The sequence below is a fragment of the Enterococcus sp. OL5 genome, from assembly GCF_006491895.1.
GTDB lineage: Bacteria > Bacillota > Bacilli > Lactobacillales > Enterococcaceae > Enterococcus_D > Enterococcus_D innesii.
Genome location: NZ_VHIL01000012.1, coordinates 1 through 57,671 on the forward strand (window position 1 = coordinate 1; position 57,671 = coordinate 57,671).

Sequence of the window (57,671 nt, forward strand, 5' to 3'; positions counted from 1 at the left end):
TTCAAGTGACCTTCTTTTCTGATCAAGAAGTGTCTGAAGCACGAGTATTCTTACCAGAAGAAGCAACGCTCTTGAAAGATCAATTACCAACAGGGATCTCAGTTGAGAAAGGAGCACAGCCTAACGAATGGATCGTTCAGTCAGAACGTGCGCAACATACATTTGTCCTTCCTTTAGTAGTTGAACAGGTAGGAAACTATGAACTGTCGGTGGAAGAAACGACGGCTCATCTAGAGATCAGTGAGAAAGAAGAGACGATTGATGAAGTCCCAGTCGAAGAAACAGAATCTTCCGATGAGGATGAAGCAGGACAAGAGGAATTAAAAGAAGAAAATGGAATAGATGAAGAGCAAGAAAATGAACAACCGGCAGAAGAAGTACGTGAACCTGTATCAGAAGCTCCGCAGGAGCAACAAACCAATGAAGAAGAGACCGATGATGTGTCAAAAGTGGTGGAACCGACCGTCTTTGATGGAGAAACAGCAGAAGTCGCTACAATGGCAGAATTCAGAGAAGCGGTTGGCAATCCTGATATTGGGATCATTTCTGTTCAAGCCAATTTGACAGCGGCTACCGCAAACGTACTAACTGTGGATCGTCCGTTACTTATCCAAGGGAATGGGTATACATTGACTTTTGGTATCAATGGATTTTACTTTCAACTAGAAGAAGTAACACAAGCAAGCACCCTTCGAATTGAAAATGCGACACTGACAAAAGTTGGTGTTACACCATTAATCAACGCAACGGTAGAAAACAGTAAAAATTGGACCATTGAATTGGAAGATATAACTGAAGTGAATGCGAATACCTTGCGATTAGCCTCTCTTCCTGAAGGAAGCATTCACTTTACAGGTGGTGTATCAAACTTTTCACGTACAGCTTCTGCACAAACGTTCATCGAGGCAAAAGAAGTCTTAGCAACAAATCAAGCAGAGGTCACGATTAGTCGAGGGAATGCGACAGTCTTCTTCTCTTCTGCCACAGTGGCGGATCCAAAGCTTACGGTAGAACAGGGAGCAACAGTTACGATCACAACCACTGCAGGCGTAGCGAATACGATTGATCTAAGAGGAGAAAATCCCGAAATAGCTCTTCAAAACGGGGGTTTGTCAGTAAGTACAATAGGACCATCTACTGCAACGACACCAACAAACACAACTAACAATACGATCGTCCTTTCCGGTGTATCTCCTAAGTTTAGCTTGGATCAAGAAAGTACATTCTCTCTTCGAACGACATTATCAAAAAGAGGAATATATCTTGCTGGAAACAATTCGCAGCTTACGGTAAATAACTCGGAATTTTCTGTAACTTCTGCGACCGCAGAAGCAATTCGGTCAGAAGGGCAGAACGGGATTTTAACGATAGCAAACTCTAATATAAATTTAACTACAACAACTGGGAGAGCGATGAGAGTAAACGGAAAAATTAATATATTAAGGTCAAACCTTTCCACTAACTCTACAACAGGACTTCCTATATCTACGGATAATGCCAATGGAGAAATCGTTATTGATGAGAGTCAACTGAATTTAATCATGAGTGGTTCTAATAATGGAATTCGATTAGAAGGTGAAGATTCCCTATTAAGTGTAAAAAACAATAGTGAAGTGAAGCTAACCAGTGGAAGTGGAACAGCCCGAAATATATTATTTAGTGGAGCACGCTCAAAGATGGTTATTGAAAATCAATCCGAATTAATTTTGAATACAAGTGGACCGACAAGTGATGCAACTGATACAGCTAATAATGCTATACAATTTGTAGGAGCATCATCAGAACTAACAGTGAGGAATCAATCTATTTTAGATGTTAACGTAGCGGCAGGGGCGAAGAGAGGGGTCTTCTTCCAAGCAGATAATGGATTATTCCAAGTCATAGATAGATCTGAGATTAATGTTTCTACGGATGCAGCAAATTCCGTTCATTTAGCAGGAACTAAACATACTATATCTATTAGTAATGAAGCTAAAGTTTATCTTAAGAGTAATTGGACTACTGAAGCAAATCAAAATGCAAGCTTGTTTATAGGAACTAATGATAAAAGTGAAATAAACTTTATTATTTCAGAAAAATCATTGTTACAAGCCGATGCGAATATGTCGAGCGCTATAGTATTACAGGGAACTGAAAATAAATACACGGTAGAAGATACAAGTGAATTGATATTAAAATCAAATAGAACGACAGGTAATACAACTGTCGATGGCTCATACGGTAATGCAATGGCCACGTTGAGATTTTTAAATTCAGGATTTAGTGAATTTAATGTCAATAATAGCAATGTGTTTATTGAGAAATCTAGTGGAAATGCTCCTGGAATACGCATGTTGGGTGATAATAATCATATCATGGTTTCTAATGGTGGAAAATTGTATGTAAATAATCCAGGTGACGGACAAGTTAGTAATGGAAATACCGCTGGCGGCAATCAGGGTATTCATTTAACTTCTGGAGATAATACATCATTCTCCGTAACAGATCCGGGGTCACAAGTTACTATTTTAGCTGAAAATGGACCAGCTATAGATCTATCTGGAATGGGGAAAGTAAATAATAGCAATGGTGGTTATTTTGAAGCAGTGGGCAGAACTGCGACTGCTTCTGGTGGAGTATTTAGAGCAGGTGTGCTAGATGTAGAATTTGACAATCCTTTATTTATGGACTTCAGAAATAATCGATCTGGAGGAGGAAATCTATTTAATGTCGCAAGCGGATCTAGTTTAAAGGCAGCAAATAGTGATCTAGCAGTCTGGAAAAATGGGTCAAACTTAGACGGTGATCCAGATTTGAATTTTCCAACTTTAGATTTTTCTTTCTCTGGGACAAATTTCAATACTTTAGGAGCCACTAGTCAACCAGACGTATTGAATACTGGGACTTTTGGTACCACAGGATTGACGACATATTCTAGATTAAGTTCAAATAATTCCCGGTGGGCAATTGCAGATGAACTCAGGGTTCCAACAAATGCCGACAAAAAGATTCATGGACATATCAGCATTCCAGTTGGATTAGAAGAAAGCCGCTCTGCTTGGGATGGGGAAGCTACAGTCATTGTAGAAGTTGAACGTGCCAATGGAACGAAAACAGAACATACTGCTAAAACTGTGGGACACTCAAATGAAGAAAGAGGCATCAGTATCTATGGCGAAGAACCACGTGCTGGATTATTTGAAGTAGAGTTAGAAGAGTACCTACAAAAAGGAGATAAGGTTAAAATTAAAGACGTTCGCTTAACTTCTGGAGAGTTAACACAAGGATATGAAAATATTATCTTAACAGGTACAGTGGAAGTCTTTCCCATCATTCCGCCAACACCAGCCAAGTTTTCTTCTTCTGTGGTTTCAAATGATAGTACAACGATTAAAGGGTTCACTGAAAACAAAGAAGTAACGGTTACTGCTACCCATAATAATGAACCGATAAATACAGAAAATGTGGTTGTTGAAAATGATGGTACCTTCACATTAGACTTAAGCGAGCTGTCATTACAAGAAGACGATGAAATTCAAGTGTTCTTAAAAGACCGTGAGGGATCTGCTGCAGCTTCAGGGGTTATGAATCCGCCTCTAACGAATGATGAACAAGGTAATATCAATCCAAAATCTCCACTTTCTTTTCGTGATAAATTGTTTGATGAAGCAACAGTTTTAACGGTCCAGGACCTGCGACCTGTTTCACCTGTGGATCCATTAGATCCAGCAACAGAAATCAATCCAGAAAATAAACCACAGCTTCCAGAAGATCAGGGACGTTTAAGTATCGATTTTGTCTCGCAATTCCACTTTGGCTCACAAGCTATTTCTGTTCATGATCAAACGTATTATGCGCAACCACAACGTTTACTAAATGAAGATGGCACAGTAAATGAGTCTGAAGAACGTCCAAACTATGTTCAAATCAGTGATCGACGTTCGGAAAACGATCGCAACGGATGGACACTAGCGGTCACGCAAAAAGAACAATTCAAAGGGGCAGAAAATCAAGTACTTAATGGTGCTAGTTTGAGTTTATCAAACCAACAAGTCATTACCGCACAAGGAGGTACAGCACCAGGACTCCAATCCGTACCTTGTACATTAGTTCCTGGGAACCGACGAACACTTCTCCTAGCACAAGGAAGTGAAGGAACAGGGACGTGGATCTATCGTTTTGGCGATGGGGAGACGGCAGGTGAAAGTGTAGCACTAGATGTACCAAAGGGAGCTAATCCAGAAGCCACCACTTATTCTTCTACCCTAATTTGGGAGTTAAGTGCCGTTCCTGGCAATTAAACAAAAAAGGAAAAGAGGGACCTTCTCTTTTCCTTTTTTCTACTACTTATTATTTATAGTCTATCAACTAGAAAGGAGCGGCAATGAGTCAGCTATTTTATCATCTGATCTATCATGAAAAAACGAAACGCTGGTTTTTTATGTTAGAGCAGTTAGAAGAGAGCCAAACGTTGACAGGTAAAGACTTAGCAACAAAACTAAGTTGTACACAACGAACGATCCAATCCGATATCAAACAAATCAAAAAGTATTTTGACGCATCGATCCTGCTTCTGGGCGGAGAAGATGGCTATCATTTTTCCTTTCGATCGGCTACGGCGTTTACCAGAAAAAAGCAAGCGTTACTAGAACAAGAGCCCTTGTTTTTCTATGCAGATCAGTTAGTTGCCGGGACTCGAAAAACCAATCAAGAATGGGTGGAAACCCTCAATTTGTCCCTGGCTAGTTTTGGGCGAATCAAACGACAGTTTGTTCACCTATTAGAGGAACATTACCAGTTGACAATTGTCAAAAAGGACAATCAATTACAAGGAAGTGAACCGGCCATCCGTCAGTTCATGTACGACTTGTACTTCACGCTGCCTCTTTATCCAAACGTGTTAAAGCAACGAGTCGAGTCATGGGACTCGTTCGATCAACCAACTAGACCTGGACAGTGGTCACTAGATCCGATCCGTCTGAGTCAGTGGCGCCAACTGGCGCAATGGCGCATCGATCAAGGACAATGCTTACAGGTAAAAAAAGGCCAAGAGAAAGAGCAAGAAAGGATCGCTATCGCGCTAGATGAAGCTATCACACTCCCTTTTCCAGCACAAGAAAAATCAGCCTTGTTTCTCTTGTCATTAAACGAAGAGCAGTTTTTAAATCCACTGCGTCAAAAAGAATTTATCCAACAGTTTTCTTCAGAGGATGAACAACCCTATTTGACCAATGGTTTTGAAGAGGTGAACATTGCTTTTTTTGAAACAGTGATTGCTTTAATGCATCAGTTCTTTCAATTATCCGTGAGTCAAAACAAAGAAGACATGACTGAAGGACAGATAGAAGAAAAAAAATTCCTCGATCAGCTGATAAAGAACTACGATCGTACGAAAGATCGTTTCGAACGATCGTTGGTCCTTACTTTCCAATTAACGGGCAGTCTGGCTTTACAAGAGTGGATAAAAAAGAGTGTTCGTCACTACTTGCAAGTGAAAGGCTACCATTTAATAGAGGATATAGAAACTACTCCTTTTACACGACAATTGATCATAACGAATGGCAGAATATCACAGGAAAGATCAAATGTGGTGTGTCTATCAGGGATCCCAGAAGAAAAAGAAATCAAAGAAGCGTTAAAGATGATCGATTGGTAAATAGTATTACACGATCAATGCCGAAAGAATTAACGAAAGAGAAGAGGAAATAGACTATGAATCAATTAAAAACAAAAACTGACTATATCAAACAGTTTCAAGAAGCACTTGGTCAAGCAGAACCAGAACGAACAACCTTAGCAACCTATTTAGATAGTCAAGTGAAAAAATTAGATCAGCTGATTGAAGATATTTCGCAAGATACCTTTTGGCAGGTTTTTCCTAAGATTTTGGGTGTAGATGCCAAACTAACTTTATTGACTGAATTGATACCATTTGAAGACTTTTCAAATGAAGAGATCATCCGGATTGTTGAGAATGACTATCGAGATTATTTTAAAGAGTTGTGTGGGTACGACTTAAGAATGAAAGAAAAACCTTCGATAATTTTTCATGTCATATGAAATCGTACCTACTATTTAAAAAAGAGAGGGTTCAGAAATGACTAATTCTGAACTCTCTCTTTATATGCTTCAGTTGTAGAGAATCACTTTCTTATTGTATCCATAAAATTGTAACCAAATTATTCCTCCTTCGCGATTCAGTTTTATGAGTATTTGGGAAAAACATTAAAGGGTCAGAAACTTTTAAGTTTTTGACCCCTTTTTTAATTCCTCATTTCATAGATCTTTCAGCAGCTCAATTATTTAGGTCTGAAAGTTTCTTCTTTTAGAGTATATTCAGTTGAAACTTCTTTTGATTTGAATAAAAGAAAAATACAGATACGATCATGTTTATTAGCCAAAACAAGTAAATGTTACGCAAACAATGAACTTTATAATAGGGTTGGATATTTTTTTACGCTCCTTTCATTTTTGTAAGTTGTAACTATAATTAAACATGCGTATAGTTACACTATACAACTATTGGATTATAGTGGGAGGAGATTAAATTTGAGAAAAGCAGTTAGAGTATTTTTAGCAGTATTATTGCCGTGGTCGATTATTGTTGGAACAGGTGAATCAGTTGTAGCCGCAACAGATCAAAAAATAGTCAGTCAAGAAAGTTCAAATCAAGTAGAAGAAACGTTACCTGATCCCATTGACGAAAACCTAAATGAAGAAGCATTAACTGCTTTTGTCTCGGAACAAATTGATGATGGAACTGAAATAGAGTTTACAGAAGAAGGCGTTTATATCAATGGGAATTTCTATACTCCTGAGGAATTTGACCATTTATTAGAAAGTATAGAGGAACCTACTGATTTAAGTATAGGTATTTTAGCTGATTCTACTTCAAATAGTGGGCAAAGCAGAGCATTTTTTATTCCAGCTGTAGGATGGGCTTCAGTTTGGGTATATGGGGTTCCAGGAGTTGGTCAAATTGCTGTCGTAGCAACAGCTGCTGTAGGTGTGACTGTTGGAACATACATTTTAGGAAAAGCCATTATAAAAAGTGGACATTGGGCTTATAATAAAATTCGAAGTCATGTAAATTCGAAACCTAGGCCAAAAACGAAAAAAAAGTACAATACAATTATAGTAAATCAGTAACTAAGCAAGAATACACTAGCTACACATATGGCATTCCTAAGAGCCTTTTAGACAGAACCGGTCGCGTGAAATTAAAAAATATGAATCAAAAAGTTCATCGTAAGGGGGCACCTCCTGCTTGGAGAGATCCAAAAACTGGCTATACTAAAGAAAAAGATATGTCAGGCCATGCGGGGAAAGAATGGAAAATCAGAGATAAATCAGGGAATAGAAAAGCTTCAACAGATGGAAATGGAAAGATTATATCAAAATAGCCTTCATATCTTTAAAGAGGTTGAGAGGAGAACTTTTATGAATCCCAATATAAGGAGCATATTTTTGTCTTCATATAATACTTACAAGCTGAAAGGTAATCTAAGATTTGAACTGGCACCTGAATCAGAAGAGAACTTTCAGAAGAGAATCGAAGCAGCAAAGGATCGGGCTAAAGCATTGCTTAATGAGGTGTTTTCTGACGAGAAAGAACTACAAATAATTATTCCAGCTTCTAAATTCTCAAGAGCTGGCTTGATACGTAAGTACCTCTACAAAGCCAACTATCAAATCGTCGATAGTTTTACTACTTCTGCTTTTGATTCATATTATGAAAATCAAGCGACTATTTTAGTCATTAATACACAGAGAAACAATGTAAGAACTGCAAAAATTATTGATGGCTTGTGCTACAGAGATTTCAATGAAGTTGGAAAATTGAGAGTAAATGACAATCTATTTCTATATAATTTAAAGACAAATACTATTGTTAATATCTATGACGATAGGGGATGTGACATTTGGTCTAATAATATTCAAAGTCAAAAAAAACTGTATGATAGATTTAATGATTGGATTTTAGAGTATGACAAAAATGAAATAGATTTATTTTACAGTAATATTGACGGTATCTAAGAGAGTCAAACGATAGAAAAATTATAGTACTACAGCACAAAGGCACTCCCCAACCACAACGGAAGGGAGCGCCTTTTTTATGCTAGTTGTGACTGCTAGCATGTGAGTTGGATACCAACTTGCTTAGTTGTCGTCTTTGTCTTTCTCCCTCAACTGTTGTAAATTTAAAGTGTACCCTAAATAGACACAAGCAGCCTATTTGTCACTTTTCTTTTTAATTAGCAAATTTTTCAAATTTTAAATGGCACAAACTGTAAATATATGATCCCCCAAAAAAATCGTTTAGAAATAATGAAGTGATTTTTTTGATTTCATTAAAAATATCGTGTTCAGAAAACCAATAATTTCTGGACACTCTTTTTAAAAACCATAATTGATATGTATTGCTTTATTTTTGTGTTCATAAACTCGCAACTAAATCATTGTTCAATTAATATTTAGATTTATGAGTATTAGGACAAATGTTGGATGCGGTCAACATGATAGTTTTTGAGTCCAGTCTCGGAAGAAGTTAGCTTTGACGTACACAAAAAAACTTGTTATACTTCAGGTGTAGGTAAAAGGTATTGGTAGTACCTTTTACAGAACTGTTACGGCAGTAGTAATGAGGTTAGCTTAAAGGATTAGTCCTTTAAGCTTTTTATTTTGTTCGCAATCTCTAAGATCAAGTTAATGATCGTTAGGATTACTAGAATATTTTGCAACATTCTATTTAGAACGTAACCTTTCCCATTCCACTGTAATTCATTGGCAGACCTCCTTACAACCAACGTTTCAAAAAGAAATTGTAAAGTTGTTGGGGTCACCACGACCGAACAATACTACACCTGAAGGACAACAAGTTTCCTTATAAGTATATCACATTCTTGATTGATAGGTAGACTGCTTTTGCACTCTACCTTTTTATTCAGATAAAACAATTAGTGATTCAAATTAATAATAAACGAGTGGATCAAATTTCGTTGTGTAAAATACTATAAGCAACTGTGGTCAAAAACTTAATAGTTTTTGACCTTTTTTCCTAAAGAACTCTTCAAACGTTTAACGTTTAATCTGGAGACATAATTTATCGTTTCAAGAGCTTAATTTCTTTAAAAACAGATCCGCTTGTTTGCAGTATAATTTTAGCTATTATTTTCTAACTAGCACTAAACTTTCTTCGAGCATACCATTATAATCAATTTTCATAGTAGAAAGTCTTGTATTTATATTGTTAAAAAATGTATTGACAATTTATATGCAATTAAATTATATTTAATTGACCTTCTGGCTTAACACTCCATTTAGAAGGATAATATTTAGGGAGAGAGAATAGTGCAGGGAAAGAAGAATTATTTTAGAAAAGGGATCGTTGGTAGCGTCATCATTCTATTGACGGCTATTGTGATACCATCTACAATAGCTGTTGCTGAAAGTATCGGGGAAATAGATTCAAAATATATGGACTCTGAATATCCTTATTTAGTTGATTCTGAGGAACAAGAAGCTATCCCTCAAGAGCCAACAGAAATTATAGAGGAAAGAACGGAAAATGAAGTCGTTTTAGACAATCATGATGGTACTTTCACAAAGAAAATCTATCAAGAACCCATTTATACAGAAGCTGAAAACAGCGGAAAGTTAGAGGAGATACAGACCAATCTAATAATAGAAGATGGACGTATTCAACCAGATAATGTGACAATACCAACAACGTTTCTTCCAAAAATGGAAAAAGGATTGTATCAGATTGTAGGAGACGGGAGCGAGAAGATCTCCTTTTCATTTAAAGGCGCTTCAGGAGTAGCCAAAGAAAGTAAAGAACAAACGAGTGAAAAGAACCAATTAAATGAAAAAATAGCAGATTCTTCAGGAGAGGTAATTGAAGATAGCTCAGCAGCTAACAGCCAGATTCATACGCAAGAAACAATAAATGATCAGGAAGAAGAACAAGAAAAAATATATGGTGAAGAAGTATCAATCGTCACAGAAGATCGGGATGTTGAAATTTCTGAAAACGAAGCTCTTTACAAAAATGTTTTGCCAGAAATTGATTTTCGTCAAATGGTGTTTAATCAGTCAGTAAAAGAAGATTTAATCATCCATAGTGTAAACGATTACCATAGTTATTATTTTGAAATCGAAACATCATTAAATCCAAAGGTAGAGGATACTGGAGAAGTAACATTTCGAACGAAAGACAACAAATTTATTTATGAGATTCCTCGGCCGACAATGACGGATTCAAATTTTGATGAGCAATTGGGGTCAGGCATATCAAATGAAAGTAATTATTTTGAAGTGATTCCGTTAACAAAAAACTTGTATCAGCTTGTACTTCGAGTAGATAGTGATTGGATTCAGTCCACGGAACGAGTATTTCCCATTTATATTGATCCAAGTATTACTTATAACAAGCTGCAAGATGCCAATGCTAGACAAGCGAATGGAGGTACAAACTATAGCGGAGCAAGTTTATGGCGCCCACAACTAAAAGCACACACTTTGTGGGTAGGAAAATATCAAGATACACAAGCGAATCAAGCTTATTTTAAAACAGATATGAGTAAGATTAATCAAGCAACCATTCAAAAAGCGCAGTTTAAAGTATATAATGTTTGGCATTCATATGATAACTTATCTAATGAGCTGTCTCTAAATGCTGTTAATCAAAATTGGGACCCAAAAAAAATTACCTGGAACAACAAACCTTCGCACACTTATATAACTAAAACAAATGTAAAAAAAGCTCAGTGGGCTACTTTTGATGTCACAACACTTGTTCAAGAATGGTCAAATGGAAAGCGAGTTAATTATGGGATCAGCTTAACTACTAAGAATCAAGATGATCATTGGAAACAAGTAGTTGCAGCAGAAAATAGTACGAATATTCCATATTTTGAGATTACTTATGCATATAATAAACCAGTAAAGCCTACTGTCAAAGGTATAGCACATGATAATCAGAAAACTGGACATTTAGAAATAAGTTGGCCAAAGATAAACGGTGCAACAAGTTATCAGATTATCTTATCAAGTGGAAAAGAAAATTTAGCGTTTCCTGTTGGTAATGTCACTTCTTTTTCAACTAAAGGGAAAGGAATTTTTCCCACTGATAAAGAAATTGCGGAAGGGATTTCTCGCTACCACACAGATGGAAAAGGGACTGATTTAGCTCTTGATCCGAGAGAATTTTATGAAAACGTAGATGCAGAAGGAGCTGCAAATAGTCTAAAAGGAATATCAGGATATGATGTGAGAATTGCTGCAGTCTACCCTGGAGGTATTAGTCCTCAATCTGATTATGTACGTACCTATCTTCCAATAGGAGCACCCAAAGGCCCCATTGCAAAAGCCTATAGTAATTTAACTGAAGAAAATAGTGGTTATGTTCAGTTAAGTTGGGAAGAGGTTCCTTTGGCGGATAGTTATGAAGTATTAGTTTTTAACGGAAAAGATTATCAAACTTTCGATGTAGGAAATACATTAACTTGGACAACACAAGGAAAAGGTATTTGGCCAACCAACGAAGAAATTGCTGTAGGAAAGTACCAACTTCATACCGATGGTAAAGGTTCCGAGTTAGCCAAAGATCCACGACCAGTGTATAAGAATGCCGGAACACAATATGCGGCGAAGACAAATTATTGGTTTCGAGTCAGAGGGTATCGTAAAGACAATAAACATGTAAAAAGTAATGACTCTGCAGCAGCAACGCCAAGCATACCAGATAGTCAGGCGGATAAGCTGGGTATGACTGATTTTTGGACAAGTATTCCAGTTCGTGGTGGTCAGATCAATGCAGTAAATGGAAATTTGCTTGTAACGGAAGAAGATTTTAACTTAGAAGGTCGTGGAATCTCGATTGGCTTAACTCGTACATTTAATAGTTTCAATCAAGAAATGGGTATATTTGGTAAAGGTTGGTCTTCAACTTTTGAAGAAAGACTGATTGATAATGTACAAAAAAATGAAATTTATTGGATGGAAGCGGATAATAAGCAACACGTTTTTAAGAAAAAAGAAGCTGCTTATCAAGCACCACCTGGCCTTTTTTCTGAAATTAAAAAAGAAGCTGATGGAACTTATACGAAAACAGAAGAAGATAAATCAAAGACCATTTACTCTAAAACTGGAAAATTGGTCAAAGAAATTGATAAGAATCAAAATACCACGAATTACACCTACGATGCCGCAGACCGTCTGATAAAGATCAAAGATGCAAGTAATCGTGAGGTTATTCTAAACTACTCGAAAGATGGCTCTTTGGTAGAGAGCATCCAATTACCAGAAAGTAAGACTCTCTCATTTCGTTATGATAGCGAAGGGAAATTAATTGAATCAAAGACGGCCCGAGGGAAAACCTATGGTTATGGTTATAATGAGCAAAAGCAACTAATTTCATTGTACGAGCCAAAACATACAGATGAACATCCCCAAGAGACTAAATATGTTTATGAAGACAATAAAATCAAAGAGATAATTGATCCGGTAAAAAAGAAAACGCAGATTGCTTATAATACAACTGAACATGTTACTACTGTCACTAATGAGAAAGGAAAAAAAACCGCTTATTATTATTCAAAGGCAGGAAATCCAGAGAAGACGATAGAAGATATCGAAGGATTAAAATTAACCACTTCCTATCAATACGAGTCCAATAACTTGATGAAAGAAATCAATCCAAAAGGACAAGCAGAAACGTATACTTACGATGGAGAAGGAAACATTCTTACCTTCACAGATGCGTATGGTACAGAGACGTACGCATATAATAAGAACAACGATATTGTCACAGAAACAGATACAGAAAATCGTAAAACTACTACTGCATATGATGGAGCAGATGCATTATCAGAAACGATAAATGATGCAAATACTTCCTCGTTCACAATGTATGATCGCTATGGGAACATCTTGAAAGAGAGTGCTTCTTTGGGAACGGGTGAAAACATGGTGAAAAATAGTGGGTTTGAATCCGGCAATACAGAAGAATGGTATCTTTCACAAGACAAAACCCGTGCCAAAGGATCGATGAGTATTGATACCAAAGAACGAGCACCTGGTTCGCTAAGCGGGAAATATGCAATCAAGATCCATTCTGAACCCGCAAATAGTGATCGAAAAACACATAGCAGTACGTCTATCGCCCAACGATTTGATGTCGAACCAAATACCACGTATACGCTCAGTGCAGACATCAAAACAGCTAATATGAAAGCTTCTCAAGCCTTTTTAGATGTATGGTTTATTAAATCAGATAACCAAACTGGTGATGGGTGGCGGAATAACCGAGAAACGGCAATCCAAGGCAATAGCGATTGGGTTCGAAGACAAGTTACTTTTACTACCACAAAAGAGACACGACGTATCGGCATTTATTTAAAAAATGAGCAATTGGCTAATGAAGCTGGCAGCGGCGATGCCTGGTTTGATAATGTGCAGCTGGAAAAAGGCAGCACACATACTGGATATAACCCGGTACTAAATAGTGGGTTAGAGGAAGCAACAGGGTTACAAGAAATTCAGCATTTCTCTCTTTCTGGAACGAAAACGAACTTGCAGTTATCAGATGAAGCTTTCTCTGGAGAACAAGGATTTGAAATGACAAGAAAAAGCGGAACAGAAGGGAATGGGTATATTGCCCAATACGTCTCATTAAATCAACAGAAAGCTGAACCAATTACTATTTCTGCTTTATCTAAAGCCAAAAATGTGCAAGCAGGGGATAAAAGTGCTGCCCATCAAGACTACTCACTTTGGGCAGATATTATCTATCAAGATGGCTCGAAAGAATTAAGACATGAGAAATTTCCGACGGGTAATCAAGATTGGAACCGTGCGGCTATTGCCGTACAACCAAAACAGCCAATCAAAGAAGTCAAATTATTGTTTATGTTCCGAAATCAGATGACTGGTACTGCGTATTTTGACAATCTTCGTATCATGGAAGGGAACAGGCTAACTGAAAGTGAGTATGATGTTGCTGGAAATTATGTGGTTGCTCAATATGATGAAGAACTTAGAAAAACAAGTTTTACCTATGATACATTTGGAAATCGTTTAAGTGAAACAGATGAAAAAGGACAGCAAAAGAATTTTCAATACGATAAAGACAATCAATTGGTAGTTACTCGATTGGCGAACGGGACAGAAGTGAAGTATACGTATGATGATAACGGGAATATAACGAAACGAGAGATTGTTGCGAATGGCATAGCTCAAAGCCATGGGTATAGTTACGATGCTGATGATAAAACAACCTTGTATCAGGATCCATTAGGTCGCAAGATTTCTTATGAATATGATGCCAGCGGGAATGAAATTGGTGTGAACATGCCCAACGGTCATCAGATTAAGAATGAATATGATTCGGCAGACCGTCAAACAAAAGTTTTGTGGGGGGCTACTCCTGCTTATAGCTTTCAATATGATCCTAATGGGAATCAAACTAAGGTTACAGATCATCTCAATCAAGTAGTAACTGATAAAATATATGACGATGCAAATCGAATCACTAAGGTTCAAGAGCGCGGGGGAACCATCAGTTATCAGTACAAAGACAAGCCAACAAAAGATAATAAAGGAAAGACAGATAAAGTAGCCGATGTCACCATAAATAAGGGAGCGTATTCGAGCAAAGTTAGCTATGAGTACAATGCGTTGGATCAAAACACTAGTGTTAGTGATGGCGACAACAAGTATAGATTTGATTATGACGAGTTTGGAAATAAAACGCTCTACACCGCAGGAAATGGTTCTATGTCAAACTTTAGTTATGATCAAACGAATAAACTTACAGAAGTAGCAATCGGAACTAAAAACCATATTCAAGTGTTAAAAGAGAGTTACGCATATGATGCGACAAGTAATCGGACGAGTATCGTGCATACAGACGGGAAAATGACAACATACAGTTACGATTCCACTAATCAATTGACTAAAGAAGTCTTACCTAACGGAGAATTACGGTCTTACACTTACGATGGATTTGGGAACCGAACAAGTGTAACTATCAACAACGCAACTCATCAAGCAACTTTTAATGCCGGAAACCAGTTGATTAGCTTCAATGGTCAAGCACTAACCTATGATGCAAATGGGAATCGTCTAAGTGATGAAAAATATAACTACGCTTGGGATCAAGCGGATCGCTTGGTAGGGGTGACGAAAAATGGGGAAAACCAACCATTTGTCACATACACTTACGACGAGGACAACCGACGATTGTCTAAGAAGATTAATGGACAGATAACGAACTACCATTATGATGGTGATAGTATTGATGTGCTGTATGAAACAGATACGAATGGGCAAGTTTTACGTCATTATATCTACTCTGATGACAATATTCGCTTAGCTATGAAGAGTGGGAAAAACACGGTATACTATCATTACAATGGGCATGGTGATGTGGTTGCATTGACGGACGAAAACGGCCAGCAAGTAGCCAGTTACACTTACGATGCTTGGGGAAACGTTCTAACCAGTGAAGCAAAAACGGAACTAGCGAAAAGCAATCCTTATGGTTATGCCGGATATACGTACGATGCTGAAATCCAACAGTATTATTTAATGGCACGGTATTATCATCCGGCTCATGGAGTTTTTACCTCTCTTGATCCTGATCCAGGAGACGAAGATGATCCATTGACCATGAATGGATATACTTACGCGGACAATAATCCAGTGATGTATGTTGACCCTAATGGGCATTTTGCGATTGTAGCTGGTCTAGGGATTTATATAAGTGCAAAAGTGATTTTTACTGGTGTAACTATGTTAGCTGGAGCAGGTATAGGTTATTATTTGGCGAAAAAACGACCTTACAGCAAAAATAAAAGAAATACTAAGCAGGTTCCACCAAAAGGACAGCGAGGGTACAGAGGAAGAAATAGAATAAAAACTCAAGTAAAAAATGGTAGAACACACCAGAAAAGAATTTATGATAAAAAGGGGAAGCCACGTGTTGATATCGATTACAATAACCACGGTAATCCTAAACGACATCCCCATGTACCACATAAGCATATATGGAGAAAAGGTATTAGAGATAAAAAAGGTATAAAGATTCCAAAGCATACTAGAAAATAATAATCATAATGAAGGAGATGGTATAGTTATGTGGATTAATATAACTGATACAAAAGATATTAATTTAATTGTTGAAGATTATGACAACTTCCATGATGCTATTATCGAAAAAGTTAAATTTGTTTCTGGAATGAAAGTAGACGATGCAGGAAGTATAGTATTCGGAAGTGGCATAGATGATTTTTTTTTTAAAGATTCAAAATTGATCATGATAATTAGCTCACAATCTAATAATTCTAAAATAATCTTTAAGTTTGAAGAGTTATTAGATTTTAAATATCATTTTTCATCAAAATTAGATAACATATTATATGATGCAACTCTTGATTATAGAGGATATAGATTTCACTTTAAAACAGATTTGTTTGATATTACAGCAAAAAAATTGCTATATAAATTTCAAGATTGAAATTTGTATCATAAAATCAAAGCCACCCGTCGATCGGGTGGTTTTATTTACACATTAATCTGAGATATCCCAAGGACTCTTACATCTAAAAAAACAAAATCATGGAAGAAAGCTGGCTGGGCAGTGGCAAAAAGTGCAGCGACTTCTGCGGCCTTTGGTTGTGCTTTCAAAGTTCTAGGGAGAGGTCTAAAGTTTGCCGGATCAGGATATAAGTCGAGAACTTCTGTTATAGGGCTTGCTAAGAGAATGAAGTATACTAATACGGTAGCTAACCGAATGTCTAATCCATCAAGATATATACCAAAGTATTATGTAGCGAATACTATTAAATATGGAAAAAAGGCAGCAGATACTGGTGTAAAAGGACTAAAGAAATACATTTATTAAATCGGCGTACTCATCTATGTACAAGAACGGAAAAAAGTATAAATTGAAAGTAGTGTATAATAGATTCACAAAGCGAGTATATCACACTCATTATTACAAATAATTAGATGAAAGGATGAGAAATTTGTGTTTCAAGATATTCGAGTCAATAAGATAGTTTTTGTTTATCCTAAGTGGATAAGGAAGTTTGAGCTTCGAGAATACGCAAGGAATTTAGAGTTTGAATGGGATACTGCTACAGAAGATAACATCAAACACTTAAGAAATGATAGTAGAGCTAAATTGGATTTTTTAGGAGTTGTACCGCGACTTCAGCTTTCAGCATTCAGAGCAGTAGCTCATTTTATCGATGATAAAAATATTTATTTTCAACTATTATCTGCTAAAAGAAAAAAGGGAGAATAGGAAAATCTTGATGAGAATATACCAGACCAATACTTTTCAATTAGTTTGACTGATTTCAATAAACTACATAAAGCAGGGGATATTACAATTGAACAAATTGTATTTTTAAATCGAAAAAATGAAGATTAGGAATTAAGTGTATTTTTGATCGTACCGCACTAATTGATTAATTTTTTGAAATTTAGATTGAGATCGAATCAAGCAAACCTCTCTCTTTAATATACCCAATAAAAATGATGATTTTGAATTATGATATTCTTTTTCATGAAACAGATTGAAGAGAGTTAATTATGCGAAAATCAATTCTTAGGGTTATGACGGATATGCGTGCCATTAAATACTATTGAAATCTAAAAGTAGTATTTAATGGCACTTTATTATATAGCTTGTAATGTTTGACTCTCTTGATCCTGATGGGCATTTTTCTATAGTAGCTGGCATAAGGATTTATATAAATGTAACAAGATTGTCCGGAACAGGTATAGGTTATTATTTAAGCTTCTAATAAAATTAAAAAATCTACACCAAATCTTTCTTATAGCTCGTGAGGCCTTATAAAGGCATTAAGGGATGTAGAATAAAAACTATAACTATAACAAAAAAAAAATCTCTATAAAAATGATAGAATACACAAAACAATGTTTTTGATAAAGAAAAGAAGCCGCGTGTTGATATCGATTACAGTAATCACAGTAATGCTAAACGACATCCCCATGTTCCACACAAGCACAGCTGGAACAATAGAAATGTAAATGGCCAAAAGTACCCAAGATATAATAAGAAATTTAATAAAAGGAGATAATGTGAATTGTGGAGTTATATAAATAATTCGGATGAAGTAGGATATTTGAATGAAAAGTATGGAAATTTTCATGATTCATTTGTTGAAAAAATGGAGTTTTACTCGGATATGATACTAAGTTTAGATGGATCGCTATCGTATGCTAGTGTTAGTATGTTAACCAGTGAAGAAGGTATGGAAAGTGATATGTATGAAAACGCAAGTCTATTATTGTTATTGAGTTCTCTAGAAACATCTTCAAAGGTCGTCCTCAAATTTCAAGGAGTAATAGATTTTAATTATAATTTTTCATTTAGAAGCGATAATCTGCTAGATGAACCTACTTTAGATTTTAAAGGTTACAGATTTCATTTTAAAACTAATTTATTTAACGTATCTTCAAAAAATATGGCGTACAAAATTATTTTATGACCTACTTAACTCACGGAATTTTTATCTAACTAAATCTCGATTAAGAGCATCTATAATGTGTATGCCCACTTGGATAGTAATCCATTGAATAAATTTAATTCATATGGATAAATTCCGGTAACAATCACTACTTGGGTAGGATTTTTCATTGCTGTAAAAATTACTCGAATTGTTATAATATGGATTGTTGAGTTTCTTTATGTTTTCCGATTAGTTAAAAGAACGCGGAACGGTCACAGATCTTAGAGCTATCATCAACGACGAAAAAAAGTGCAGGTGCATATGATGAGAGAATTACCATTAAAAGATAACCTAACAATCTTAACTACACCCACAAAAAGCAATTTATGTATATTTTCAAAAGAAAAAGCTACTATTAAAATTTTTGAAGAAGATAAAATAATTCATACTTTTGAGAATGAACTGTTCGAACAAAAGGAAATTAAGATTCATGAAATTATGATGTATAAAAATGAATGGTATCTATTTTTTTCGATGGATGATGAAGAGGCTATCTTTATAAATAATTCTATTACTGTATTAGGAAACGGAATACTAAATATAGTGCCATCTCCAAGCGGAGTATTAGTTGCGTATAATGAAGAAGGAATACTATCCGCAGAAAACGATTGGGCTCACTATGGATTAGTAGAATTCAATATAGATTTAAATAGATTTAATGCAGTACTCCCTCATCATTTAACTTCGACATTAATTGATCTAGGGGCTATATCTACAATATCCGCTAATGGTGATATCTTTTTAATCGCATATACTGATGCAGAAACACAAATAATGATTAAATGTAATTTGTATAGCCATTTAACTGAAGTAAAAGAAATTGGGTGTGACGCTACCATATTTGAACTTCGACAGTTTAATGATTATATTTGCGTTTTTGTAGAAGATTCCATTTACTTATTTGATAAAATTATGTGCTATATTAAAAAAATAGATATTAGTGAAAAAGTAGGACACGAGATATATAATGTTTATTCTAGTAAAAACAATATTATTTTTGAAACAGAGGAAATGTATATTGTAGCCACTATGGGTGAACTGCTAAATAGCATAATATAGTCTAAAATGTTATCATCATTATTTAATCATTGAATTTACCAATGAAACTGCAACCTAATATGTGAGAGATTAAAGTCAGACCAAGAGTGAGATACAATGGATGATGACTAAATTATTTGAAGAATATGGTGGGGTGCGTTGAAAAGTGCAGCAAATTATGTGGTTTATTTGTTAATAATATCCAAATGATTAAATCATCAAGGTGTTGAGGAATCTATTTAAAAGAGTGTTCAGAAAATAACTATTTTTTGAGCACTCTTTTTAGATACCATAATTGCAGTGAAGATTTTTATTTTTATGTCCTTAAACTTTTAAATTAAATGATTGTTCATTTGAAAACCATTTTTATAAGTATTTGGACAAATTCTTAACGGGGTCAGAAAATTAATAGTTTTTGATCCTTTTTCTATATTAAACAATAGAATAATAAATTGTAATGAAAAAATTATGTTATAGAAATTTTCTCTTAATTTTTAGTTATTTCATCCGTCTATGAAAATAATGATTTCAAATCAATTGAAATTCCATGTAAGCTTAGTCATGTAAGAAATAAGTATGCATACGAACTTACAGATAAAGTATCAAAAACCTTCGTTTTTTAGAACGATTGTCTGTTATGTATCCTCTTTTTCAGAAATCCTAATCTAACAACTTTTCCAAGACATTCGATGGTATCGGATGTCTTTTTTTATTGTCCTCTCAAATACGAAGAATTATGAGACATATCAGTTGTTTTTATAAGAAATTTGAAAAGTTGATAGAGAGGGAATAATTGGCTTAACTGGTGTGTATATACCTACAGGAAAACCTGATTCAAAACCACCAGAAATACGTTAAAACGTAGAATTTTAAAGCACTCGATACTATTTACACAAGTTCAAAAGGAGGTGATTATATGTGCAATTATTAAAGAGGAAATGTATTTGGTTTTGTTTATTAGCATTGTGGATTTTTGTCCCAACTGTTTCTGCTCAAACGGTTCAATCGAATAGTTCGATTACCTTTCAAAATATCATTCAAGACGAAATACAGCCGGAACCACCAAAAGGAGATCAAGCAGACATTCAAGAAATCTCCTCATATAAGAAGCCAGGAAGGTTTCCCCAGCTAATGGCTATAAGAGAAACACATAATGTCTTTTTAGGAGGCATTTTGTTGATCGTGTTTGTCCTATTAAAGAAAAGGAAAGAAGGAAAAAGAAGTGAAAAAGAAGTATTTAGCAATCGGATTACTTAGCAGCCTATTGTTTGGAAATGTTGTTACAGCTTCAGCCGAACAATTAACAAGAAATGCAGAAACAGAAGGAGAAGTAACTCTTTCGATAATTGATGATGTTGATACGGTTGATCCAGATCCAGATCCGGATCCAGGTCCTGGAATTATCATTCCCCCAGTACAAACCGGGGAATTTTCCATAACCTACGTGCCCACTTTAAATTTTGGGATCCACGACAATGTTAACTCAACAGGTTTATTAAAATTTGAGGCCCAGGCAGAATCCTTTGAAGTGAATGACGATTCTGGGGAAGAAGTTTTGCGTCCACATTTTGCTCAAATTCGTGATACTCGTGATGTATCAACAGGATGGACATTGAGAGTTGAACAAGTAACACCATTTATCAATGATAATAATGTGCAATTGAATGGTGCATCCATTACGTTTAGTAACCCAAGACTTTCTCAAGCTTGGGATTCCGAGGTTGTTATTCACTCAAATCCTGTCACTATTTCGGCGGAACATGGCAGCCAAATTCTTATGAGTGCAGAAGTGCTTAATGGACGTGGATGGAATTCGATTACCTGGGGAACGTTAAATGGCGAGGTAAATCCGAATATTGTTTTAGAAATTCCAGGGGAACGAGCAAATGGCCAATTCACAAGTGAATTGAATTGGAGTCTAAGCAATGTCCCTTCTTCGCTGGCCCCTGTTATTTAAGAACAATGAAAAACGTATTGGTAGAATATTGTTGGTCTCTTTTATATGAATGAGATCAACAATATTTGTAAGAAGATTATTTCGTTGAAATATGAGGAGAAGAAAATGAAGAAATTCATAGTTTTAATAGCGATATTTTCTTTAATCAGTCATTCATCCCCATTGCTAACTTTTGCTCAAACAGTATCTATAAACGAAGTCTATGAGGAAACTAGCGATTCTTTCATGGAAGATAGTGTTGAGGAAAGTAGTGATCATAATGAGGAAGATGAAATACAATCAAGCGATAAAGTGGCAAGAGATGACGCGGTTTCTCCCAGTGATAGTGGTAGGGACACTTCAGAAAGCAAGCAAGAAGAGAATGTGACTTCATCTGAAAACCGTTCTTCCGAAGGTCAGTTGATCACTGGCGTATGGGGTTCAGTTTCATGGACCTATGATTTGGTATCGTCAACAATGATTCTCATGGGAGGAGAGGTGGGGATGACCGGACTAGCGCCTTGGAAAACCTATACTAATGTTGAACAGATAGTTCTTGAAGATCGAGTCGCCCTAGGTAGTGATGCTGTAAACTTGTTCAGTGGATTAACTCAATTGAAAAGTATACAAGGCATTGAAAAGTTTGATACTGCTAATGTAACAAATATGAACTCAATGTTTCAAGGAGCAAGTAGTATAACCGAATTAGATTTGAGTCAATGGGATATGTCCAATGTTACCAGTACTACCACAATGTTTGCTGAAATGTCCAATTTAAAAAAACTAGATATAAGTTCATGGCATCGCAGTATCCAGGTTATTAACATGTTTAGAGCGACATCTTTCGAGCAACTCACTTTAGGTACCGGAACAAGAATTAACGGTACCTGGTTATCCAATATACCGGCAACGGAAACCTATACGGGGCGTTGGGTACTTCAAGATAGTTTGGCTAGTTCAACTAATTTTGTTTCATTTGCTAGTTCAACTGCATTTATGTCTGGATATAATGGTGCGAATCCTGGCGTATATGTTTGGGAAGAAACAATTGATCTTGAAGCACAAGTAAGGCCCCAGACAATCCTTCTGGGAGAGGGAACCCAAGACATTGATTTAGGCAGTGCGATTCATACGGTAACGGCAGATGGTGTCTTGTTGTCTTCAGGGGAGTACGATGTTACTTACATTGATTCATCCTCCTATCTTTATATAGGTGATCGATTTAAAGATGTGACCATTACATATCGAACGGTGCATACGTTATCTGTCCGCATTCCCATTTCCGTTCGTTGGGGCAACACAATACGTTTACGTGGAACATGGGCGAATAACTTCGAGGAGTGGCGAACAATAGCCGCTTTTACACATCACGTTGGAGAATCGGGCCCCGAACTGTCCCTATCGCCAGGACGCGGTGGGACAAATCCAACTACACCAATGATCCAACAGTTGTCAAATCAAGAGTTTGCTTCACTTCATGCATACTCAGGCTCCGCCACTATTCTTGTAAACCAAGGCCAACATTTTTTTGACTTTACGTTGTCTACTCAGCAAACACCTGCCGAAGCACAACAAGATTTTGAAAATGCGGTGGGAGAAAATGGACGTCTGCAGTTATCGGTTGGTGATATCGTCAGCGCGACGCACTTGTTTTCATCAGGAGAGGAATTTGATGGCGCCTTAGCTGGCTTCTCTAATCTAGAATGGAATGTACTTATGCAAGATGAAGCAGAAGAAAATGTAGGCACAGATCACACGAATCATAAAAATAGTGCATTTTATGAAGTGACAGCAACTAACCTAAGACCGTTAGTGATCAATCAGTTGAAGCCGTTGCTGAACAATGAGGTTTGGCAATATATTTCTGAAGAGGAGTTATTGGTAGTAGCAGAAAGTTTTTTTGATTTTGACATTGCTGAAGGGTACGTTTCCATAGCGGAGATCATTGAAATGCCTGATACGAATCAGCCAAGAGATTCATCCATGGTTGTTCGAGTGCAAGAAAAGTTATCCTCTGGGCAATACGCTCAAATGGATTACACCGTTCCAGTAACAATAAGGCCGTTACAAGTCTCACCTAAAGATCCAGAGAATCCTCAAGAAGAATTGCATCCAGAGGTGATGCCAGAACTGCCAGAAAATCAAGGATTTTTAAGCATTGATTTTGTTCCTACGATTCAGTTTGGGGATCAAGAAATATCGTATTTTGCACCGGAAACACTATACGCCGAACCATTAAGAACAACAGCAAATGAAACACGTGCAAATTTTGTGCAAGTTTCTGATAGACGTGGAAGAAATCAAAGTGATGGGTGGCGCTTATCTGTGAAACAACGAGAACAGTTTAAGAATAGCGAAACAGGGCATGTTTTAGCTGGCGCTTCTTTGCAGTTTCATCATATTCAAGCAATAGCAGCGTCCGGTCAAGAAAATCAGCCTACCCATTCAGAACAACTCTCGCTCCTTCCGGGTGTTTCATCTACTGTCGCTCAGGCACAAGCAGGATCGGGATTAGAAACGTGGTTATTTGCCTTTGGTACAACAGACCAAGCGGCTGAGAGTGTTGTACTGCACTTAGAGTCCGAACAGGAACGTCAAACTGGAACATATGAAACCACCTTGGAGTGGATTCTTCAATCGGCCCCTGATAATGTCATTCAATGATAGAAATCAACTGGATGCGTACTTCATCAGATGTTCAAACAGCCTAACATCTAATAGGAAATCATTTTGGTTGTTAGGCTATTTTTCTGTTTGGCCATTTGCGAGGATTACAAGCAAGAGGAATCTGGCGGTACTGCTCCTCATTAGTAATCATGATGGTCAGTTTGGTCATCGTCGCATGCACAAATCGAGCGTATATGATTCATGAATTTTGCTATGCTGGGTAGGAATTAGGCACTAATGGTAGTAACAAAAGAAATGAAGGCAATCCCCGTGGAATATAGAGAGGAAGATCGTTATGAATAAAATACTATTTGACAGTAAGAAAACTATGATGTACATAGTGGTAATTTTTATATTGACCCTGTTTTTTGGCCCAGTTGCTTTTGCTGATCAATCTGCTGGTTTTTCAGTTAGACCGATTCTGAGTGAAAATCAAGTGAATTCTGAGGTAGGCTATTTTGATCTGAATCTTGAGCCTGGAGAAAGCCAGACGTTATCTTTGGAGTTACGAAATATGTCTGATGAAGAGATCAACTTATCAATATCCGTACATACAGCTTTTACAAATGTGAGTGGTGTAGTGGAATATGGTAGTGACGCCGATGTCCCAGATGACACCCTACCATTTTTTTTGGCTGATTATATTCAAGGAGATGGCAAGATTACTCTTAGTGAAGGGGAGACGAAACAAGTAGATCTCTTATTGACCTTACCAGAAGATAAACCATTTGAAGGTGTTCTAGCAGCAGGAATTCGCGTGGAAGAAATCAAAGATAGTGAGCATTTGTCAGAAGAATCAATGGCTATTGAGAACACACTGTCTTATGTTATGGGCCTCGTTGTATCGAATAAGCGGGAGCAACTTTCTCCCGAGCTAGATCTCTTAGCTGTCTATGCGGATCAATTAAACTTTAGAAATGTGTTCAGTGCTCAGATCCAGAATCAATCGGGGACGTTTGTTAATCAGTTAGAGGTTATTGCCTCAATTTATAATGAAGATCAAACAGAACGCCTCTATTCCACAGAGGCATCGGGAATGCAAATGGCGCCGCACTCCAATTTTGCCTTTCCAATTTCTTTGAATGGGGAGTCATTTGTTCCAGGTACTTATGTTCTTCATCTACAAGCAAATTCTGGAGAACTGGAATGGGAGTGGACGAGATCATTTGTGGTAGATGATCAGACATCTAAGACATTTAATCGACAAGATATAACTATTCCTAGCCAAACTAATTACTGGTTATTAGTCTCGATTTTTCTTGTTATACTATTACTCTTAGTGATTCTTATAAGGAAAAGAAAGTAACCTCAGAAGATTGCATAGTGATAGGAGGCCAAAATAAGTGGATTCTCTAGCAACAAAACTAATACTTAATGCACATAGTAAACGATCGTTACAGTTGCTTATGTTACTTGAAGTTAATTCAGATTTGACCTTAAGCGAAATCTCTCAAAAAACAAATTTAAGTAAGCGAACGATTCAAGCTGATCTTAATGATTTGAGATATTTGTTTGGAGATGCGATCGACTTAAACGGATCTTTGTCGGGAATGCGAATGACCATCCATGGTTACGAATGCTATTATGCTAAAAAAAACTATTTTTTGATCAAGAGCCACTGATTAGAATGGTAACGTCATTTTTTTCTAAGAAAAAAAATGACGTTACCAGAGTGGGGGGCAGAACTGAATTTTTCTCTATCAACCCTTAATCGGATGCTCACTACATTGCGTGACGAACTGGCAGAGTACCATATTGAACTGAATACTTCTCCATTATCGATCAGAGGAGAAGAAGTGATGATTCGAAAATTTTACTGGGATCTTTTCTGTGAGTCCACGTATTTCGAATTTGACGATTCATCTGAGTTGTCTAACAAAATTGGTCAGTTATTTCCCGATATTTCTTTGAAAAAAGTGAAAAAAATTATTCATCTTACTTACCAAAGGATGGGAGAAGGAGAGCTGTCTTTTCCCGTTCATGTGCGGGAATTTTTAACAAATAGTTATTTATATAAAGAAATACTAGCAACCCTTTGTCAAATGAGCCGATTTAAGAGGGTGCCTTATGACAAACTTGAAGATGAAGCGTTTTTTATTTGTATAATGGTTTACGCGCATTGTGACTTTCGTGGCAAAACCAACGTACCATTGACTAATCTATCCCAAACAGCAGCCAATGTTGCCGATGGATTATATGAGATTTTGAGAGAACGTTTTTTGTACCTAGGCATTAATTGCGATATTCATGAAGTGTATGATTTTTTATCACGACAATATGCAAAAGTATTACTAGACCCTATTTATATTAAGAATGATTGTGTTACGAATAAATTTGCTCAATCGCTAGATTCAGATTTATTCGACTACTTAAAAAATTATTTGAACAGTTTGAAAGAATCAAATTATTTTACGGGTGCGTGGGTTTCTGATTTTTGTGCGTCGTTGATTGTTTATTTGTATCTAAACAAAAAAATTGGTCTCACGCATGAGATTCTTGTTATTCTTTCGAACGGATCATTAATAGATGAAACTGTAGCAGTTCTTTTGGAGAGATTTTTCTATCGTAGATTAACGATTGTATATGAAGACACTGACTTAGAAAAAAAATCAAAGGGTTTAAAGGGCACTTACTAATAACGAATATCATCCCTTTTGAATATCAGGTACACACAAAGACGAAACTTGTTTATTTGCCACGAATTTCTAAAGTGACTGATATTGGACTTTTTTTTCAATCGATCCTTGAAGATGAACTCTCATTTAGTCATTCACAAATGATGTGTGACTAATCTTTCCTAGGTTTCTTTGTAGTTGTATATGCCTATACGTACATGATAGCTACCTGAGTAGTTTATGTAAGATCCTGATGCTCGGTTTAGACAGATGATTTTGAATGATACGAGTAACGAATAGGGAATAGACAAGAATGACGGCAATGAAAAGAATAAAATATAATAAGTGGTTTGGCTGCACCGAATATACCATGTTAATCGTTTAGAAAGGAAAATAAATATGCTTCTATTCACGACAAAAAAAGAGTATACGGACTATTTTTGGCAAGAATTGGGTGATTCTTGCGCTGATGAAATTGAACTTCAAGAGTATATTAATCAACAGTTCGTCAGACTGGTAGAACTGACTGACAATATTTCGAAAACATCATTCTGGCAAGATTTTCCAGAAATACTTGGGCTGGATGCAAAGCTGAATCTTTTAGTGGAGTTATGTAAAATTCACGAATTTACCAGTGCTGAAATCATTCGAATCACTGAAAATGATTATCGAACCTATTTTAAGGAACTATGCGGGTATGATTTAAGTATGAAAACAAAGAACTCGATGATATTCAATATTTCTTGATTGTTGAAAGAAGTTAATTAGTGTTGTAAGACTTCCAGAAATTATTTCAATTTTCGAAACAATTTAACTACGTATGCGATTCGTGTTAGCCACTGTTACAAAGAGAAGAATGAAATTAGGGAAGCGCAATTCCATTTTAGTAATTACAAAGAGACTGAATGGAGCTATATCTATAACAGTAGGGTATAACAACCCTTTCGAGTTGGAGTTTTTGACCGGACGCAAGAATGCGATCAAAACACCTCCAGGCTAGAGATATAGCTTAGAGGTATTTTTATGACTAATTATGGTAAGATTATTAAATAAAAGTTGTCTTCATTTCAAATCGCATCGAATCCTCAAGTGGGGGAGATTAGTGAATGAAAAGGTCCATTTGGGGTGAGCTAATCTTTACAAGAAAAGAAGATTGATTTAGATAATGAAAGAACGGGGAGAAGAAATGAAAAAGAAACATAAAGTGATACAAATGTTGGGTGGGGCTACACTCTTATACATCTTAGCGGTCCTGTTTATAGGTGGCGCAACACTATTGTTGTTCAAAAATCTTACCTTTTTGATTGAGCCAGTAGTTAAAGTATTTCAGGTGGTTCTTCCTCCGTTAACTATGACGCTCGTTTTATATTTTGTACTTAAACCAGTTGTAAAGTTTTTGGTAGGGCTAGGACTTTCAAAAGTACTGAGTATTATTATTACATTATGCACACTTACTGCTGCCTTCATCTTGTCAACTGCCCTCGCACTGCCGTTACTTATCCAACAATTTGAACGATTGATCGAAAACTTCCCAAATTATTTGATCGAAGCTGAACGAGTAATAGAAACTTTTATACAAAATACTAGATATGAACAAGCATATCATGAGGGACTCGAGGTTCTGGCGAATTGGATAAATCAAGTTTCTAATAATGTGGGCGTATATCTGGGCAATATTATTTTCGGTGCTTCACAAGTGTTTTCAACGATTACCCATGTCCTATTGTTGTTATTGACAGTGCCGATCATCACGTTCTTTTTATTGAAAAATGACCGTCAATTTGTAGAGTATTCTTTAGGTATCTTCCCCCCTAGATTACGTCATGAAGTCAAAGAAATCATTCGGACGATGGAAAATCAGGTGGGCGCCTATCTAAAGGGCCAACTAGTCGTTTGTGTGATCATAGGAACATTGACTTTTATTGGCTTCTTAATTATCGACATGCCTTTTTCTGGAAGCTTAGCATTTCTTGTTGGCGCAACAGCTATCGTTCCTTATATCGGACCGGTTGTAGCCTTTTTCCCTTGTGCAATCATTGCAATCATGACGTCTCCTACGATGTTCATTCAGTTGTGCATTGTCTGGATCGTTGTTCAATTATTAAATGGGGAGCTGATCGAACCTCAGGTCATGGGAAAACATATGGTGATCCATCCAGTAACAATTATTTTTGTGCTATGGATAATGGGTGAACTTTTCGGCATGTTTGGGTTGATTTTCGGTATACCACTTTATGCAATCGTGAAAGTGTTAGTGGTGTTTGGGTTTCGAAAATTTAAGCAGCGATACAATCGCATACATGCGGAAGATGTTCCCTATGAAGAAACTGAATTTAGTTTAGAATCATACACTAAGAAAAGCAGCCATGGTTAACGAGGGAAACCTGTTGAACAAATGAATTCAAGTACGCATGTCCTGCTCAAATTGATCGTCATAAAAGGTGCGGTCCAAATTGATCATTTGAGTTAAATCATTTGCTTTGATAGTGAAAGAAAGATTTTTAATACATAGAGTGCTTGGAAATATCTATTTTCTGAGTACTCTATTTTTAGTTTGGGCCGATGAATTTCCGATAATTAAGTTTTCCAGTGTCAGAAATTCATTGGATCGTGACTCCTTTTTAGCCATTTCAATAACTTGTCATTTTTCTACGAAAGAGGCTGCTTGGCTAAGCAGGAATCAACGCACAACAATGATAAACGCCAGATGGATAGACTACCTATTTGACATCTGATTTCCCAAATGATATATTTTCCAAATAGAAATCAATTTGAGGGGAAGTTTTCCATGAATAATTTAGAAGAGGTATTAGTAAACTTACAATGTGAATTGGTGGCGGAAAGAACCAGACTAAATCCTAAAACAATTAGTTGGCTTCAATATGATATTTTAAATATTCTAAATTCTGAAACTGAGATGCGCCCGTCAAAAATGAGTGTTTTGCTAGGAATTAGTAGGACAAAACTTTCAAAGGCGTTAAAAGAGCTAAAATTAATGAATTATATTCAACAGAAACCCAATGATACAGATGGTCGAGAACTACTCACTTTTTTGACAAAAGAGGGAAGTCATTTATTAACAACTATTGATAATGGACATACACACTTATCTGAAATCGCAAATGCAGTTTTTAATCGGAAGGAAAAAGAGCAGTTCGCTGAACTAGCAAAGAAATATTTAGAAGCGCTTAAAACAGAAAGGCTGAGGTATGATGAATGATCTCATTTCTATCGAAGGAGCTAAAACAAACAATTTAAAAAATCTTTCTCTGAAACTTTCTAAGTATCAAGTAACTGTCGTAACAGGTGTTTCAGGCTCGGGAAAATCTTCTTTGGTATTTGATACCTTAGCAGCTGAATCCCAACGATTACTAAACGAGACCTATTCGAGTTATATCCAACAGCTACTACCTCACTATTCTCAACCGATCGTTGATAAAATAGAAAATCTACCAGTATCTATTGTGATTAATCAGAAGAAACTAGGAGGAAATGCACGTTCCACAGTTGGAACTGTAACAGATATATATTCAAGTTTAAGGCTGCTATTCTCGAGGTTGCAACCCCTTTTATTGGATATTCTATGAATTATTCGTTTAATAATCCCAAGGGCATGTGTGAAGTTTGTAAGGGATTAGGTGAGGTCAAAGAGATTGATGTCGATAAATTAATCGATTTTGACAAATCTTTATCAGAGGGAGCTATTCAATTTCCTACTTTTCAACCGGGAGGATGGCGCCTGTCTAGGTATACAGAATCTGGTAATTTCGATAACAATAAAAAAATTAAAGATTACCTAGCAGAAGAATTGGACCGTTTACTAAATGATCTCGGCAGCACTCCAAGTAATCCTACGAATAAATGGCCAAAAACTGCACGTTATGAAGGGATCATTCCCAGAATTACCAAAAATTTTATCGAAAAAGAAAGCACGCAATATAGTGCAACATTAAATCACATTCTGCAAGTGAAAGAATGTCCCAATTGTCAAGGCACTAGAGTAAGTAAACTCGTTCGCTCTGCAAAGATAAATGGAAAATCGATCGCAGACTGTGTGAGGATGCCTATTCCTGAACTAAACAAATTTATTAAAGAGATTCATTCTTCTGTTGTTCAGGTGATTTTGAAAGATTTAAGTAAGAAACTACAGAGTTTGGAGGAGGTTGGCTTAGGCTATTTGTTTCTTAACCGTCCAACAGCAACATTATCTGGTGGAGAATCTCAAAGAATAAAAATGGTTAAACATCTTAACAGTGCACTTAGTGATATTCTATACATTTTTGATGAGCCTAGTATTGGACTCCATCCAGAAGATATTCAAAAAATAGCAAAGATAATTAGGGGGTTAAAAGATAAAGGAAATACTGTTGTTCTTGTTGACCATGATCCGGATATTATACAAATTGCAGACCATATCATTGAGATCGGTCCAGGATCCGGGGATAGCGGTGGAAAAATCACCTTTGAAGGAACCTATGATGAACTACTGAAGTCGAACACCATCACTGGAAGAGCGTTGGCAGATCAGTTGAACGTTAATACACAAAGACAACAATTTTCTTCCTATTACGAATTAAATGAGGTTAGTTTGCACAATGTTGTAAACGCTTCTGTGGTGTTGCCAAAACAAGCATTAACGGTTGTAACCGGAGTCGCTGGTTCTGGGAAGAGCACACTCATTCGCTATCTTTTAAAAAAAAAATATCCTGAAGCAAGTATATTAGACCAGAGTCAGATAAATGGCAACATTCGCTCAAATGTTCTCACGTATCTAAATGTCTTTGATAAAATTCGGAGCATCTACGCGCAATGTTCTGGTAAAAGTGCCTCTCTTTTCAGCTATAACGGTAAAGGAGCATGTCCTCTGTGCAAAGGCAAAGGAGTGATAAAAATGGATTTGGCTTTTATGGGGGATGCAGAGCAAGTTTGTGAGAAATGCCGAGGAAAAAGATATAACGATGAAGCCTTATCTATTTTATGGCATGGTTTCACTATTTACGATATTTTACAATTATCAGTTCGAAAAGCAGTAGATTTGTTTGATGATCGCTTATTGATCAGAACGATGCAAATTCTCATGGATGTTCATCTAGAGTATATGAAGTTGGGGCAGTCGCTAGATACATTTTCTGGTGGAGAACTTCAGCGTTTAAAGATAGCAAAAATAATTGCTCAAGATACTTCTAATTGTCTAATATTAGATGAACCATCTACCGGCCTTCATGAGGCGGATATTGACAAGCTGTTATTATTGTTGAATAAACTTTTACAAAAAGGAAATACATTGATTGTTCTAGAGCACAATCTCAAAATAATTAGTCAGGCTCAATGGCTTATCGAAATGGGACCTGGCGGGGGGAACTTTGGAGGTAAAGTATTGTTTCAAGGGTACCCAATAGACTTATTAACGTTAGAAGATTCATACACAGCAAAACATCTGAAAAGATATACAAAAAACAACAATTAAAAAAGGTGTTTATAAGAATTTTAGTTCATGATTTTTTTAACAGCTATATGAGGGGAAGAAATTTAATAGCTTTTGATCTTCTTAATTTTTCGACAAAGAGTGTTAAGAAAGTGACGAATTTCTGGACACTCTTTTTAGATACTATAATTTATATGTATCACTGTATTTTTGTGTTCATAAACTCGTAAATAAATCATTGTTCATTTAAAATTTAGGTTCATGAATATTAGGACAATTCTTAGAAAGAGTCAGAAACTTAATAGTTTTTGATACGTTGGTAAACTCTCATTGAAATAAGCTCGAGAGAGCGTCATAAACTTATGTCGTAAATCTAATGTGAATTTTAGTGATTTTTAAACAACGAATTGGATGTAACCAATCAATCTGCGTTAGACAAGGTTAAATAAAAACTTAGCAAGCAAAAAGAAAGAAATTATACGATTCGGGGAAAGTAAATGAAAACGAAGTTGATTCATTCACTACTGTACTAAGCAATCATCTTCATGAATTTGAATTTGAAATTAGGAGAAATTCGGATAGTATTCCCACCTGGAATGTTTGTAAAAGGAGAGTACAGAGAAGTTTTTCTCGGTATTCTCCTGATTTTTTGAGACAAGCTTATTCAATAGACCCATTTTCTAAGAGTGAGTAATAAAGTAAATCAAGCCCATTATTGTTGCATATGCAACAATAATGGGCTATTATAGTGCTAGATAGGGAGGGGATAGTTCGTGGAGGATATACTTCGTGAGATAGGATCAATCAGTAGAATGTTGGAATCAATTGCTAATATTGAATTTAAAGAGGTTCAACTCAGTAAAGGACAATACATTTACTTAGTTCGTATATTTGAAAATGAAGGAATTATTCCTGAACGATTAGCCGAACTGATCAAAGTTGATCGCACGACTTTGTCCCGGGCGGTAAAAAAGTTAGAGGAAAATGGGTTTATTCTAAAAGAGTCAGACAAAGAAAATAAAAAAATCAAACACTTATACACAACCGCCAAAGGGAAACAAGCGGTTCAATTAATCATAAGAGAAAATAACTATTCAAATAAAGTAGCGATTCAACAGTTATCTGCTTTAGAAAGAAAAAATCTTGCGGAAATGCTGGCAAAAATAAAATCTTCGGTAGAAGTTGATTGGGTCAACGTCAAGAATGGGATCAAAAGAGACTATTGAAGGGAGAAGGCAGATGGAGAGCTTACACTTGGTTGAATGCACAGAACGTGACATTGATATTCTGAAACAGGTAAGTATTGAAACGTTTACGGATACATTTAAAGATCAAAATAAAGAAGAAAATTTGATGGACTACATCAATTCAAGCTATACAACAGAAAAGTTAAGGGAAGAGATCACTGAGGATGAAAGCCATTTTTATTTGATAGAAAAATCGGAAGAAATCATTGGCTATTTAAAGCTAAACGTGGGCAATGCTCAAACAGAAAGCATGAAAGAGAACGCTATGGAAGTTGAGCGGATTTACATTCGATCGAAATTCCAAAGAAGCGGATATGGAAAATACCTCATCCAGTTAGCTGAATCTATAGGAAAAAAATGGAACAAATCATACATATGGTTAGGTGTGTGGGAAAAGAACTTCAACGCACGTTCTTTTTACGAGCACATGGGCTTTCACAAAGTAGGGCAACATTCATTCTACATGGGAAAAGAAGCACAGGTAGCTGATATTTTGTTAAAAAGGATATAGCTCGGCTGGCTGCTGAAAAAACAGAGAGCCTGAAAAATAAAGGACATGAATTTGTTCAAATAAACTAAATAGGAGTGTAGAGAAAGTGAAGAAAATAATGATCGATCAAGAATTTTGGGCACTATTTCCAGAAGCACAAGTCAACTGCCTTGTTGTAAAAAATATAAACAATGTTGCCGATGCTGCACACGAAACGTTTTTTACTGACTTGCTAAAAAGTAGTAAAGAACAAGCAAAGCGCTACTTAACGACCGACACCTTCAGTGAAAACCAAGTGATCCAAGAATGGCGAAGTGCTTTTCAGCAATTTAAAACGAAAAAAGGGGTACGCTCTTCCATCGAAGCACTGTTGAAACGGGTGAATCAAGACAGAGAATTTTCTCCCATCAATCCTTTAGTAGATATTTATAATAGTATTTCCTTGAAATATGGTGTCCCTTTAGGCGGAGAAGACCTCGATACAATCGTTGGCGACCTTCATTTAGGCGTTGCAAAAGGTGGCGAATCTTTCTTTCCCTTAGGTGCAGATACTGATACCCCAGCCTTGGAAAAGGAAGTCATTTACTATGATGAGAAAGGTGCAATCTGTCGATGCTTAAATTGGCGGGAAGCCCAACGTACGATGCTAACAGAAGAGACCACCCATGCTGTTTTATTCATTGAATCGATCAATGAAACGCAACGGGCTCGGGCGAATGAAGCAATCAAAGAGTTAAGTCAGTTGGTTCGAGAGTATTTTAAAGTAGCAGGTAATGATTATGTGCTAAGTAAAGAAAGTCCTGAAATCATTTTGTAAGGGCGAGCTTCTTGTCTATAGGATCAGGATGTACACGTACTTTTTCTCGATTTTGCATACCATTCTCTCATTTTGATTGATCGGTCATCGTGAAAATCTTGACCCAAATATTCGGATGTGCAATAATTAGGTGGAATTTAAATAATGACATTAGATTTGTTCGCCGGAATAAATCTTATTGAAGTCAGAAAAACTAACCTTAGGCTTTTATGGTTAGTTTGTCTGACTTCTTTTTTGTTTTAGGAGGTATAGGCAGATGTTAAAAGAACAATTGAAAGAATACGGAAAGAGCCCTAACCAGTCGGGACTTTCCAGTAAAGAAGCAGAAATGAAGCTAGAAAAATATGGGTTTAATTCCATAGAAAGCAAAGATGAGAAGCACTTTTATGACTATTTGAAAGAGTCGATGAAGGATATTACCATCTTGATTTTAATCGTTGCAACGCTCTTATCTAGTTACGTTGCATTTCAAAACCACCCTGATGATTTTACGGAACCAATAGTCATCTTTTCAATTGTCATTCTTAATCTATATTTGTCGATTCGACAGCAAAAAAATGCGGAAAAATCAATGAGTGAATTAAATAAGATAAGTGTTCCCGTAAGTAAAGTATTCAGAGATGGGGCGTTAAAAGAGATTGAAAGTTTGAACATTGTTCCTGGTGATATTGTTCAGTTGGCATTAGGGGACCGTATTCCAGCAGATGCTAAACTTTTAACTAGTAGTAATTTCTTTGTTGATGAATCGTTTCTAACTGGTGAAAGTGAACCAAGTGAAAAAGATCCCACCTATATTTCTTCTAAAGAAGATTCTTTAGGAGACAGAAAAGACTTGGTTTTTTCTGGCTCATTAGTAGTCACAGGAAAAGCAAACGTTCGAGTTGAAAAGACAGGAATGAATACGGAAATTGGTAAAATATCGAGCTTATTAAGCAAGGAAGAAACAACCATAGCACCTCTACAAGTAAAAATGCAAAAACTTGGGAAAGTTCTAGGACTAATCGCTATTCTCTCTGGCTTTCTAGCGATTGCTATAGGAATCAGCAAAGAATTGTCTTTAGAGACCAGTATCATGACCGCAATATCAATGGCTGTTGCTGCTATTCCAGAGGTTTTGCCAGTCGTAGTAACAATCTCTCTAGCTGTTGGGATGAGGAATATGGCACTGAAGAAAACCATCGTTAGGACTCCTTCAACAGTAGAAACCGTTGGAGGTATTTCAATTATCTGCTCAGATAAAACTGGAACAATTACCGAAAATAAGATGATCGTGAAAGAAGTTATGATGATGAAGGATAGACTGACTTCCTGCTTAGAAATAACAGAAGAGAAGGAAAAAAATCTCTTATTTCTCTTATATCTTGCTAGTTCGATGGAAGAAAATACAACAGTAACTAGTAATCCAACAGAGTTGGCGATCAGAAAAAAACTGGCATCGCTCTTCACTAAAGAGGAACTAGGTAAAGTCGATTCAACCTTTGAACAGATTCATGAAGTTCCTTTTGATTCAAAACGAAAAAGAATGACTGTCTTATATAAAGTAAACAACCAGTATGTTTCTGTCACAAAAGGGGCTTTTGATCGCTTGGATCTCATTGATGCGAACAACCCCACCTACGTGAACAAGCATGATGAGTTGGCCAATCAAGCATACCGTGTTTTGGGTGTTGCTTATAAAAGATACGATGAAAAACCTACACGTCTTACTGAAGAAATTCTTGAAAGTCAGCTAGAGTTTGCAGGATTTGTCGGGATTATCGACCCGGCTCGACCCGAAAGCTATACGTCTGTTTCTATTGCAAAACAAGCAGGGATTCAAACCGTAATGATCACAGGTGATCACTTACTGACAGCAAAGAAAATCGCAGAGGATGTAGGAATTCTCACCGATGGGAAAAAAGCAATGACCGGAGCGGATTTACATGAAATGAGCGATGAAAAATTAGCCCATGTGATTGATGACTATCGAGTCTTTGCCCGTACTTCCCCAGAAGATAAAATTCGAATCGTAAAAGCATTTCAAAAAAATGATGAGATTGTCGCTATGACTGGCGATGGTGTCAATGATGCACCTGCATTAAAAGCAGCTGATGTAGGGATCGCAATGGGAGGTGGCACAGAAGTAGCAAAGGAAGCTTCTGATATGGTTTTAGTAGACGATAATTTTGCGACGATTGTTCAGGCGGTTGAAGAAGGACGACGGGTATACAGCAATATCAGAAAATCATTATATGCGATGCTAGGTTGCAACATTTCTGCACTGACGATCGTTTTAATTTCCTTGCTCGTTGGGTGGGGAGCACCTGTTACAGCGGTTCAATTGTTAATCATAAAAGTAGTTGCAGATGGAATCCCAGGAATGAGTCTAAGTATTGAACCAGTCGATAAAAAAGCAATGGAGGAAGCCCCTATCACTAAATACACGAGCATTTTTGCGCAAGGATTATTGGTAAAAATTGTAGAAATTTCAATTGTTTTTACAGGCGTCACATTAGGCGCGATTCTAATTGGACGTCTAGAATCGATAGAGGTTTCTCAGACAATGACATTTATTGTATTGGGGTTATCAACTATTGTGCATATGTTTAATTGTAGAAGTAAAGAATCTATCCTGAAGCTGCGTTTTTTGAGCAATCCGTTGTTAGTAATGACAACCTTCATAGGTGCATTGATCATTATCTTGTTAGTAACGATTCCATTCACGCAAACCATTTTTGGCTTTGTCTCTCTTCGTGCAGTTGACTGGCTATGGGTAATCGGCTTATCCATTTTTCCTTTAGTGTATATTGAAGTGAAAAAATACTTTGGCTTGTTTTAATGTGAATGATAGGAAGAGAATCTTCTATTAACATATTTTCTTGAGAAATGAGGGAGGGCAAAAACTGGGAAGTTTTTGCGTCTCCTTTAATTATTTACAGATGCTTATGATTTCTGGTTTGATATTATTTAGAAGATATCAGAATGCACAACAACTATTGTTGTAAGGAAGGATTCGGTAGTATATTTCAGGTAAATCACCAGAAGTAGCTAAAAATCCCCTCTATTCTACTCTCTTTTTCAAGAATTCCTGTTAAATGGTAGGTTTTATGTCAAAATGAAAGGTAGAAATCGATGAGGAGTGGTCAATATGAAAGAAACGATATTAGCAATGAAGCTGAAAGAATATAGAGAAAAAAACAAGCTAACGCAAAGTATGCTAGCAGAATTATTAGAAGTAAGTGACAAGACAATCTCAAAATGGGAGTTAGGTGCTACCTACCCTAGCAAAAAAAATATGATCAAAATAGCCGAAGAATTGGATATCTCATTAGAAACATTACTTTTGGAAGAAACTAAGAAAGACAATGAGAATTTAAAAGTAAGTATCAAGTATGGGGTGATTAGTTTTTGCTTGCTCTTTTTTGTCACGATGATCGTTACTTCGTTCAATCAAGACTTCAGCAGGATTATGAATCTTTCTATTCAAGAAAAATTTGGTGTGCTTTTAAACACTGCTTTAAAATTATTGAGCATCTCGGTGCCGCCAGCGATCATCATTGGCTCCGTGTTTTATTTTTATATCTTCCCTAAAAATAAAAAAGAGAACTAACCATTTCCTCGGTTTCGACAGAATGGTAGATTAGAGTATAGGAATCAAGTCATGGACAGAAAAACGCATTTTAGATAAAAAGAATGCTCAGTCTGGCTAGTGTGAAAAGCGCATAAATTTTATAAGAAGGGGAGAACAGGATGGGGTTATTTGGTAAAAAGAAAGAAGTCAGAAATTTAACGAAGGAAGAAGAAGCAGAGATCAAAGAAGAAATGGCACGACAAATGCTTTCAAAAAACGAAAATGATATTGGCATGGTCAAGAAAATTAAAGTCCTGACAAACATGAGTACAGGACAAGCGAAAGACCTATTCCTGAAATTTAGGGATGAGTTAACCGAGAATTAATCGGATAGGGAGTCAGATAGCGATTGCCCTTCAAGAAGGCGATATTTTGCTTATTATGTTTCTTTCAAAATTGAGATGAATAGAAAGGGAGAATAGATATGAAGAAAAAAAACTCTGAAAAATGGTATTTTTGGGTACTTGTTGTCATAATGGTTGTTGTCTTTTTCTATCTTACTAAGTAAAGAGAATGAATTTTCTTGAAAATAAACACTTACTAAGAATGACTATTTTTTAAGTTATGAATGGATGATGATTTTATGAAAAACGAATATGGATTTACCTTGATTTCAGTTTTAACTATGTTATCCATTAGATTATTATATTGATGAATGAAGCATTCAGAGACCCATTGTTTTCTGAATGCTTTTTTCATCTACAAATCATTCTTTGAGAATCCGGCTGTTACGAAAAATCAGTGATAGTGTATTAGAATATATGATGAATTCTGTTGAAGTAAGCGTACGCTACGAATGAACCAAGAGTGATTGAAATGATCGAAGACAATCATGAGAATATTCATTTACGAGACAAAGAACCGTTTAAAAAGTACTGAGTCTTTCTACTACGGGCCACAAAACATGTGTTAGAAAAGAATGGCAATGCACCTTTACTACGTTAAAGAAAAGAAAGTTCTTTTTACAATAAAAACAGTGCCTGACTAAAAATATGAAGTGGATTTTTTAGAGAATCCAGGACAGAAGTCTTTAATAAAATGCCGTTGGTAAGGACGATGATTCGTTTGCTGCTAGCGGTATTTTTGTTAGCATCTCCTCTGATTTTTTCGGAGAAAAGGTCTACCATTTCGGCACTGTCTTAAAAAAGCACATCGATACTCTAAATACGGTGGATAGCGGTGATTTGGATACGTGTTTCTAGTCTTCATAGAGGCAGATTTCAAGTAAGTCGAATGAAGGAAATTAAACACTTCCTATGTTGTTTGATGGAAGGATTATTAGTGAGGAGACTCCTTTATCCAGCTAAGGAATGACTTCTATAGGATGGTTTCCTTGTTAATTGTTGCAAGTGTGATGTGTAAAAATATTTTAAGCTTCTTTTTTTAATGATTGATATGTATAATAAGATGATAAAGCAATAAAGTGTATGCTGAAAAGAGGTCTCTTATGAAAAAATTTGCACTCGGCGTTTTTTGTTTCAGTCTTTTTATCACGGTCGTTGGCTTTTTTTTACAAACGATTTTGATTCCTATTCAAGATTTTGACACAATAAGCCAAGAAGAGCTTAAGAATATCCAACTTGATCTTGCTATTAATTATCCATTAGGAACTGGTATGCTCTATGTCGGACTTCCTTTGTTAGTATGCTCGAGTGGTTATTTGGTTTATTGTTATTTTAAAAATAAATTACGTATGTGATGAATACTTTTGTAAAGAAAGCAGGTCTGAATAGCTATGAACAATCACGAAAAGAATAGAAAACAACGTTTGACTAATAATCTATCGAGTAATTCCTTTAACGTAATGAATACAAAATCAGATCTATCACAAAGCGGATCACCAATACCTTTTCAAAGTGGTGACTTTTCATCAGTTGATCGCAACGTTCATTCTTCAAAAACAGTAACTGAGTTGCTTTGTTTTTATTCAGTAGGGAGTATCATTGCGGCAATTGGGTGTTATTTGTATATTAAACTGCCCTTATTTGCGAATTTACTGGAGAACACGATTTTATCTTTTGCTATTACTTTTGGTATTATCGCCCTAAGCTTTATTATGTCTCATTTTATAACGAAGGTACTTACTGCTCATATAAGAAAAAATTGAAGTAAACAAACAACCAATATCAAACAAATTGTGAGGATAAATAGATGTATTCAAATTACCAGAAGTTGCCGCACTATTTAAAAAAGTGGTATGTATTGTCTTATATTCTACCATTGATTCTTCTTTTATTTATTAATGGCTGGACAGAGTGGTTAACGTTTCCTATAGCAGTAGGAATCCTATTTATTCTTTATGGAATAAGTTGTTTTTTTGCTACCAAGGCGTCTTATGGTAAAAAAGAATGGTTTTTTTTAGATGGTATCACTTTTGGGATTGCGTTGATCGGTCTTTTTATCATTTTCAATTAATAGATAGAAAAGATGGGTTTTTTATGCAGGAACAATTGGGGGAATCTCTTGCTTACATGTTGTCTATCCTTGTGCTGTGTTGGAAGCTGTTATGTTCATTTAAAGATTACTATTTCTTGACGATAGCCATAAGCGTAAAATAAATCTATGGTACCGTAGAAATGTGCGTAGAACTTCTAAAGTTTGATTGGCTGAAGCTAATTTGAGAGGCCAGATAAGCGTCTTAGGCATGTTGTTTTCTACAGTTCTTATCTACGAATGTCTGTCCTTCGTCATTTTTTAGGTCATCATTTAGGTTCCACTGCTAAATATGAAAAGCAACTCCTTGTTCAAAGATGACTCACTGGCCCTATTTCCAAGAACATTGTCATACTGACAAAGAAAAGTGACGACATACAATTCAGTAAGAACTAATACAAGTCCGCTTCCTTTTGCAATGTGAGCGGACTTGTATTGTTTTCCTTATTAGCTTTCAGTATCTAGCATCCGCTCCATAAACCATTCCACTTGTTGGGGGGCATCGTGGTCAAAGAATGCGGACTCTTTTTTATCTAAAGCGGCTATTTTTTCAATGTCTTCCTGGGAAAGCTCAAAGTCAAAAATAGCAATGTTTTCAGCCATCCTTTCTGGACGAACTGTTTTTGCTAAAGCGACAATCCCTCTTTGCATCAACCAGCGAAGAACAACTTGACCAACCGTTTTGCCATATTGCTTGCCAATTTCTGCTAATGTCGGATTGGTAAATAGGTCATGGCGTCCTTCTGCAAAGGGAGCCCAAGCTTCAACTTGGACGTCATATTTTTCATGCCATTCCTGATCTTCCGCTCGTTGATTCCAAGGGTTCACTTCGATTTGATTGATTTGAGGTTTCACCTCATTCAAGCCGACAAACTCGATCATCTTAGCTGATTTGAAATTTGAAACGCCAATTGCACGTAATTTTCCTGTTTTTTGAGCAGCAACCATTGAGCGCCAAGCACCATAAATATCTCCATATGGTTGGTGAATAAGGTAGAGATCAAGATAAGTTAATCCCATTGTTTCAAGCGAATGTTCAATCGTTTCTTTCGCTTTATCTTCGGAAGCTTGGAGAATAAATAATTTAGAGGTAACAAAAAGTTCTTCTCGAGTGACTAGACCTTCAGTGATGGCGCGCTTGATTCCCTCGCCTGTTTCTGTTTCATTTCCATAAATAGAAGCAGTGTCGATCAGTCGATACCCAGCTTTGATTGCTTGGTAAACAGCTTCGGCTGTTTCTTCCAAAGGAATTTGATAAACGCCAAAGCCTAGTTGCGGCATGGTGACACCATTATTGAGTGTGATTGTTTGCATAGTGTTTCCTCCTCTAATTTTCATTTCATGTTCTATCCTAAACCTTGGAGTTAAGTCCATAGCAAGTAAAAGATGTTACTTTTTTCGTTCCCATAATTTTTCCACTTTATCAGGGGTCATATTTCCTGCTTTAAATTTTGCGATATGCTCATCATACGTTTCTATCTTATAAATAAGTAGGTCTCTTACTTCCTGCATTGCTGCTAACTTTTTCTCTAATTCTTCGAGTTGATCGGCTAAAATCTGTTTCTGAGCTTTTTCGACATTTGGACTTTCACGTACTTGTGCCAATTGAGCAAATTCAATTAGCGATTCGATGGACAATCCTGCATTTCGTAAATGTTTTGCTAAATAGATCCAGTTTAAATCATTTGTTGTGTACACCCGATAGCCACTCTCATTGCGTTGGACAGGTGGAATCACACCGACTCGTTCATAATAGCGCAATGTGTCTACGCTCAAATCAAACATTTCCGCTGCTTTTTTTATATTCATCGTTGGTTCTCCTTATCTTTTCTATAAGTAATCATAAACCCTGAAGTGGACTCTAGGGCAAGTGGTTTAAAATCGTTTGTTTAAAAGAATATATTTTGTTCGTTATGGCGACTATTCGGGAAGAAAAAGCTACAAGCATTTTTATTTCAACAGAATGATTTGAGAAATCATCAGTATTGAAAGCTCCTTTCTTAGTGTGTTTCAACGCAAGTCATACTCTCTTAGAATTGATTGTTTCGTTATCTATTTGAGCGAGGCATTTTTTATCCATAGATTTTAATTAAATCCATCTCATGTTATGATGATGATGAAAATTCTTAGCTTGGATCAAGGAAACAATCGGTTCTTGTTAGGAAAAACGAAAATAAGTTGATGAGAGTGTGACTATCCTTGAATATAAAAGAAGTAAGTAGTATGAATCAAAAGTTAGAGCAACAATTAATTGAAGTTTGGGAGAGTTCTGTTAAGGCGACGCACACCTTTTTGTCAGAGACTGAAATCCAAGCCATTAAGCAATACATTCCAGAGGCATTGCATCATGTGCCACATTTGATTATCGTAGAAAGTGAAAATGGAGAGCCAGCTGGCTTCATGGGGATCTCGGATCGAAATCTTGAAATGCTTTTTATAGCAAATGAACAAAGAGGCAAGGGCTTAGGAAAGAAACTCTTGGCATACGGGATGGAAAACTATGCTGTAAATGAACTGGGAGTAAATGAACAGAATCCTCAGGCGAAAGGATTTTATGAGCATATGGGATTTGAGGTATACAAAAGAAGCGAGTTAGACGAACAAGGAAACCCTTATCCGATTCTGTATATGAAGAAAGTTGATAACAAGTAGCTGTTTTTTTAATTCTTTTTTTGGGGGAAGTTGGCTGCCTATAAGTGTAAAGGAATTGAGGATTGCTTGGCTGTATGCATAGAAGCTCTAAAATTAGGTTGATTGAAGACGATTTTAGAAACAAGATAATCGTCGCAAGCTTTTTGTTTTCAGCAGTCGTTATATACGACTGTCTATCATTCATCATTTTATAGGTCGTCATCATTTAGATTATGCTGGTAATGTGAAAGGCTGCTACTCAAGCAAGTCAGCTTCATTTGTAATGCCTCCAAAAACTTCCCAATTTGAGTGAAAAGATAACCCCCAAGCAGCCTCCGAAACTGTTTTTCGGGGCTGCTTGGGGGTTTGGGGGCTTAGCTAGCTAAGTAATGATCGATCACAAAAAATGATCAAAACAGAATAGGCAATTTTTTGTTTTCAATCAAAAAATGTTGATCATTTTATCAAGCAGAGGATGGCACAAGTAAGTGGAAAGTAGGTAGGGCTATTTTTTTTATTCAGGATGGGGAAGTAGATTTGTCTAGGATACGCCCGAGGATAAACGTTTTGAGGATCATTTGTTTTTGACTTACCTATGTGCCATCACTGCGGAAACCCTGTGGATGAAGGCGTCATGTACGACACCAGATACTCGGATGAGAGCTAAAGACGTTTGATTGCCTGTGCCTGACATGCTTTTTCTAACCGCAAAGTCGTAGGGGCTAAAGAGCTACAGCGCTGAGACAGATGACTGCCCCGTGCGGTTTTGGGTGTTTTTTGAACCCTACAAGCTGCTATTGCTGCTCGCCTATTCGTCGCAAGCTTGGAAGGTCTTCTCAGAAAATGCCCGTCAGCTGTCAACAGGCTGTCTTTTGCATCAGGAAGCATCAGCGTTCCAACAAATCTTTTTGATCCAGTAGTCGCCCACTCATTTTGGGCAACTTCTATCCGAGAAAACATTGCGTTAGAAGTATGTCTGTCCGTCCTTTCCAGATAAAAGTCAGCTGAAAGAGGGCTGATACCTAACAAAACGGCGGTTAGGACGACCACAAGCGCTCTCAAAAAAACTCAGTCCTTTCTTTTCAATGGTCATTGTTCTTATCTGCACTTCATGATAGCACCGAAACGCGAATTATTTTTCGCGTTTTTTTGTTTTTAAAATAAAAAATTAGGTATTCGCTTTTTTGGGTTAAATGGTATACCTGAGATGGAATAAAAATAATAAAAGAAAGGACAGGATTTACAATGAAGAAATCATCATTAGTTGCAGGTTTCGTTTTAGGTGTAGGCGTTTTGTTTACTCTAGGTGCATGCTCAACAGTGGAAGAATCAGGGGAAGTGATCTCTGGGTCTGGAACGGAAACGTTGATCAGCGATTCGTCAGATGAAGTAGTTGTGGGAAGTGAAAAATTGAGTGATGACGGGTATTTTGAAGAAATCGTAACTAAGGGAATCGATCCGAAAATCAAAGACGTCGTTTGGTATGAAACGAATTATGAAAATTCTGGTTGGGATCACATTCGCTTTTTAGTGAATCATGTAAAAATCGTGAATGTAGAAGAATTCAAAGACAAAGACAAAGAATACAAAACATTGCTTTCACTGAAATACCAATTGTTTAATGAAGATTCGAAAGACAAAAAAATCAAACCTGACAAAGCCTATTTGGTGTTGAATGATGGCAAAAAAGTAGAAGCGGAAGTGTTTGTGGACTACTTAGATGATGAGATTTTGACCCATGACAAACATAAAGATGGCTTTATTCATTTTAAAGTGGTGCAAGAACAAAGTTTGCCAGCGATCAAAGCGGTCGAAATCGAATTTAAAGCAGATGGAGATTTGACACATACGTACCATATTGATCTATCTTCCGCTGCTGAAAAATAGTATCTAACGATAGGAGGTAAAAAAAATGGATACTAGCAAGAAAAAACTATCATTGTTGAGTTTTTTTGCAATAACTGCTTCAATGGTGATGACGGTATATGAGTATCCAACCTTTGCGACATCGAAGATGAATTTAGTTTTTTATTTACTCGTCGGCGGTTTCCTCTGGTTTATCCCTGTAGCCCTTTGCTCTGCGGAGATGGCTACTGTAAAGGGATGGGAAAAAGGGGGACTCTATACCTGGGTCTCAAAAACATTAGGGAGAAAATGGGGCTTTGCTGCCATTTTCTTCCAATGGTTCCAAATCACGGTAGGCTTTATTACGATGATTTACTTTATTGTCGGGGCGCTTTCCTATGCCCTAAATTGGCCGGCTCTTAATACGAATGTTTGGCTGAAGCTGATTGCCACTTTAGTGATCTTTTGGCTGATCACGATCTCGCAATTTGGCGGAACAAAAAATACTGCGAAGATTGCCAAAGTAGGGTTCTTTGTGGGGATCGTCGCAACAGGGATCATTCTTTTTATCTTAGGAATTGTCTACATTGCTCAAGGGAATCCCGTCAAAGTTTCTTTTGGATCAGGTGCATGGATTCCTGATTTCACGAAAATCAATACGCTGGTCGTTTTTGTTTCCTTTATTTTGGCCTATGCAGGGGTTGAATCTTCTGCCAGTCACGTAAAAGACATGGATAATCCTGGAAAGAATTATCCGAAAGCTATTTTGATTTTAGTCGTAGCGACGATTCTTTTGGATACGTTAGGTGGGGCAACGGTGGCTGCCACGATTCCCCAAAATCAATTGTCTCTTGATACTGGCGTGATTCAAGCCTATTCTTATTTGATCCATCATTTTGGCGGCGGAGAATGGCTGGTTCGTTTGATTGCCGTGGTCATCTGTTTAGGTGTCATTGCAGAAATTGCTGCTTGGGTGGTCGGCCCATCGACTGCGATGCTTGAAGCAGCTGAAAATGGCTTGCTGCCAAAACAAATGGCCAAAGTCAATCAACACAATGTCCCAATCAATATCGTTTTGGTACAAGGCATCATTGTTTCCATTTGGGCGGTTGTCTTGACATTAGGCGGTGGAGGCGCCAATCTATCCTTCTTCGTTGCGATGGCGTTGACGGTCTGCATCTATCTGGTGGCTTATGTCCTCTTGTTTCTTTCCTATATTAAATTAGTCAAAGAAAAAGACGACTTAACAAGAACGTATCATATTCCTGGTGGGAAAAATGTGAAAATTGGTGTTGCGATGGTTGGTTTGCTTGTTTCTATTTTTTCTTTCTTTATTTCCTTCTTTCCACCGAGCGATATCGGCACCGGAAAGGGCGGAACCTATTTAGCCATCTTGATCATCAGTTGGCTGATTATTGTCGTGATACCGTTTGTCATCTATAAATATGTAGGTGAAAAAGCAAGCGATAAAAAATAAAAAGCACAACCTATGAGGAGGAGAGCTGCATGTTATTTAGTAAAAAAAATCGAAAAGAAGCCCAATATTTGGAGCCTATCTATGGGAATGAGGCAATGGATCAAGCGATCCCTATGTACAAATTACCAAAAGAGTCCTTGGTACCGCGGGATGCCTATGAATTAGTCAAAGATCAATTGATCGATGAAGGGGTCTCAAGACAAAATTTGGCGACGTTCTGTCAAACCTACATGGAACCAGAAGCAGTCAAAATTATGAGTGAAACCCTTGATAAAAACGCCATCGATAAAACCGAGTACCCACGGACAGCAGAAATTGAAAACCGCTGTGTCAATATGATCGCTGATTTATGGCATGCCCCAGAAGCGTCCGATTTTATCGGTACATCAACGGTAGGCTCAAGTGAAGCGTGTATGTTAGGTGGATTGGCCTTAAAATTTGCTTGGCGCAATCGGGCAAAAAAACTTGGCTTAGATATCAATAAACAAAAACCAAACTTAGTGATTTCTTCTGCCTATCAAGTCGTTTGGGAAAAATTCTGTGTCTACTGGGACATTGAAATGCGAACGATCCCTATCGATGAAGAACATGGCAGCATTAATGTTGAAAAGGTCACGGACTATTTAGATGAATATACGATCGGGGTCGTTGGTATTTTAGGAATCACTTACACTGGACGATACGATGATATCAAAGCACTAGACAAGAAATTAGAGGAATACAACAAACACACCGACTACAAAGTCTACATCCACGTGGATGCGGCTAGTGGGGGATTGTACACGCCATTTATGGAACCAGAACTTGAATGGGATTTCCGTTTGAAAAACGTTCGTTCCATCAGTACGTCTGGACATAAATATGGGTTAGTCTACCCTGGTATCGGTTGGGTGCTTTGGAAAGAAAAAGATTTCTTACCAGAAGAGTTGGTCTTTAAAGTAAGTTATCTTGGCGGTGAAATGCCAACGATGGCCATCAACTTTTCAAGAAGCGCCAGCCAAATCATCGGACAATATTACACCTTTATCCGCAATGGGTTTGAAGGCTACCGCTTGATCCACAAAAAGACCAGCGATGTTGCCCAATATTTAGCAAAAGAGATTGAAAACATGGGTTACTTCGATATTTATAATGATGGTTCACGGTTGCCGATCGTCTGCTACAAATTAAAAGAAGATGCCGATATTTCTTGGAATCTGTATGATTTGACGGATGAATTTGCGATGAAAGGCTGGCAAGTCCCTACCTATCCATTACCTGATAATCTATCACATATCAATATCCAACGCTTTGTCTGCCGGGCAGATTTAAGTATGCAAATGGCAATGGATCTGGTGCAAGACATGAAAGAAGGAATCGAGCGCTTGAACAAGCGACCAAGCCGTCATGTTTCATCCGATCAAACCTATGGCTTTTCACATTAAGAAACGGTATCGCTAGAAACCCTTTCATTGCTTTTTTCAATGAATAAAAAGTCCCTTTATGAAACGTTTTTTGCAAGACTGAATGAACATTGGTTTATAGAAAAATCAAAGGCGGTTGCATCGACTGCCTTTGATTTTTTTGTTTGTAAGAACGGGTAAGCACTTGATAGTGTCGTTTTTTAAGAGAAAGTAAAAAAACAGTGCTTGATAATTTCATTTATTGACATTTCTGACTTGTGATAGTATTAATTATTATGGTCTAAATATATTTTTTTAGAGAAGAACGTTTTACATAAACGAAAAGGAAATCTTAGAACGTTGTCGTGAGGGAATTCTTAGGGAAATTCGTCTTGCATCGAGGGTTTTTGTTTGTCAGTCATGGTTTGTTGGGGAGTAAGTGAAGGAAAAGTATGTGTAGAAAGGGCCTGTTTTTACTGCGCTTGTTTGTTTCATAAGTAACGTACTGCTATCTTTTTCTGTAAATTGGTTGTAACTATTCTGAATGAATATAGATTTACACTGGAGGAAAAACAGTCATGTATAAAGAAGACTTACTGGATAAGGACTTAAAATTAGAGTATATCTTGCTCGAATTTTTGTATTTATCGACCGGTCATATCAAAAAAAGTGATGCGTGTCGGGAATTAAATATTACGATGCCGACCTTGACGAAATTATCAGAGAGCCTTCAACGGCAACTAAAAAATGAGAAGGTCTCATTTATCATCAATCGTTATACGTTGGAACTGCAAGTAACCGATAGTGTCTCACTGGATGATTTGACCGACACGCTATTGAAAAAATCTGCTAAATATCAAATCATCCATTATTTGTTTCAACATGCAGGCTATGATGCCTTCGTCTTGGCTGATGAATTAAACATAAGTGTGGGGACCCTCAATCGGTTGATTGCTGAGTGCAATCAGTTGTTGCAGCATTTTGAATTAAAGATCAGAAACAAAAAACTAGTTGGAACGATGACACAACGCATTTATTTTTACTATAATTTTTTCAAAATGGGTGCAACAACGATCGATTCTGTTTTGATCGATGACCTGGTTGCGGAGTTAGCGAAAAAAATAACCTTATCGATTGCCCAACAAAAGCAGCTGAAGATCTGGTTGTATGTGATTATGAAAAAAGTCACGTCTCACACGACCTTGGGAAGTTTAAGTCCGGAAGAACAAACCAAAATCGAGCGTTGCCAAGAGATGCCCCTCTGTCACTTTATTCGACAGATCTATGCTTCTAAAAAATGTATCTGCTCAGTAGATGAAGCGAAGATCGTGCCATTCTTTATCTGTCTCTTCCTCATTACGGTGGGCGGGATTCCTTACGAGGAACTTCGCTTAGGACTGTACACTAATAAAAATCCCGTCTTTGAGATCACCGATGAAGTCATGGCAGCAATCCAGTCCATTTATCGTCTTGATGCCTCGCATACGACGATCGATATCAAAGCCAATGTCTTTTCCTTAATCGCACAAGTTTATTACTTTCATGGAGTGAATTATTCCATCGATCGAGTCACGCTAAATTATTACCACAAAATGTTTCACAATTCCTTGCGGGATCAAGTGATCTCAGACATTCTGGAACACATTATTGCACCGACCAACTTGTTTACGCCCACGAAACTCAACTATCTCAAGAAACGCCTAGTCTTTTTAATTTATATGTTATCGCCTAAAGAAGAATATCGGGTACGGATCGGGGTCTTAAATATGTGCTCTAGTCTTTTGGCGGATGCTTCGATTTACTTGTTAAAAAATGAACTAAAAGGCAAGCAAAATGTTGTTGTTTTACCCTATACTCCGGACGAGACGTTTGACTTGTTGATTTCCAATGCCAATCTCCCCCAATTAGGGAACAATTATGACCAATTTTATCAAGTGACCGCCATTGGTGCCGATTTAGACGTCAATCAGGTTTCTGCGATCGTCGATCAAATTGCTTATTCTAAGTATCATTCTTTTGTGGTGTGAGCCATCACTTGTTAGTTAAAAAGCAGCGAGTCAACGGATAGGTGATTCGCTGCTTTTTCAATTATCTGCGAAGTAGGGAAAGGAAAAGGCGCTTGAATTGCTCTTATCATTGATGACGGAATGAAAACAGGGATCAGTCAAGCAGCTTTCTGCTAGATAATGTGTCCAGTATCCTTGTATAACGTATCGCAACAGAGCAGAAGACATCAAGCGTGAAAATAACAGAAGGGATTCAAAATGCTGGTTTTGGAAGGATGTAAAAAAAAGACCCACATAATGATGTGAGTCTGCAATCGTTAGTTCTGATTTTCTAATTTTTCTAGAACCTTTTTGGGAATTGCATCTTTTTCAACGCTATTCGGGCCTTTTATTGTGCGCTTTTCACTGATCACCGCTTTTACATAAGAATTTGGGGTTAAGGGTTTTGCGTTATCTTCTGATAATGAAACCTCGAGTGTTTGTGTGCTGCCATCTTCTTTTACAAAGTTTAACGTGTAATCGTAAGAATACCAAGGCGACTGGTCGCCGATGCCACTTTTACTTTCATGTTCTACCTTAGGGGGAATCTCAGATGGGACATACGCGTAAGCTGTTTGTCCTGAGTAGGTGGATTGATAATATTCATAGCCTTTGTATCCGGCAAACCCTAAAAGTACGACTAAGACGAATCCGATTATTTTTTTCATATAAACCATCCTTATCCTCAAATATGGAGCTATTATAACAGAATGGTTCTATAGATGACCTTTCATCAGACGAACAGTTTTGCAAGGAGAAATGTTACTAGCCAGTCGTGGAAAAGTGGGGAACGCCGCTAATAAAGGGTTCTATCTATAAATCGTCAGGGTATTGTTGCTTAGAGTGACTAGAAATAAGTGCGGAATCAGGCGACAAGACCTTAATAAAAAAACATAGCAAGTAGTATGACCTTTTTTGTACGCACAACAACTGACTACTTGATGAGGTGAGCCGTTTGTTTTTTCACTATAGAAAGGTGAAAAACGGCGCACCAGTTTAATAAAAAACCAGCAAAGACGCTCTGTAAGAGCCCGTCTTTGCTGGTTTTTTCTACCGAAAATGTTTGAGAGCAGGCCATGACAGCTGCTTACGGCTCGATTTTACTATACAAATCGAGGGCTCTTTTTCTGGCTTCGTTGTGATCAACTATAGGCAACGGATAGTTGGTGCCTAAAACTACCTTTAGGTCGGCTTGTTCTTCGTCAGTCATCAGGTAAGGTTCGTGGATGAATTTTAGCGGCAACTGGGCGAGTTCGGGAACAAATTGTTTGATAAACGTCCCCTCTTTGTCGAATTTTTTCCCCTGAGTGATGGGGTTGAAAATTCGAAAGTAAGGAACGGCATCGGTGCCGGTCGAAGCTGCCCACTGCCAGCCGCCGATATTGCTGGCAGCGTCGTAGTCGATCAATTGTCGAGCAAAATAGGCTTCTCCTTGCCGCCAATCGATCAATAGATCTTTGGTTAGAAAGGAAGCGACGATCATCCGTAGACGGTTATGCATCCAACCGGTTTGATTCAGCTGCCGCATCGCGGCATCAATAATCGGATAGCCGGTTTGTCCTGCTTGCCATTTGTTAAAGGCCTCTTCATCCTTTTGCCAATCCATGTTTCGATATTTCTCAATGAGTTCATAGTTTTTTTGCTCCGGATGAGTGAAGTAGATCATATGATAAAAATCTCGCCAAGCCAGTTCTTTTAAAAAGGTCGCTTTGCCAGTGCTGGGTGGCATTCCTTGGCAAGCGGCCCAAACCTTCCGAATAGAGATTTGTCCAAAAGACAAGAAAGGGGACAGGCGGCTGGTTCCTTTGATTGAAGGGAGATCTCGGTCTTTTTCATAGGCAGCCAAACGCTTTTGCACAAAGGCCTGCAATTGTTTATGCGCATAGTCTTCCCCAACGATCGTTGAAAAATCGGTCTTTCTATTGTTTAGCACCTCAGCAAGCAGCGCTGTCCCTGCTTTGAAGTGAGGTGCATCATTAAAATGAGCGGCTTTTTCAAAATCAAGGGCCTGCTTTTGATACACCGGTTTGGGCAGTTGGATCCATTTCTTATAATAGGGCGTAAATTTTTTGTAATACGTCCCGTCCTCTTTGGTGACTTCCGTTGGTTGGTGTAGATGATGTTCTTCAAAGGAATGGACAGTGACGCCTTTTTTCTCGACCAATTCTTTTATGTAGAGGTCGCGTTTACGACCATATCCACGGTTATCAAAGTTGAAGTAAAGCTGGCTCCATTCTGGATAGCAAGCGAACAACTGATCAAAGGCTTCTGTCAACGTTCCCGTCAAGAGGTGGATCGTCAGATTTTGCTTTTTGGCAGCCTCGATAAAGTGAGCAACCGCGCTAAAAAAGTAATCATGGCTTGGTGCATCGGGGAGAAACTGCTTTTCATTGAGATGAAACACACACAACAATTGGTCGTTTGCTTGAAGAGACAAAAGCGCCTCAGTAAGTGCCGTGTTGTCCTCTAAGCGCAGATCCTTTCTAAACCACATCACATGAATTGCCATAACAACCTCCTTGATAGTATAACCGTGCAAAAAAACGATCGGATTTCGTTTATAGTAATGGAAAGATGGGATTTATTCAAATTTGGCGATTGCGTAAAGAAAATTGCTGTTGCAACAAGTCGAGGGATGCTTACAGGGTTTGTTTTAATTGGTGCACCGATTTGAATAGGCGCTTGTCATTTACCGTTTCGTTTCTACAAATCGTCTCTTCTTAATAAATAATAGGTAAAAAATGAGTAGTAGGGGATGAAATGAGTTACATTTGCGTAACGAGAACGTATATAATCATAGTATATAGTGAGGCTTTTTACTTTAGCGTTTATTAATAAGCGCATATTTGGATGGAGTGAAGGATGATCAAAAACAAATTACAGCAATACAAAATTTTAACGCTTTTACTGATACTTGTGACGGTTGGATTAATTCTCTTTTTAAATCAGATGATTTATGCTTGGCAGGCCATTGAAATTTTGGCGATTCTTCTTTGTGGCTACTTAGTGGTTTTTGATCAAAGGGATGGAACTTCGAAGATTGCTTGGATCTTAGCTTTATTGTTTTTACCGATTGTAGGAGTCATGTTGTATTATTTAATTGGTCGTGAACCTCGATTAAGGAAGTTGCCCAAACAGCAGATACAAAATGAACGGGAAGTGCAGCGAACGGTTTCGGCTATTTTGCAAGAACATTCAGAGGTCATTCATGGGAAACATGATCTCTCCACTGAGATTTTTCATCTTTCAGGCAAATATCCCACAATCAATAATCATCTGACTGTATTAAATGAAGGCGCTGAGGCGTTCGCTTCTTTGCTAGAAGATATCAAGAAAGCCAAGCATCATGTGCATGTGTTTTTTTATATCGTTAAAGGGGATGAAACAGGGGAGGAGCTGACAAATGTTCTGGTCGAAAAGGCCAAACAAGGGGTGGAAGTTCGGTTTATGTACGATAGCGTGGGGTCGATCGCCTTTCCTAATCAATTATTATTATTGATGCGAAAGAATGGGGTAGAGGTACGCACGTATGATTTGTTGAACTCGCCTTGGCTAAGTAATAAAGCGAACTGGCGCAATCACCGTAAAATGGTCGTTATTGATGGTGAGATTGCACATACAGGAGGCATGAATATTGGAAATGAATATAGTGGGCGAGGCAGTAAGTTTTCTTATTGGCGAGACACAAACATCCGGATAGAAGGACCTGCTGTTCTAGAAGTACAAGAGTGCTTTATTTATGATTGGCTCTTTCTTGATGAAACGGAAGAAACGGTCACTCATTTTTTGACACAGACAGCTACGTATTTTCCGTTGAAGACCGACGTTCAAAGCGGTTCGGAAATCGTTCAGGTAATCTACGGTGGACCCTATGATAGCGAGCGAATCATTAAGGATTCCTTTAATGACCTCATTGGAAAGGCAACGGATTCGATTAAGATCGCAATGCCTTACTTTATTCCTGATGAAGAAAGTTTAGGTGCGCTTAGAAGAGCAGCACGGTGTGGGATCAACGTGCAATTGATTGTGCCGGGAAAAGGGGATCGAGGAATTTCTTTTCATGGCACGAATTCGTTTATTGATGAATTATTATCTGCCGGCGTCGAAGTCTACACCTATGATGAGACTGCTTTTATTCACTGTAAATATATGATCGTCGATGAGTTTGCTGCAACGATCGGGTCAACAAATTTTGATATTCGTAGTTTTTACCTTAACCATGAGTTATCTATGTTCATCTATGGGCCGTCGAAAATAATCACAGAGTTAAATCAGCAATTTATGGAAGACTTAGCTCATGCAAAATTAGTAGAAAAAGAAGAATGGCAAGCCAGAAGCCTTTTGACGAAAACAAAAGAAAAAATCAGTGGCTTGTTTGTTCCGATTCTTTGAAGGAAGATAGTGAACAGAGAAAAAAACTCGATTCCATCATCTGGAATCGAGTTTTTTTGCGTCATTTTCTACTAGCAGCTCGAAAATAATTGATCCCGGTTCCCGCAAATACTACGAAACTAGCCAATAGGAACAAAAATCCTACGGGGATTAGATAGAAATTTTCATGTAAAATGCCGGATTGATCGATGTATTCCACGGAGCTTGCTTTGATGAAGAAGCAGGCAAAGCCGAATAGTAGTAAAAATGTTCCGATCAAGGTCGTGATCAAATTGAGTTTGGCGCGTCGAGTCTCGCTGCCGTCTTTGATTAGTTTTTCAGTGATCTTGTTCACTTGAGTTCCTCCTAAAATCAATTCATCAAGCGAGAGTTGAAAAATCGTGGCGATGGCAATCAACATTTCTAAATCTGGTAGATTGCGATTGTTTTCCCAGTTCGAAACGGCTTGTCTTGTCACGTGTAGTTGAGTAGCAAATTGTTCTTGGGTCAAGTTATTTCTTGTGCGTACTTCTTTGATTTTTTCGCCAAATTCCATCTTTTTTTCCTTTCGCTGATGTGACTTAAGCATAGTCGAAACCCGCGTTGTTTCCAAGAAAGCAGGGCTTGCTTCTTGATAAATCAAGGGAAAGTGGTGCTTGCGTCGTTTTTTATCTGCTGTTTTTTTGAGAGGAGCATCGTTTTCATTCTGAGGTCGTGAAAAACGTCTGTGACAAAGTGACCTTGAAGCATGTTATTTTTGCTGCATATCATTTTGTTTATTATAGCACTGAGGCTAAGGGGAAGGAAATATGTGGCTCGTTTTTTCTCTTGCTTGATTGGTACATGTCCGATACATGACAGTTTATCGAGTGGGGAGCAACGCAACAGCAAGTTTCTTTTCTTAAAGAAAATCACTTAGTTGACAAATAGGGAAACATCTTGTTTAATATACCCCGAGGGGTATAAGAAAGGAGCAAGAAATGTTTTCATTATTTAAACGCATACCAAGTATGTCAACAGCAGATTTACAAAAAGAAGGAGCCAAAGAATGGACGGTTCTGGATGTTCGCACGCCGGCGGAGTACCGTAGCGGGCACATTGCCTACGCCAAAAATGTACCGTTAAACAAGATTGCGGGCTTCACTAAAAAAGGTGACAAGAAACTGGCAGTCATTTGCCAATCAGGGATGCGAAGCAAACAAGCAGCCAAAATCCTAAATAAAAAGGGGTTTGATGTGGTCAATGTTCGCGGTGGCATGAATCAATGGCGGGGAACAACCAAAGGAGGAAAGTAACGATGGAAAAAATAGTTATTGTCGGTGGGGTAGCAGGAGGAATGTCTGCAGCAACGCGCTTACGTCGGCTTAAAGAAGTAGCGGAGATCATTATTTTTGAAAAAGGTCCTTTTGTCTCTTTTGCGAATTGTGGACTGCCGTATGCCATTTCTGGTGAGATCGAAGAGCGAGACGCCTTATTGGTCCAAACACCTGAGGCATTAAAAAAACGGTTTAACCTAGATGTGCGGCCTCTTCATGAAGTGCTGGCGATCGATCCGGAGGAGAAAACGGTCACGGTCAAACATGGCGAACAGGTCTTCACGGAATCTTATGATGCGTTGATTTTATCACCGGGGGCAAAACCGCTAGTACCAGCGATCAAAGGGCTAGAAGAAGCAACCAACGCCTTTTCTTTGCGCAATGTTCCTGACTTAGACCAAATCATGACACATCTTGAAGACAAAAAGCCTCAAAAAGCGACGATCATTGGCGCTGGGTTTATTGGGTTAGAAGTCGCTGAAAATTTACATAAAAAAGGCCTACAAGTAACGATCGTGGAAAAAGCACCCCACGTATTGCCACCTTTGGATGAAGAAATGGCGGTGTATGTCAAAAATGAATTGATCAAGCAAGGGGTCAATGTTTTGACCTCGCAGTCAGCGACCGCTTTTGAAAAAGCAGGGCAAGAAATCGTTCTGGAGGATGGAACGGTTCTGGCTTCAGACATCACGATTCTTTCGGTGGGTGTCCAACCAGAAACGGATTTGGCGAAACGTGCTGGTATCCAATTAGGACACCGGGGGGGTATCCTGGTAGATGAGCAATACCAAACCAGCAAGAAAGACATTTACGCGGTGGGAGATGCCATCGTTGTGAAACAACAAATCACTAACGAAGACACGCTGATCTCCTTGGCGTCACCAGCCAATCGCCAAGGTCGGCAAGTGGCTGATGTATTGGGAGGACTGACTCGCAAAAACAAAGGCAGTATTGGGACGGCGATCGTGCGCGTATTCGATCTTGCCGCAGCGTCCACTGGGTTGAGTGAGCGCAGTGCCAAACTGGCGGGGCTAAATCCTCAGGTGGTTCATCTTTCAGGCAAAGACCATGCTGGGTATTATCCTGATGCGACGGATATTTATTTGAAGCTGATTTTTGATGCTGACACTGGAAACATCTATGGTGCGCAAGGCATCGGTGCCAAAGGGGTCGATAAACGGATCGATATTTTGGCAACAGCGATCAAAGGCGGCTTAACGATCTTTGACTTGCCTGAACTGGAATTCACCTACGCGCCGCCTTTTGGCTCAGCGAAAGATCCAGTGAATATGATTGGCTATGCAGCGATCAATCTGGCAGAAGGAATCAGTGAGAATATCCAATGGCACGAATTGACGGAGGCCTTAGAAAACGGTAAGCAGTTGTTGGATGTTCGTTCAGAGATGGAATTAGCCAATAATGGGCGTTTTCAAGAGGCGCTCCACATTCCGTTAGATGAATTGAGAGATCGGTTGTCTGAATTGGATCCAAGTGTTTCGTATGTTGTTACGTGTCATAGCGGATTGAGAAGCTACATTGCCGAACGCATCTTAAAACAAGCGGGCATCAATTGTCAAAACCTCGATGGTGCCTTTTCGTTGTATAATACTATTAAGCCGGAGATGATTATTCATGATTAAAGCCATATCTATGGAGGAATTTACCCAAAAAGAAAAACGTGAGGCGCTTGAGATCCTTGATGTCAGAGAAGTTGATGAGTTTGCACAAGGACACATCAAAACAGCACAAAACCTACCGTTGAGCGAGCTTACGGAACAAATCAGCAACTTAAAGAAGGATAA

General features: G+C 37.5%; 41 protein-coding genes and 2 pseudogenes (1 of these 43 running past the window's edge). 38 read left to right on the top strand and 5 right to left on the bottom strand.

Annotated elements, in window-relative coordinates; genetic code table 11:
• Positions 1-71: 71 nt before the first annotated feature.
• The 29 genes and pseudogenes from FJU10_RS13395 (at position 72) to FJU10_RS13530 (ending at position 40,068) form a co-directional block, all read left to right on the top strand.
• A complete protein-coding gene (locus FJU10_RS13395) occupies positions 72-4,280 on the top strand; it encodes a WxL domain-containing protein (protein ID WP_223273070.1) in 4,209 nt (1,402 codons plus the stop codon).
• 83 nt (positions 4,281-4,363) lie between these two features.
• Entirely contained in the window at positions 4,364-5,635 is a 1,272-nt protein-coding gene (locus tag FJU10_RS13400; RefSeq protein WP_140966144.1) for a helix-turn-helix domain containing protein, read from the top strand.
• A gap of 56 nt (positions 5,636-5,691) precedes the next feature.
• A complete protein-coding gene (locus tag FJU10_RS13405; RefSeq protein ID WP_140966145.1) occupies positions 5,692-6,039 on the top strand; it encodes a DUF7006 family protein in 348 nt (115 codons plus the stop codon).
• A gap of 489 nt (positions 6,040-6,528) precedes the next feature.
• Positions 6,529-7,128 carry a hypothetical protein gene (locus tag FJU10_RS13410; protein ID WP_223273071.1) on the top strand — a complete coding sequence of 200 codons (600 nt, stop codon included), beginning with the start codon at positions 6,529-6,531 and terminating at the stop codon, positions 7,126-7,128.
• A gap of 65 nt (positions 7,129-7,193) precedes the next feature.
• Positions 7,194-7,382 (top strand): hypothetical protein, encoded by a 189-nt coding sequence (locus tag FJU10_RS19440; protein ID WP_223273072.1) that lies wholly within the window; start codon positions 7,194-7,196, stop codon positions 7,380-7,382.
• A gap of 37 nt (positions 7,383-7,419) precedes the next feature.
• Complete coding sequence (locus FJU10_RS13415; protein WP_189372328.1) at positions 7,420-8,016, top strand: DUF3885 domain-containing protein; 597 nt, start codon at positions 7,420-7,422, stop codon at positions 8,014-8,016.
• A gap of 1,314 nt (positions 8,017-9,330) precedes the next feature.
• On the top strand, positions 9,331-16,089 hold the full coding sequence (locus tag FJU10_RS13420; protein ID WP_140966147.1) for a DNRLRE domain-containing protein: 6,759 nt from the start codon (positions 9,331-9,333) through the stop codon (positions 16,087-16,089).
• 28 nt (positions 16,090-16,117) lie between these two features.
• Complete coding sequence (locus FJU10_RS13425; RefSeq protein ID WP_101699500.1) at positions 16,118-16,498, top strand: hypothetical protein; 381 nt, start codon at positions 16,118-16,120, stop codon at positions 16,496-16,498.
• Between the two features lie 123 nt (positions 16,499-16,621).
• Positions 16,622-16,885: a hypothetical protein gene (locus FJU10_RS13430; protein WP_140966148.1), complete on the top strand. Its 264-nt coding sequence runs from the start codon at positions 16,622-16,624 to the stop codon at positions 16,883-16,885.
• A 126-nt stretch (positions 16,886-17,011) separates the two neighbouring features.
• Complete coding sequence (locus FJU10_RS13435) at positions 17,012-17,290, top strand: hypothetical protein (protein WP_140966149.1); 279 nt, start codon at positions 17,012-17,014, stop codon at positions 17,288-17,290.
• 808 nt (positions 17,291-18,098) lie between these two features.
• Positions 18,099-18,503 carry a hypothetical protein gene (locus tag FJU10_RS13440; RefSeq protein ID WP_140966150.1) on the top strand — a complete coding sequence of 135 codons (405 nt, stop codon included), beginning with the start codon at positions 18,099-18,101 and terminating at the stop codon, positions 18,501-18,503.
• Positions 18,504-18,788: 285 nt separating this feature from the next.
• Positions 18,789-19,583 carry a SufE protein gene (locus FJU10_RS13445; RefSeq protein WP_223273073.1) on the top strand — a complete coding sequence of 265 codons (795 nt, stop codon included), beginning with the start codon at positions 18,789-18,791 and terminating at the stop codon, positions 19,581-19,583.
• 897 nt (positions 19,584-20,480) lie between these two features.
• The gene (locus FJU10_RS13450; protein WP_140966151.1) at positions 20,481-20,819 is read left to right on the top strand and encodes a hypothetical protein; all 339 of its coding nucleotides are present in this window, start codon (positions 20,481-20,483) and stop codon (positions 20,817-20,819) included.
• Positions 20,785-21,519, top strand: coding sequence for a WxL domain-containing protein (locus tag FJU10_RS13455; protein ID WP_140966152.1), 735 nt, complete (start codon positions 20,785-20,787; stop codon positions 21,517-21,519). Before FJU10_RS13450 ends, FJU10_RS13455 begins: the two co-directional genes overlap by 35 nt.
• Positions 21,520-21,624: 105 nt before the next feature.
• Positions 21,625-24,162, top strand: a complete 2,538-nt coding sequence (locus tag FJU10_RS13460; protein WP_189372330.1) for a WxL domain-containing protein — start codon at positions 21,625-21,627, stop codon at positions 24,160-24,162.
• A gap of 298 nt (positions 24,163-24,460) precedes the next feature.
• Positions 24,461-25,471, top strand: a complete 1,011-nt coding sequence (locus FJU10_RS13465; RefSeq protein WP_077454061.1) for a DUF916 and DUF3324 domain-containing protein — start codon at positions 24,461-24,463, stop codon at positions 25,469-25,471.
• A 37-nt stretch (positions 25,472-25,508) separates the two neighbouring features.
• Complete coding sequence (locus FJU10_RS13470) at positions 25,509-25,787, top strand: helix-turn-helix domain-containing protein (RefSeq protein WP_140966154.1); 279 nt, start codon at positions 25,509-25,511, stop codon at positions 25,785-25,787.
• A gap of 27 nt (positions 25,788-25,814) precedes the next feature.
• A pseudogene (locus FJU10_RS13475) lies at positions 25,815-26,801 on the top strand (helix-turn-helix domain-containing protein); the annotation flags it as partial.
• Positions 26,802-27,179: 378 nt separating this feature from the next.
• On the top strand, positions 27,180-27,527 hold the full coding sequence (locus tag FJU10_RS13480) for a DUF7006 family protein (protein ID WP_140966156.1): 348 nt from the start codon (positions 27,180-27,182) through the stop codon (positions 27,525-27,527).
• 439 nt (positions 27,528-27,966) lie between these two features.
• Positions 27,967-29,154 carry an AI-2E family transporter gene (locus tag FJU10_RS13485; protein WP_035006938.1) on the top strand — a complete coding sequence of 396 codons (1,188 nt, stop codon included), beginning with the start codon at positions 27,967-27,969 and terminating at the stop codon, positions 29,152-29,154.
• Between the two features lie 414 nt (positions 29,155-29,568).
• Positions 29,569-30,000, top strand: coding sequence for a MarR family winged helix-turn-helix transcriptional regulator (locus FJU10_RS13490; RefSeq protein WP_087664520.1), 432 nt, complete (start codon positions 29,569-29,571; stop codon positions 29,998-30,000).
• Positions 29,993-32,247 (top strand): annotated as a pseudogene (locus FJU10_RS13495) (ATP-binding cassette domain-containing protein). Before FJU10_RS13490 ends, FJU10_RS13495 begins: the two are co-directional and overlap by 8 nt.
• Before the next feature lie 731 nt (positions 32,248-32,978).
• Entirely contained in the window at positions 32,979-33,431 is a 453-nt protein-coding gene (locus FJU10_RS13500; RefSeq protein ID WP_115232957.1) for a MarR family winged helix-turn-helix transcriptional regulator, read from the top strand.
• Between the two features lie 13 nt (positions 33,432-33,444).
• Complete coding sequence (locus FJU10_RS13505) at positions 33,445-33,963, top strand: GNAT family N-acetyltransferase (protein WP_223273074.1); 519 nt, start codon at positions 33,445-33,447, stop codon at positions 33,961-33,963.
• A gap of 97 nt (positions 33,964-34,060) precedes the next feature.
• A complete protein-coding gene (locus tag FJU10_RS13510) occupies positions 34,061-34,759 on the top strand; it encodes a B3/4 domain-containing protein (protein WP_140966181.1) in 699 nt (232 codons plus the stop codon).
• Positions 34,760-35,015: 256 nt separating this feature from the next.
• Complete coding sequence (locus FJU10_RS13515; protein WP_140966158.1) at positions 35,016-37,577, top strand: cation-translocating P-type ATPase; 2,562 nt, start codon at positions 35,016-35,018, stop codon at positions 37,575-37,577.
• 309 nt (positions 37,578-37,886) lie between these two features.
• Positions 37,887-38,348 carry a helix-turn-helix domain-containing protein gene (locus tag FJU10_RS13520; protein WP_016612557.1) on the top strand — a complete coding sequence of 154 codons (462 nt, stop codon included), beginning with the start codon at positions 37,887-37,889 and terminating at the stop codon, positions 38,346-38,348.
• 140 nt (positions 38,349-38,488) lie between these two features.
• Positions 38,489-38,695, top strand: coding sequence for a hypothetical protein (locus FJU10_RS13525; RefSeq protein ID WP_077454083.1), 207 nt, complete (start codon positions 38,489-38,491; stop codon positions 38,693-38,695).
• 1,121 nt (positions 38,696-39,816) lie between these two features.
• A complete protein-coding gene (locus FJU10_RS13530; RefSeq protein WP_140966159.1) occupies positions 39,817-40,068 on the top strand; it encodes a hypothetical protein in 252 nt (83 codons plus the stop codon).
• A 1,181-nt stretch (positions 40,069-41,249) separates the two neighbouring features.
• On the opposite strand, the gene FJU10_RS13545 is transcribed toward FJU10_RS13530, so the two are convergent.
• Positions 41,250-42,116, bottom strand: a complete 867-nt coding sequence (locus FJU10_RS13545) for an aldo/keto reductase (RefSeq protein WP_016612537.1) — start codon at positions 42,114-42,116, stop codon at positions 41,250-41,252.
• Positions 42,117-42,191: 75 nt separating this feature from the next.
• Positions 42,192-42,611 carry a MerR family transcriptional regulator gene (locus FJU10_RS13550; RefSeq protein ID WP_140966163.1) on the bottom strand — a complete coding sequence of 140 codons (420 nt, stop codon included), beginning with the start codon at positions 42,609-42,611 and terminating at the stop codon, positions 42,192-42,194.
• A gap of 390 nt (positions 42,612-43,001) precedes the next feature.
• Between FJU10_RS13550 and FJU10_RS13555 the strand changes: the two genes are divergently transcribed.
• From FJU10_RS13555 to FJU10_RS13580, 5 genes are all read left to right on the top strand, one after another.
• Positions 43,002-43,454: a GNAT family N-acetyltransferase gene (locus FJU10_RS13555; protein WP_140966164.1), complete on the top strand. Its 453-nt coding sequence runs from the start codon at positions 43,002-43,004 to the stop codon at positions 43,452-43,454.
• Between the two features lie 1,224 nt (positions 43,455-44,678).
• Positions 44,679-45,320 carry a hypothetical protein gene (locus FJU10_RS13565; protein ID WP_140966166.1) on the top strand — a complete coding sequence of 214 codons (642 nt, stop codon included), beginning with the start codon at positions 44,679-44,681 and terminating at the stop codon, positions 45,318-45,320.
• Positions 45,321-45,345: 25 nt separating this feature from the next.
• Entirely contained in the window at positions 45,346-46,755 is a 1,410-nt protein-coding gene (locus FJU10_RS13570; RefSeq protein WP_005230559.1) for an amino acid permease, read from the top strand.
• A 29-nt stretch (positions 46,756-46,784) separates the two neighbouring features.
• Positions 46,785-48,179, top strand: coding sequence for a glutamate decarboxylase (locus FJU10_RS13575; RefSeq protein ID WP_005233215.1), 1,395 nt, complete (start codon positions 46,785-46,787; stop codon positions 48,177-48,179).
• 536 nt (positions 48,180-48,715) lie between these two features.
• Positions 48,716-50,164 carry a helix-turn-helix domain-containing protein gene (locus tag FJU10_RS13580; protein WP_140966167.1) on the top strand — a complete coding sequence of 483 codons (1,449 nt, stop codon included), beginning with the start codon at positions 48,716-48,718 and terminating at the stop codon, positions 50,162-50,164.
• Positions 50,165-50,460: 296 nt separating this feature from the next.
• On the opposite strand, the gene FJU10_RS13585 is transcribed toward FJU10_RS13580, so the two are convergent.
• On the bottom strand, positions 50,461-50,850 hold the full coding sequence (locus tag FJU10_RS13585; protein WP_034871925.1) for a YxeA family protein: 390 nt from the start codon (positions 50,848-50,850) through the stop codon (positions 50,461-50,463).
• 419 nt (positions 50,851-51,269) lie between these two features.
• Positions 51,270-52,691, bottom strand: a complete 1,422-nt coding sequence (locus tag FJU10_RS13590; RefSeq protein ID WP_140966168.1) for a cryptochrome/photolyase family protein — start codon at positions 52,689-52,691, stop codon at positions 51,270-51,272.
• 353 nt (positions 52,692-53,044) lie between these two features.
• Between FJU10_RS13590 and cls the strand changes: the two genes are divergently transcribed.
• A complete protein-coding gene (gene cls / locus FJU10_RS13595; protein ID WP_005233225.1) occupies positions 53,045-54,574 on the top strand; it encodes a cardiolipin synthase in 1,530 nt (509 codons plus the stop codon).
• A 61-nt stretch (positions 54,575-54,635) separates the two neighbouring features.
• Here the strand turns inward: cls and FJU10_RS13600 are convergent, their stop codons facing one another.
• The gene (locus tag FJU10_RS13600) at positions 54,636-55,109 is read right to left on the bottom strand and encodes a DUF3955 domain-containing protein (protein WP_051154613.1); all 474 of its coding nucleotides are present in this window, start codon (positions 55,107-55,109) and stop codon (positions 54,636-54,638) included.
• Between the two features lie 424 nt (positions 55,110-55,533).
• Here FJU10_RS13600 and FJU10_RS13605 point away from each other — a divergent pair, with 424 nt between their 5' ends.
• The 3 genes in view from FJU10_RS13605 to FJU10_RS13615 are tightly spaced (at most 2 nt apart) and all read left to right on the top strand, a layout consistent with a single transcriptional unit that may run on beyond the window.
• On the top strand, positions 55,534-55,848 hold the full coding sequence (locus FJU10_RS13605) for a rhodanese-like domain-containing protein (protein WP_086316654.1): 315 nt from the start codon (positions 55,534-55,536) through the stop codon (positions 55,846-55,848).
• 2 nt (positions 55,849-55,850) lie between these two features.
• The gene (locus FJU10_RS13610; protein ID WP_086332749.1) at positions 55,851-57,509 is read left to right on the top strand and encodes an FAD-dependent oxidoreductase; all 1,659 of its coding nucleotides are present in this window, start codon (positions 55,851-55,853) and stop codon (positions 57,507-57,509) included.
• Positions 57,502-57,671: the 5' portion of a rhodanese-like domain-containing protein gene (locus FJU10_RS13615; protein WP_086332748.1), read on the top strand. 130 nt of this gene lie beyond the right edge of the window; 170 of the gene's 300 nt are visible here — the first part of the coding sequence; it begins with the start codon at positions 57,502-57,504; its stop codon lies off the right edge, out of view. Before FJU10_RS13610 ends, FJU10_RS13615 begins: the two co-directional genes overlap by 8 nt.

Excerpts from the sequence above, each read along its gene's own strand:
- FJU10_RS13400 (WP_140966144.1), top strand. The coding sequence starts at position 4,364 with ATGAGTCAGCTATTTTATCATCTGATCTATCATGAAAAAACGAAACGC.
- FJU10_RS13405 (WP_140966145.1), top strand. The coding sequence starts at position 5,692 with ATGAATCAATTAAAAACAAAAACTGACTATATCAAACAGTTTCAAGAA.
- FJU10_RS13415 (WP_189372328.1), top strand. The coding sequence starts at position 7,420 with ATGAATCCCAATATAAGGAGCATATTTTTGTCTTCATATAATACTTAC.
- FJU10_RS13425 (WP_101699500.1), top strand. The coding sequence starts at position 16,118 with ATGTGGATTAATATAACTGATACAAAAGATATTAATTTAATTGTTGAA.
- FJU10_RS13445 (WP_223273073.1), top strand. The coding sequence starts at position 18,789 with ATGAGAGAATTACCATTAAAAGATAACCTAACAATCTTAACTACACCC.
- FJU10_RS13460 (WP_189372330.1), top strand. The coding sequence starts at position 21,625 with ATGAAGAAATTCATAGTTTTAATAGCGATATTTTCTTTAATCAGTCAT.
- FJU10_RS13465 (WP_077454061.1), top strand. The coding sequence starts at position 24,461 with ATGAATAAAATACTATTTGACAGTAAGAAAACTATGATGTACATAGTG.
- FJU10_RS13480 (WP_140966156.1), top strand. The coding sequence starts at position 27,180 with ATGCTTCTATTCACGACAAAAAAAGAGTATACGGACTATTTTTGGCAA.
- FJU10_RS13485 (WP_035006938.1), top strand. The coding sequence starts at position 27,967 with ATGAAAAAGAAACATAAAGTGATACAAATGTTGGGTGGGGCTACACTC.
- FJU10_RS13490 (WP_087664520.1), top strand. The coding sequence starts at position 29,569 with ATGAATAATTTAGAAGAGGTATTAGTAAACTTACAATGTGAATTGGTG.
- FJU10_RS13505 (WP_223273074.1), top strand. The coding sequence starts at position 33,445 with ATGGAGAGCTTACACTTGGTTGAATGCACAGAACGTGACATTGATATT.
- FJU10_RS13510 (WP_140966181.1), top strand. The coding sequence starts at position 34,061 with ATGATCGATCAAGAATTTTGGGCACTATTTCCAGAAGCACAAGTCAAC.
- FJU10_RS13515 (WP_140966158.1), top strand. The coding sequence starts at position 35,016 with ATGTTAAAAGAACAATTGAAAGAATACGGAAAGAGCCCTAACCAGTCG.
- FJU10_RS13520 (WP_016612557.1), top strand. The coding sequence starts at position 37,887 with ATGAAAGAAACGATATTAGCAATGAAGCTGAAAGAATATAGAGAAAAA.
- FJU10_RS13525 (WP_077454083.1), top strand. The coding sequence starts at position 38,489 with ATGGGGTTATTTGGTAAAAAGAAAGAAGTCAGAAATTTAACGAAGGAA.
- FJU10_RS13530 (WP_140966159.1), top strand. The coding sequence starts at position 39,817 with ATGAAAAAATTTGCACTCGGCGTTTTTTGTTTCAGTCTTTTTATCACG.
- FJU10_RS13545 (WP_016612537.1), bottom strand. The coding sequence starts at position 42,116 with ATGCAAACAATCACACTCAATAATGGTGTCACCATGCCGCAACTAGGC.
- FJU10_RS13550 (WP_140966163.1), bottom strand. The coding sequence starts at position 42,611 with ATGAATATAAAAAAAGCAGCGGAAATGTTTGATTTGAGCGTAGACACA.
- FJU10_RS13565 (WP_140966166.1), top strand. The coding sequence starts at position 44,679 with ATGAAGAAATCATCATTAGTTGCAGGTTTCGTTTTAGGTGTAGGCGTT.
- FJU10_RS13570 (WP_005230559.1), top strand. The coding sequence starts at position 45,346 with ATGGATACTAGCAAGAAAAAACTATCATTGTTGAGTTTTTTTGCAATA.
- FJU10_RS13575 (WP_005233215.1), top strand. The coding sequence starts at position 46,785 with ATGTTATTTAGTAAAAAAAATCGAAAAGAAGCCCAATATTTGGAGCCT.
- FJU10_RS13580 (WP_140966167.1), top strand. The coding sequence starts at position 48,716 with ATGTATAAAGAAGACTTACTGGATAAGGACTTAAAATTAGAGTATATC.
- FJU10_RS13585 (WP_034871925.1), bottom strand. The coding sequence starts at position 50,850 with ATGAAAAAAATAATCGGATTCGTCTTAGTCGTACTTTTAGGGTTTGCC.
- FJU10_RS13590 (WP_140966168.1), bottom strand. The coding sequence starts at position 52,691 with ATGGCAATTCATGTGATGTGGTTTAGAAAGGATCTGCGCTTAGAGGAC.
- cls (WP_005233225.1), top strand. The coding sequence starts at position 53,045 with ATGATCAAAAACAAATTACAGCAATACAAAATTTTAACGCTTTTACTG.
- FJU10_RS13600 (WP_051154613.1), bottom strand. The coding sequence starts at position 55,109 with ATGGAATTTGGCGAAAAAATCAAAGAAGTACGCACAAGAAATAACTTG.
- FJU10_RS13605 (WP_086316654.1), top strand. The coding sequence starts at position 55,534 with ATGTTTTCATTATTTAAACGCATACCAAGTATGTCAACAGCAGATTTA.
- FJU10_RS13610 (WP_086332749.1), top strand. The coding sequence starts at position 55,851 with ATGGAAAAAATAGTTATTGTCGGTGGGGTAGCAGGAGGAATGTCTGCA.